The sequence below is a fragment of the Bartonella sp. MM73XJBT genome, assembly GCF_028618465.1.
Classification (GTDB): Bacteria; Pseudomonadota; Alphaproteobacteria; order Rhizobiales; family Rhizobiaceae; genus Bartonella.
The window spans coordinates 115,343-157,469 of sequence record NZ_JAQISY010000003.1; the positions used below are offsets into that span (position 1 = coordinate 115,343).

Consider the following 42,127-nt stretch of genomic DNA (forward strand, 5'->3'; position numbering starts at 1 on the left):
CTGCAAGGTATAAATGAGCATGAGTATGATCATGCTCTTTTCCAGTTTTTTATATTGTGATTTTTTTGCATTGAGACAGTTTATGAGTGGACATAAAGTCTAGTCTCAAATGGCTTTTATTTAGATTCATCATAAAATGATTTGTTGTGAGAGCGCTTATGCTATTTGGGCTGCCATTTAAGTTAAAAATGGTAAATTACCTTTAAAATTAAAATGTTATCATTAAATCTCAAATATATTTTGTTGCAGAGAAAAATTGGGAGAATCAAAATCATGTTTGAAGCAGTTCATGTCAAAAAGGTGTTAAAGGTTTAAACGATAGCCATTTTGGTCTGTAATAAGAATTTGTGCGTTGGAGGGGTCTTTTTCGATTTTTTGGCGCAAACGATAGATATGGGTCTCTAGGGTATGGGTGACAATATTTTCATTATAGCCCCAAATTTTTTCTAAAAGTGTTTCACGGTTTACGATTTGGTCATTAGTATGATAGAGGTATTTAAGAATAGCTGCTTCTTTTTCTGTAAGACGAATTTCATTGTTGTGTTGATCAATGAGGAGTTTTTGTCCTGGTTTAAAAATATAAGGGCCAATGCGAAAAGTTGTATCGTCACTTTGCTGATATTGGCGCAATTGGGCGCGAATTCGTGCCAATAACACGGCAAAACGGAAAGGTTTTTTTACATAATCATTAGCGCCTGTCTCAAGATCTAACAGGGTATCGCAGTCCGTATCATGATTTGTAATCATGATAATGGGAGCGCGAAATCCTTGGATGCGTAATTTTTTGACTGCTTTACGGCCATCAAGATCAGATAGCTCAAGTCCCAAAATAGCAAGATCAATATTTCTCTCTTGGGTTATTGTTATTCCTGCTTCAGCTGTTTTTGCTTGAAAGACTACAAATTCCTTATGCATTTGCAATTGTTCTACCAAAATAGGGCGCAGATCATTATCTTCTTCAACAATTAAGAGGGTATAGCGATTCATTTTTGTTCCTTATAAGATATGTTGATGCACCAATTGATGGAGAGCAGTTTCATGAAAAATGAGATTGCATGCAAGGAAAATTGAAAAAGAAAGCCTCTAAAAAAAGAACTTTTATTGTCTCTCTGGTCGTTTTCTGACAAGTAGGTCATTGTGCGTGAGGTGTATTGTGCGTTGATCAAAATCATTTTTTTGTGCTCTGGGGTGGGTTAGTATTTCTGCTTTTAAGCATGAAGGAGGTAGGGCAACACTTTAGCACATATGCCTTGTTTGAGTGGATTTTGTGGCAAGTCTTATGGTTTTTTATTACGCTCTGTTTTGCCTTTTCACTGTCTTTGCAAGATGGTTGGTGTGATGCGAGTAGTGATGATGATTATAATCGTTTGATACATTTTCCTTATGGTAATAGTGCTGAAAAAATTTATCGTGAGAGGGTTTTATGAGATTGTCTTGGTTTTGGATTGGAATATTGGAGAATGAAAAAGGGCAGGAGGAAGTGCTATATTTATGCATTGAGCATAAGAAAATTATGCATCTACAGAAGGATGTATTGCACTTGCACGGTGATTATGGAACGTCTCTTGCCCCATAGGAATCAGTGGTCAGAGATTATTGTGTTAAGATGAGAGCATTTCTTTATTTAAGGTTGCCCATAAAACAAACTTCTTTCCATTCATCTTCTGTTACGGGTTGTACTGATAAGCGACTAGCTTTGACTAGCATCATATTTTTCAGTTTAGGGTTTGCTTTAATCTGTTTTAATGAAACAGGGGTTGGCATATCACAAACGGCACGGATATCGACACATTCCCAGCGTGGATCAGAAGTCGTAGAATCAGGGTGTGCTTCTGCACATACTTCTACGATACCTACAATTTCTAGCCCTTTATTGGAATGATAAAAAAAGCCTTTATCGCCATATTTCATGGCACGCATATTGTTACGAGCTTGATAATTGCGGACACCGTCCCATTGTTCACCATCCGCGCCTTTTTGCTTCTGCATGTCCCATGACCATTTATGAGGTTCAGATTTAAAAAGCCAATAAGCCATGCGTTCTCCTTTTTATGGATTGTGAATATTTTAGACATCATACGTATTTTATATGCACTTAAGTATAGCACTGCTAAGTACGATCATTTCATTTAAAATGAAGTAAAGAATGCAGATTATCAATTTATTTCTTCATTTTGGAGAGAGAATAAAATTGTTTTATCATCATGCGTTATCTTTTTATTCTGTTTCATTAAAATGCGTGAAACTATCTTGTCTTTTACTTAATTGTTAGAAGAAAAAAATATGCATGTGGATCAAAACATAAGCCTAAAGTAAGCCATTAAGCCCAAGTGCAGTTATTTTTTAATGTCAAAAATAATCTATGATTGGGTTGCTTTGAAAAGTTGTGTAGGAAAATTGTGTCTTAGAAGTTTCAAGATAAGAAAAGTTATAATAATGAGATGAAATATTCAATAACAGTCATTCATATTGTGCTTTGTGGAGAACATAAAAATTCATTTTGTTAGGCTTTTGTTCCACGGCGTCCCATCCCGATTAAGGGAGTAGATTTTTCATCCAATGGCCAGCGTGAGCGCGGGGCAAGATCAAGGGGGCTTGTTTCTCCTCTAGCAAGCTTTTGTGCACCAGCAAAAGCAATCATTGCAGCGTTATCGGTACATAAGGAAAGAGGGGGCGCTATAAATTCAAAACCATGTTGATGTGCAAGTTTTTGCAATGTTGATCGAATGGCTTGGTTGGCGGCAACACCACCTGCGACAACTAAAGCAGGAGGACGTTGTTCTTTACCATGAGAGAGAGGATATTGTTGGATAAAGTGTTGTAGAGCCAAATGAACGCGATCATGCACTGTATCGGTAACTGCTGCTTGAAAACTTGCGGCAATGTCTGCAACATCGCTTTCTGTAAGAGGCGCCATGGCTGTTGCTGCTTGCCGAACAGCGGTTTTAAGACCTGAAAAAGAGAAATCTAATCTTTTTTCACCTTTTAAAGGTCGTGGAAGAGGGATACGATTTTTGTCTCCTAATAAAGCAGCTTTTTCAAGTGCTGGACCACCAGGATAAGGAAGGCCTAAAAGTTTTGCTGTTTTATCAAAAGCTTCTCCCAAGGCATCGTCAATGGTGGTTCCTAAACGCTGGTAGTTGCCTACTCCGTGAACAAGGATTGTTTGTGTATGACCACCTGAGACCAACAGCAATAAATAAGGAAAATGGACATTATGCGTTAACACGGCTGTCAAGGCATGACCTTCTAAATGATTGACGGCAATAAAAGGCTTTCCCGTGGCAAGAGAGAGTGCTTTTGCGCTCATAACACCTACCAATAGTCCTCCTATGAGACCTGGACCACTGGTGGCTGCAATGGCATCAATATCTTTCAATTTTGTGTTTGCTTGTGTGAGTGCTTTTAGAATTAAACTATCGAGAATTTCAACATGGGCACGGGCGGCAATTTCAGGAACAACACCGCCATAGGGTGCATGATGATCAATTTGGCTCCAAACAATATTAGAAAGAATTCTACTGTTAGCTTCATTGTTGTATTCAACAACAGCAGCAGCAGTTTCATCGCAACTCGTTTCTATTCCTAACAGGCGCATTTTAAACAAAACCTTCTGTTAAAGACTCTTTTATTTTGTGGGTATCACGGACAGGAAAAGATGCAAAGAACTTCTCATGAAATTATTTCTCTCTAAAAATGCGTTTAAATGCATTCTCTTTAAATATAATGGCTTTGTTAACTCAAAATGAAGCTTTTTTTTCAGTATAAAATAATGATATGTTCCCCAAATATTGTTCATTAAACTTTATAAGATTAACTGTTTTCCATAAAAATACAGTGTTAAAAATTTCGGTGAAGTTATACTTTTTAGTAAAAATGGTTTGAAATAAACAATGCTCTTTGAGAAATTCTTCGTTTTTTAAAGCTTTTTTCATTTTGTTATTTTATCATGAGAGAAGAGTGTGCACAAAAAGTGATTAAGATGGTAGATTCTTCAAAACCAAAAGCTAAACCACATTATACTGGTACGCGCCGTAAAACGCCAGTGATTGAACATGAAACTGTGGCTCATAATTCAGAACAAATAACACAAAATCCAGCAGAATTGGATACTATGGAGAAACAAAGTGAAAAGCATGAGCAGAAGCACTGCATGCCTTATATGACTTGGCTTTATTTGCTTATTTCAGGAATTTTGGGTGGTCTCATCGTTTTGGGTGTTTTGATCGGTCTTCAGTGGACAGGCGTGCTTCCTTCTTCTGTTATGGAAAAAAATACTGAGGGAGAAAAAATTTTACAAATTGCTGAAAGTGCAAAAAATCAAGGTGAGGAAACACGCAAGCAATTAGGGCATGTTCTCCAAGAAATTGATACATTGAAAGCAGAATTTGCTGCTTTTTCATCACAACATATAGAAACAATTCAAAGTGATGGAGCATCACAAGAAAACAAAAAAGCTTTTACTGCTTTAGAGCAAAAAGTAAATAATCTTGAAAAATCTGTGCAAGCTTTTGTGGAAGGCTCAAAAGAAACAAAAGCGGCTTTTTCCGTTGGACAAAGCAATGCAAGTGCTCTTGCTACCTTAAAACAACGGTTAGAAACTATGCAAGAAGAGATTGCTGCTACCAAGAGTGAGAAAAACGAAATCAATACGGCACTCTTTACTGCCATCAGTTCCCTAAAAAATGCTGTAGAGCGTGGTGGATCTTATAGTGATGAATTAAAACTGTTACAACAATTATCGCCTTCGATTGATGGACTGGATTTGTTGCAAAAGACAGCGGCTGTAGGTCTTCCAAGTTCAGCTCAACTTTCAAGTGATTTTGCTCGTATTGCAGATAGCATTGTTGCTACACAAAAGAGTGTTGCATCAGATGCTGGTTTTTTTGAACGGATTTTAGCATGGATAAAGGGTCTTATTGTTTCGCGTCCGGTTGGAAATATTGAAGGTATGACAGTGGGAGCAATTGCGGCGCGGATGGAAGTTGCCATTCAAAGGGGTGATTACGAAAAGGCTTTAAGCGAATGGCAAACATTACCTCAAAATGCAAAAGATGTTTCGCTGGATTTTGTGCAGAAGCTTGAAACACATATTGCTGTTCATCAGTTGCTTCAGAAATTGTTGATATCTGTGCAACAAGGATCTTTTAAGGCAACTAAGATGTAAATAGGCTCCAGATGATACGTGTTTTTGTTTATAGTTTTGTTGTATGTGCGCTCGGTCTCGTGTTCGGGTGGGTTGCTAATCACAATGGTGTTGTGGTCCTCACATTTTTGCATTTTCGCTTCTCTGCTTCATTGCTTACAGTGCTAAGCATGCTTATTTTGTTTTTTGGAATTTTAGCACTTTTATGGTGGTTTCTTTCTGTCCTTTTTTCTGTCCCCCATGCTGTTTCCAATTACTTCTATAAACGCCATAAAAAGCGCGGTTATGAAGCTCTTTCACAAGGGATTTTGGCAGTTTTTTCAGGCGATGGGGTGTTAGCGCAACAAATGGAGGCTCGTGTTGACAAATATCTTGCCAGTAAAGATGAGCCGTTGGTAAAACTTTTACAAGCACAAACCTTGTCGCTGCAAAATAATTCTGCCGACGCCATTCCTCTCTATGAGGAAATGAGAAAAGAAACATCAACAAAATTGGCAGGGCTTTATGGTTTGTTTCGCGAAGCCATAAAGAATAAAGCTTATGAAGCAGCACAACAATATGCACAAGAGGCGCTGGCTTTATCACCAGCACTTTTATGGGCACATCAAACTGTGCTTGATCAGCTTAGCACAAGTGGACAATGGGACAAAGCTCTTGCTGTTTTTGAACGCGCGCAAAAAGCTTTACCGCGTGCAATCCGTTTGACTACTGAGCGTCAACATATACAGGCTTTGTTACTTTGTGGGCAGGCTCTTCATCTGTTTGAAACATATCCAGTACAAGCACGTACGGCTATTTTGAAAGCACATAAATTGGAACCTGATTTTGTTCCCATAACGGTTATTGCTGCTGATATTCTTTATAAGCTCAATGAAACGCGTAAAGCCGATAAGATGATTATAACGGCTTGGCAGAAAGAGCCGCATCCTGATTTGAGTGCGCTTTATCTTGAAAGAGAAGAAGGAGCCGTTGGACGATTAAAAAAGGCTAAGACACTTGCTTCTTATCATAAAGACACATTTGAAGCGGCTTTTCTTATTGCTAAAGCTGCTTTGGATGCTGGTGAGACGGTATTGGCAAGGCAACAGGCACAAAAAGCGCTCCAGTATCATCAGCGGGAAAGTGTGTATTTATTGTTAGCAGATATTGAAGAAGCACAGGGGAATAATCAAGCAGCAGTGCGTCAATGGCTTTCTTTAGCACTTCGTGCTGAACGTGATCCGGTGTGGATGTGTGATGGTACCATTTTTACCTCTTGGTCAGTGGTTTCTCCCATAACTGGGCGTTTGGGCTGTTTTGAATGGAAAGCACCTCCCCGTATGTCTCCCTTCACATTAGAGGCTGCCAATATTATGCCTAAAAAACAAGATAAAGGAGATATTGTGGGAGAAGGTCTTGGTGTTGAAGAAAAGACGCTTGAAAAATTATCTGCGCGAGAGGATTCTTTGTTGCATAATGTACAGGTAGAGAAACAAGATATAAAAGAGCAAGATGTCAAAACATTTAATCAAATCCATTTAAATGTTGATGATCCAGGGGTAAAAACAGAAGAAGAGGAGACATCTTTATCAAAAAAGAAATTTCGTTTATTTTAAAAAGTAGAATTATAGTGAATATTGTTCGCTAAAATTATTCTCTTGTGTTTAAAAAGTGAAATTTTACTTGGTTTGCAAAAGTGATTGGTTAAAAAATGTTTTTAAGTCAAAGGTGTGTTGGTAAGAAGCAAGGAAAGAGCAAACCAAGGATCGCAGTCGTTATTCATCGTCGGTCTACATATACGGGTCGTTTGGGAAAATTTTTGCAACAAAGTGGTTTTGTTCTTGATGTGTATCGTCCTATTTTAGGACAGAAACTCCCCGATACATTGCAGTATTATGCTGGTGTCGTCATTTTAGGGGGACCGATGAGTGTGAATGACAGGGATGCTTATATTGGTGAGGAAATTGATTGGATTTCTTTATCATTAAAAGAGAATAAGCCTTTTTTAGGTATTTGTCTTGGCGCACAAATGTTAGCGCGAAATCTGGGAGGCTGTGTTCGTACAAGATGTGATGGGATCGTTGAAGTGGGATGGTATCCACTGGAAGCAACCTTGCAAGGAAAAGCAGTGATGAATTGGCCGGAAATGGTTTATCATTTTCATGATGAAGGTATTTATGATTTACCTAAAGAGGTAGAGCTTTTGGCAACAGGTTATACATATCCTACACAAGCTTTCCGTTATGGAGAAAATGCATGGGGTCTACAATTTCATGCTGAATTCACACGTGCAATGATGCGGCGTTTGGTTGTGCGTTCGGCACACAAATTAATGGAAAAAGGGGCTCAACCTGCTGCTGTGCATTTGCAAGGTCGTTTAATCTATGATCAGGCTTTGAGCAAATGGTTTGAAAATGCATTGCACAAAATCTTTGTATATCCATCATACATACGTGAGAGTTAAGAAGTTTTTATCATTATAAAATAAGGAAAATTTTTATTTTGTCTATGTTTTCTCCATTGAAATCAATACGGAAAAGTTGTTCTTTAAGATATTTTTTTTGGGGGCTATGCTGTTTTGTGTTGATATTCACTTATAGCTTACTCTGGTTTTTTTTTCACGTAAAATAGAGGACTATGTAGCCTATCTCTTCGAAAGGGCTTCTGCCCATGATATGACGGTTGTGTGCGAGCATCTCAGCAAGAGTGGTTATCCGTTACGTATTGGTGTTACTTGTGATCAATTTCAGTTTGCTTGGCCTTTGCACGGGCTTTCCTTATCAACGGGGGATTTGACGGTTGGTGCACCAGTTTATGCACCCCATTGGGTTGAATTTAATGTTCATTCTCCTGCATTCATTGTTTTTGCTGGAAAGACTCCATTTGTGTCAAAGTGGCGCAATTTGGTCATTGAAACAGAACCTTATTGGAAAACGGGTAAGACATTTAAACTGATGGCTGAAGGGCTTGAAATTTCTACTATTTCTTCATCTCTTGAGGATCAGAAAGTTCAAGAAAAATTGGAATCACAGCCGGAAAACAAGAAAGTAATGCAGGAAAATGTTGGTGATCAAGCATCTTTAAAAGATTCGCCAGATGTGATTGTGCCTGTCTTAGATCAAGAAAATGTGTCTCCAAAAATAACGACAGAATTTTTACGACTTGATCTGAAAGACGAGAAAAATCATTTATCGGGGCATCTTACTTTTGATGATTTTGATCCTTCCGTGTTTTTTGCCTCTTACTTGGTGGATGTTCCCAAAATTGATGGCAATTTAAAATGGATATTCAATGATGTACCTCATGTGTTTGAAAATAGAGGAGACAATTGGAAACAGCGCTTGTATGGGAAAAGTGGACTTTTAAAGCGGGGCGAATTGGTTTTTCATACAGGTGGTATATTACGTGTCAGTGGGCCTTTTTCTTTTGATGATGAAGGATATTTAACAGCAAAATTTGATCTTGTCTTGGTGAAGCATATGGAACTCCTTACTACTATGCAGCGCTTATTTCCTGAGCAAGCTAACAATCTACAAGCTTTATTTTTTGTTTTGGGCGCTATGCCTAAAAGTGCAGATGGCTATCCGATTATTTCTTTGCGTGTTAGTCATGGATGGGTAAAATTAGGTTTTTTAAAACTTGGGCGTCTTACACCGCTTTGAGTCTGAAAGCTGTTTTTTAAATCGTACTTTCAACTCTGCTTCAGAGATAAAAGAGTGCTTCTTTGTTTGGGGAGCTATGTCTGAAAATGCGGATAGCACTCCTCTTATTCTCTTGCGGGTTTGTCATGGATGGCAAAATGAGGTTTTTCAAACTTTGCCATCTTACGCTACTTTAAGTCTGAAAGCCCGTGTTTTGAAGTTGTGCAATCAATCCTGCTGCAAAAGTAAAACGAGAAATGTTGAGATCATTTTCAATAAGTGCACTAATACGGTTTGTTACATTGTGAATGTGATCTTCTGCTCTTTTATTCCAAGTGGCAAAAGGGTCGTCTTTTACTCCATAATTGTTCAGAATTTTCATAACAATTTTCCGTAAGCTTTCGGCAATATTTTCTTTGGCTTGGCTTAAGGCCATACTATCATAATAATCAAGTACAGGAATTGTTTGACTTGCCTCATTAATGCGGTTGATACGAATGATTTGTGCAAGTGAAAAATAGATCTCTGCAGTTTTAATAAGATCACTGTTGCTTTGTTTGGCAATTAAAGAAATGTCACAAATGATAGGAGCAGCTTCCAAGAGAGCCAATTGTTTTGATAAAGCTTTTGGTGCTCCTTCTTCACTATAATGGAGCGTTTTTTCTTTCATTTTTTTGTTGATATCTTTATCATTCGAATGCGTAAGTTGTTTTTCAATAACAGCACGCGCTTGCTTTATTGTTTGTACAAGTTCTTCTAATGGAGTCGAGAGATCCATATTGTACAATCCCCAGTTTGTTGTCTCAAAGAGCATTGAAGTAATCGCTGCGTAGAATTTATTTTGAACAACACCGGGTATTTTATTATCAAGCTTGTCAATTTGATTAGACAGTTGTGGTATTTCAAAACCATCGCACAGTGTGATGAAAACGCGAATAATATTTTCAACCTTTTGTTCTGTTGCATCTTGTAGTCTACTTACAAAAGTAGGTCCTCCACGATTCACAATATCATTGGCAAGCAGCGTTGCAATGATATTACGACGCAACTGATGATTAATGATTTCTTTTGCAAAGTTTTCCTGAATTTGAGTTGGGAAATAGTGCAACAAGATTGTATCAAAATAACGATCATCAATAATGGGGCTATGGGCGATCTCTTCTTTTAGGGTTAATTTAGCGTATGCCAAAAGAACAGCAAGTTCTGGACGGATAAGTCCTTGACCTTGTGTTATTCTTTGCCGCAAAATTTGTTCATCAGGGAGGATTTCCACTCTACGATCTAGAAGCTTTTTTTCTTCTAAATCATGCATAAAGCGGATTTGATGAGGTAAATCTACAATACTTTGGTTTTCAGCTAAAGAAAGAGCAAGAGGTTGCAAATAATTGTTGCGCAAGACTAATTGCTCGATTTGTGGAGTCATTTTTTTCAAGAGCTCATTGCGGGCTTCGCGGGTAAGGGTTTTTGCACGAAGGGCTGATGCCAGAACAATCTTGATATTGACCTCGACATCTGAACAATTAACACCTGCGGAGTTATCAATGGCATCCGTATTGCATCGCCCGCCATTTAAGACATATTCAATTCGACCACGTTGTGTAACGCCAAGATTAGCTCCCTCACCAATCACTTTTGCACGAACTTGTTCACCGGTAATGCGTAGTCCATCATTAGCACGATCTCCTACTTGTGCATCGGTTTCTGTCGTTGCGCGGATATAAGTGCCAATGCCACCAAACCATAAAAGATCAACGGGTGCTTTAAGAAGCGCAGAAATGATTTCAAAAGGCGTTCCTGTTTGTTTTTCAAAACCAATAGCTTGTGCTGCTTCAGGTGAAAGCGTAATGGTTTTCATGGTACGTGAGAAAATGCCACCGCCCTTTGATAATTTTGTTTGGTTGTAATCTTGCCAACTGGAACGAGGAAGTTGAAAGAGCCGCATACGTTCTGCATAGCTTTCAGCTATGTTTGGATCTGGGTCGATAAAGATATCGCGGTGATCAAAGGCGGCAATAAGCCTTGTTTGTTTAGAAAGCAGCATGCCATTGCCAAAAACATCGCCAGACATGTCACCAACCCCAATACAGGTGAAAGGTGTTGTTTGAATATCGTGGTTAAAGGATTCTCGAAAATGTCTTTTTACTGCCTCCCATGCCCCTTTGGCGGTAATTCCAATTTCTTTGTGGTCGTAGCCTGCTGAACCTCCTGAGGCAAAAGCATCATCAAGCCAGAAGTGGTTTTCTTGGCTGAGTGCGTTTGCTGTATCAGAAAAGGTTGCTGTACCTTTGTCTGCTGCGACAACAAAATAAGGGTCATGTCCATCATGGCAAATGATGTCGTGAGGAGGAGCTATTTTATCGTTTACCAGATTGTCGGTGATGGAAAGCAAAGCCGTGATAAAGTCAATATAAGCTTGTCGTGCAGCTTCGATGATGAGAGCACGATCATTTGTTTGGGGAAGGCGGTGAGGATAAAAGCCACCTTTGGCACCAACGGGAACAATAACGGCATTTTTTACCTGTTGAGCTTTGACTAAGCTAAGGATTTCAGTGCGGTAATCGAGTGCACGGTCTGACCAACGAATTCCACCTCGAGCAATAGGACCAAAGCGTAAATGAACCCCTTCAACTTCTGGTCCATAAACAAAAATTTCGCGATAAGGGCGCGGTTCAGGCAATCCTTCAATTTGGCGTGGATCTAACTTGGTGGCTAAAATACGTCGTGGATTTCCATTTTTAAGAGGCGTAAAGGCATTGGTTCGTAAACTCGCATCGATAAGATTACGATAACGGCGTAAGATAAGATCATCATCTAGACCCGATACGTTCTGTAATTTTTCTTCAATACGCTTTTGAATAGCCTGTTGGTTCTCTTTGCGTTCTTTTTCTGTATGGCTTTGATGAAATTTCAAATGAAAGAGTGCATAAAGATCTTGGGTAATGTCAGGATAGGCGTTTAAAGTTTGAGCAACACGGTCTTGTGAATAAGGAATGCCAGCTTGTTGGAGATAGCGTCCATAATGGCGTAAAATAACAATTTCGCGCCAAGAAAGATCAGCTGTTTGGGTTAGGGTATTAAAGGCATCATTATCAGCATCTTGAGCCCAAATGGCTTCAAATGTTTCGGCGTGCTTTTGACCGTTTTTGTCGAAATCAATACACAGTTGAAAGGCGCTTTCTAGTTGCATATCATGAAGATATACAGAGTGTCCATTGCCATCTGGTAATTCAAGTGTTTGTTCAGCAATAACCCGAAACCCCATATTTTCAAGAAGGGGTACGCGCTTGGAAAGGGCTAACGCTTTATGGCAGTGAAAGAGCCGGAGAGAAATGTTTCGTTTTCCCTTATTGCCTGCATGATAAAAAGTAACAAAAAGTGGTTTTTTTTCATGAAGACTTAGAATATGTCCGGCATCTTCAATAGCATCTTCAGCTGAAAAGAGGTCACGATAGCTATTGGGAAATTGGCAGGCTAAACGTGTTTGTTGCTCTGTCGTTTTGCGGGTAAGGGCTATCGTTTGAACAGATTCTTCCCAACTGTGTGCGATAGAACGTACATGTTGTTCAAGGGCTGTGCGTTCGATAAGAGGAGCATTTTCACGGACCTGGCGGTGGATGACATAATAGACACGTGTCAGTGTGCTTTCCAAAAATAGAGGATAGGATTCAAAAAAATCACCTTTGTAAAGTTCAACAAAATGTTCGCCAATTTTTTCACGAACATTGCTGCTATATTGGTCACGCGGTACATAGACAAGTATAGAGACAAAGCGTCCAAAGGGATCGCTATGGGCAAGCACCCGCAAACGTGGGCGTTCGTCTAGTTGCATGATAAGTTTGGCATTTTCCGTTAGTGTATCAATATCGGAGCGAAACATTTCATCTCTTGGATAGGTTTCTAAAACACTGATAAGTGCTTTTCCTGAATAGTCGGCACGGTTATGTCCAAGACGTTGAATAATCGTTTTGGCTTTTTCTTTTAAGAAAGGGATTTGCAAAATAGAGCGTGTATAAGCGGAGGAGGTAAACAATCCCACAATGCGCAATTCTCCACACAGTTTATTGTTTTCATCAAAGATTTTAAGACCAATATAATCAAGCCAAACAAAACGGTGAATTTTTGAGCGACTATTGGCTTTTGTGACAATAAATAGGTTATCACTTTCCATAAAGGAGAGGATTTCTTGAGGAGGCTCTTCCACACGTGCATCGCCAATAATACGAATAGAAGCATCGGTGAGAATGCCCAATTCAATGCCTCTGGCTGTAAAGGATTTTGTGGGTTCTTGGTCTTTGATAAAGTTATAAGTGCGCATGCCAAGAAAGATGAAATTATCGTCCATTAACCAATTGAGAAATTCAATGGCTTTTTCACCTTCTTGTGTGTAGTATGATGGGAGACTTGTTTGATAGGCATGGATATGCTTCCTTACTTCTTCAAGCATAGGTTGCCAGTCTTGCACGGCTGCATTGACCTGTTCAAGAACTAAGGCCAGTTCATCTTTAAGCTTTTGTACTTGTTGATCATTTAAAGACTCAATATGGATTTGCATCAAGCTGATGCGTTGCCCAGAGGCACAATCAAGAACGGGGTGTGCAATCAAATAAATGTGATTTTTATGTTGATTAAAGACATTTAAAATAGAATCAAGAAGGAAGGGCTTATTATCGTTGACGAGGGTGATAACCGTTATAGGTTTGCTGTTACGAGTCAAATTTCGTTCAAAGCAGATAATTGTTTTTCCTGTCTTGTGAAGATTAAAAGCCGCAATAGCTGTAGCTGTGGCTTTTTGGAGTTCTTCGTTTTGGTAACAAATAATATCTTCTTTATCGGTATGAGCAAAAAGGATTTGTTCTATTTTATTTTGATTACTTTTTGTCTCTGATGTTTGTTGTTTTAACACAATGAATTTCCCTTTTTTTGCTCTTGATGTTCTTTATCTTCTTTTTAAGAACAGATCTGTATAATATTCTTTTTAGTGTAGCATCTTCTTGTTTTAGGGAATAGTTATTTATTGGAGAGGATAAACTTGTTTTGTCACTTTAATTAATAATCTGTTATTTAAAAAATATCTTGCGTTGATAAAATGGCTTTTTTAGTATTTTTGTATGTTATTGCATCTTAATAGTTTGCTCTTAAAAAATATACAAAGTGAATGAAAGTAAAGAGAGAATGACGTGTTTGCCTGAGAGACTTTTAAGTGGTTATCAATCCTTTATAAACAATCATTTTTCACATAAAACAGCGCGTTATCAGCAATTGGCAACTGAAGGACAGAAACCTGAAGTTTTGGTCATTGCTTGTTGTGATTCGCGGGCAATACCAGAAACGATTTTTGATGCTAAACCAGGTGAAATTTTCACATTGCGCAATGTTGCAAATTTGGTTCCTCCCTTTTCTCCTGATAATCAGTATCATGCAACATCAGCAGCGATTGAATATGCCGTGCAATTGCTTGAGGTCAAGCATATCGTCGTTTTTGGTCATGCCCATTGTGGGGGAGTGTGCACTGCTCTTAAAGGAAAGTGCAAATCTTTATCGTCAAATGATTTTATTGGGCAATGGATAAGCCTTTTAGCACCAGCAGCACAAGCAGTTCTTGATAATAAATCACTGACCGCATCAGAACAGCAGATCGCATTAGAACAATTGTCTATACATTATTCATTGAAAAATTTAGAAACCTTTCCTTGGATAAAGGTACGCAAAGATCAAGGACTTTTAACACTACATGGGGTTTGGTTTGATATTTCAAGTGGTGAATTGTGGAGTGTAGAACAGGAAACAGGTCGTTTTGTGCGTGTTGAGGTTTAGAAAGATTAAGTATAACCTTTGCTGTCTTTTAAAAGTATTGTATGATAAATCTTGACAAAGCTAAGGTTTTATTGTTTGAAAGAATAAGCTTTCAGTGACAGGATTAACTTGGAGCCACCGACTGAGACCCCATTGTGAGGGTATAAAGAGATCTCAGAGGTCAACATCCGACGGCGCGATGCGTTCTCGGATGCCGCTTTGGTTGGTTTGTTATGCAGCAATGAGGTAGAGAATGTTTGAATCCTTACAAGAACGGCTTGGCTCCATACTGTCTCATTTGACAGGGCGGGGGGCTTTGTCGGATCAGGATGTTGCAGCGGCGTTGCGCGAAATTCGGCGTGCTTTATTGGAAGCCGATGTGGCGCTTGATGTTGCGCGTTCTTTTACCGATAGGGTTCGTGAAAAAGCTGTTGGGGCTGCAATTGTTAAATCAATTAAACCTGGACAGATGGTTGTTAAAATTGTCCATGACGAATTGGTGAATGTGCTTGGAAGTGAAGGCGTTCTCAGTGATCTCAATGCACCGGCACCTGTTGTGATGATGATGATTGGTTTGCAAGGTTCTGGAAAAACAACCACAACAGCAAAGCTTGCTAAGCGTTTAACGGACAAAAATAATAAAAAAGTTCTTATGGCGTCATTAGATACACGCCGTCCTGCAGCACAGGAACAACTTCGCCAATTAGGAGAACAAGCAAACTTGGCAAGTTTGCCTATTATTGCGGGGCAGTCTCCCGTCGATATTGCAATACGTGCGCTACAAGCAGCCAAATTGGGTGGTTATGATGTGTTGATTCTTGATACAGCAGGTCGTAATCATATTGATGAAGCTTTGATGCTTGAATTGGCTGAAATTAAAGCTTGTTCTCTTCCTCATGAAATTATGTTGGTGGCGGATAGTTTGACCGGTCAAGATGCTGTTCATCTGGCGCGCTCTTTTGATGAGCGGGTGGGAATTACAGGAATTATCTTAACGCGTATGGATAGTGATGGGCGCGGTGGTGCGGCTCTTTCTATGCGTGCTGTGACAGGAAAGCCGATTAAAGCAATTGGAATCGGTGAAAAAATAGATGCTTTGGAAGAGTTTCATCCGCGTCGTATTGCCGATCGTATTTTGGGAATGGGCGATATTGTTTCTTTGGTTGAAAAAGCTGCTGAAACAATGGATCATGAGAAGGCCGCCGCTTTTGCAAAAAAAATGCAAGCTGGAAAATTTGATCTCAATGATTTGGCAGAACAATTGCAGAAAATGAAAAAACTTGGGGGAATGGGCGGCATTATGGGAATGTTGCCAGGTTTGGGTAAGGTCAAAGATCAGATCGCTGCTGCAGGACTTGATGATCGTTTGTTTAATCGTCAATTGGCTATTATTTCGTCAATGACTCCCTTAGAGCGCGCCAATCCGGAACTGTTAAAACATAGCCGTAAACAACGCATTGCTAAGGGTTCTGGTACAAGTGCTGCTGATATTAATAAGCTTTTAAAAATGCATCGTCAAATGGCCGATATGGTCAAAGCCATAGGGGGTAAAGGCAAAGGTGGTTTGATGGGAAAGATGTTGAGTGGGCTTGGTTCTAAGATGGGGCTTGGTGGTATGGGAGCTGTGAGTGGTGATTCTGCAACTCTCCCTGATTTATCAGGATTTGATGCAAAGCAACTCTCAACACTTCAAAAACAGATTGAAAGTGGTAATGGAGGGAAGGTCTTGCCTGGTCTTCCAGGGCATGGGCTTACATTTCCTGGTCTTTCTAGTGGCGTTGCCGAGAGGGGAAAATTTCCTCAGCATCCCAAGAAAAAGTAAGATGCAAAGAGGAAAGGGAATATGATGCAGGAAAAAATATTGGATGAATTAGCGCATTTACGAGCATCCATTGATAATTTTGATGCAGCTTTGATTCATATTTTGGCAGAGCGGTTTCGTTGTACGAATGCTGTGGGGCATTTAAAAGCCCGTTATGATTTGCCTGCAGTCGACCCTCTGCGTGAACAATGTCAAGCAGAACGATTGCGGCAATTGGCTATAGAGAGTCATCTTGATCCCGATTTTGCTGAAAGATTTTTAAAGTTTGTCATTAAAGAAGTTGTGCATCACCATGAGGTGATCGCCAAAGAGCAAAAACAATGCAAATAAATTTAAACGAAAGCCAGAGCTGACAATAGGAGATAAAATATGGCATTAAAAATTCGTTTGTCCCGTGGAGGTTCAAAAAAACGTCCTTACTATCATATCGTTATTGCGGATGTACGTAGTCCGCGAGATGGACGTTTTATTGAACGTGTTGGTGCATGGGACCCAATGTTGCCGAAAGATGGACTGCGTGTGAAACTGGATGAAGAACGTATCCAATATTGGCTTGGTCAAGGTGCGCAGCCAACGGATCGCGTGTTACGGTTTTTGGATGCAGCTGGCTTGAAAAAACGTCCAACCCGCAATAATCCACAAAAAGGCGAACCGGGTAAAAAAGCACAAGAACGCATAGCTGCTGCAAAGCAAGCTGCTGAAGAAAATGCGTCGGCTGAAGCTGAATCCGCTTCAGAAGCATAAGAAGTGTGGCTGTTTAAAAACAAGCAATTTTGCTTTTAAAAGATTTTATAGAGAAGTGAGTATTATCCGTTTTTGAATGACAAAAACGGATTTTCTTTAAAGAGATATTTATGTTTTAGTGACTATACTTTAAAAAAGTTATGGTGCGGTTTTAACTTTATAGCTTCCATAATGTGATGTTTTTTTACTTCTGCGCCTATTTTTTAAGGATTTATTTTTATTTATTATATATTCACTTGTTTGTTTTAAAGAGATGTCTCTTAAGGCACAAAAATCCGTTTTACGACGATGTTCCCTGAATGGTATAACGAAAGCTATTTTCCCAGCTTCCAATGTTGCAATAGCCTTTGCATTTGAGAGCGTTCAGTAGAAATATTTTCCTCCTTGCTTTAAGAATTTCTATTCACATGCTAATTTCGCTTTTAACGTGTAAGGGAATAGTTTTGATTGATTCAACATAGGAGAAATTTGAAATGAGAGAATTTTATGGTATTAGGATCTCTCATTCCAAATGAACAATGAATTATTATTATAAATAAATATATTACCTGTATTATAGGGAGACAGCAATTGTTATCGTTTTTTTGCCAAAAGCCGCTCTCCTTTTAAGTAATGAAGATAGATTTTTTAAAAATCAATGGCACGGCCTTTAATTTCCCAATCTCCATAGCGTGAAGGGTCTTTGCCACCACGTCCACCATTTTCTAAAGGTTTTTCTTCATTTTTTTCCTGTTTGCGTCTTTCGTGCGCTTCGTTTAGGGCGCGTTGTGCTGCGGGAGAGAGGGATTGTTGTTTGTTGATGGTCGTATTTTGTGTCTTTATTTTGTCATCTTTTTTATCCATTTTACACCTATTCCATTGAAGAAGCAGAAAGAAAACACCATCATATAATATTGATTGTATTTTATCATGGAGTTTTTTGAGTCATGAATATAATGCGTACAGCAATGCTTTTGGCTTTTATGACCGCTCTTTTTATGGGAGTTGGTTATCTTGTTGGAGGGGGCAGTGGCATGATCATTGCACTTTTGATAGCAAGTGGCTTAAACTTTTTTTCTTATTGGAATTCGGATAAAATCGTTTTACGCATGTATGGGGCGCGTGAAGTTGATCAGCATTCGTCTCCCGTTTATTATAAGATTGTAAGCGATTTAGCTAGGCGTGCTTCTCTTCCTCAACCAAAAGTTTATATTATTGATAATGCGCAGCCAAATGCTTTTGCTACGGGACGTAATCCTCAAAATGCGGCTGTCGCAGCAAGTACTGGATTGTTAAACACGTTGAGTGCAGAAGAGATTGCCGGTGTGATGGCTCATGAGCTTGCACATATTCAACATCGTGATACCTTAACGATGACCTTGACGGCAACAATTGCGGGAGCAATTTCAATGCTTGGGAATTTCGCTTTTTTTATGGGGGGACAGCGTAATTCTTCGGAGGGTTCTCATGGTGCTGGGGCAATCGGGGGGCTTATTGCTATGTTTGTGGCACCTTTTGCTGCAATGCTGGTGCAAATGGCTATTAGTCGCACGCGTGAATATGCTGCTGATAGGCGAGGAGCTGAAATATGTGGTAATCCTTTATGGTTGGCTTCGGCATTGCGTAAAATTGCAGGCGGTGGGCAGACAGTGTACAATGAAGAAGCAGAACATAATCCAGCAACAGCACATATGTTTATTATCAACCCTTTGAGGGGGAAAGGGGCTGATAGCCTTTTTTCTACTCATCCAGCCACAGAAAATCGTATTGCTGCTCTTTATCGGCAGGCAGAAGAGATGAAGGGAGAAAAAGTACAAGATATGCGATGGCATGAAGAAGGTGATTGGCATGCAGAAGGGAGAGGCTTTCAAGATTTTGATTCTGATACACGGACCAATAACTTTAGTAATCAGGAAAAGAGAAATTTTCGGCGTATTATAAAACGCCCTTCTTGGCTTCATTATGAAGATTCAAAAAAGTCTTGATCATAGAGCTCTTGAAGGAATAAAGGTGTTGTTTTGAAGCACGAAAATGCGGGGTGTGTGTCCGAAAAAAATGTTCCAGGACTAGCTGTCCGGCGGGTGTGTGTTCGTCTTTTAGGCGCGGTGCTTGATAAAAAGACCTCTCTTTCGGGTTTGATAGATAATGAACATGGACATCCACAATATTTAGGACTTTCACAGCGAGATCGTTCATTGTGCCGCGCTATTTTGGCAGCAGCGTTGCGTCATCGCGGGCAGATTGTGGCTGCTTTATCGCGCTTTTTAGCACGTCCTTTGCCCTCACAAGCACTTGCACTGCAGCATCTTTTGCATATCAGTGTGGCACAAATTCTCTATCTTGATATTCCCGATCATGCTGTTATTGATTTAGCGGTGCGTGTGGCTAAACTTGATCCTCGTATGCGGCGGTTTTCAGGGATGGTCAATGCTCTTTTACGCAATGTTGCACGTGATGCGGTATTTTTACGCCAACAACCTCCTCGTATTGAGGGGAGTCCAGCATGGTTTTCCCAGCTTTTAGTCTCGACTTATGGAAAAGAAAAAGCTGAAAAGATTTTGGCAATTCAAAGTACTCCGCCTCCTCTCGATTTGACAGTGAAGTCTGATAGTGAGGGATGGGCTAAGAGGCTTGGGGGTGTTGTTTTGCCTAATGGTTCTGTTCGGTTGAGCAGTTTGGATGGTTCTGTTGTTGATTTAGCAGGTTACAGGGAAGGGGCTTGGTGGGTCCAGGATTTTGCTGCGGCGTTGCCTGCTTGCTTGCTTGGCAATATTCAGGGAAAGAAAGTTGCTGATCTTTGTGCAAGTCCTGGGGGAAAAACAGCACAATTGGTTTTGCAAGGCGCCGATGTGACAGCTATTGAACTTTCTGCTAATCGGATAAAGCGTTTAAAGGAAAATATGGAGCGCCTTCATTTTTCCGTTTCTACTTGGCAGGGGGATGTGAGAGATTTTCACTCCGAACAGCTTTTTGATGCTGTGCTTCTTGATGCGCCTTGTTCTTCTACGGGAACAATACGTCGTCATCCGGATATTTTATGGACAAAATCAATGGGCGATGTCGCCAAATTGACAGAGCTCCAATATGATTTGCTTGTCGCAGCAATTGCTTTGATAAAAAAGGGAGGGTGCGTTGTTTTCTCCAATTGTTCTTTGGCAAAACAAGAAGGTGAGGATCTCATCGAAAAAATTGTATCGACACGTAGTGACGTTGTTTTAGAGCCTATCCTTGCAGAGGAAATGGGTGTTATGGCGCATTTGCTCTCGTGTAAGGGCATTTTGCGGACAACACCGGCAGATTTTTGTCATAAAAACTTTGGGTCTGATCACAACATCTTTTTAGGAATGGATGGTTTTTTTGCCGCACGCTTACGAAAAGTGGCTTAATTAACGCTTCATTTACTAAAATGGCTGAAATTGTACGCGATTCAGTGCAAATGGAGATGAGATTGTGGCAATTGCGTTAAAAGGTCCTCAGGTAAAGGCGTCGGACTTTGTCTATGAAGCACACCAGTTTATACGGCGTTTATGGGTTGGACCACTATTTCGTTGGCGCTTTTCGGGATTTCGTCCTCATCAAATTTTAGCCTATCCCATTGATTTGCATTTAGCTGATCCGGTGATGGCACACGAATTTTACCATGGTCGTTTTGCTTTTGCGGGTCATGTGGTTCATTCTGGTGCGGTTTCTCCTTTTTCGTTAGTTCCCCCGACACCAGAATGGGAGGAGGCTCTTCATGATTTTCATTGGTTGCGACATATGGCAGCAGCTGGGAGCGATTTGGCAGCAGCACATGCGCGCGCACTTTTAGAAGATTGGCTCGATCAGTGGAGTAAAAAAGTAAAGGGGCTTGCTTGGAGTGCACCGGTTGTGGCACGGCGTTTAATTTCGTGGATTTGTCACGCGAAAATGCTCTTACAAGGGGCAAGTGAGCGGTTTGAAAAGCGGTTTTTGCGTACTCTTGGTTTCCAATTTCGCTATTTGCGCGTCATCATTTCCAGTATGGAAAAAAATGATAAACGTTTACAAGCCGCAGTTGCTTTGACATTTGCTTCTCTGGCTTTACCAGTTTCTGCGGCCATGAAAAAAAAGGCGCAAACCTTCCTTATTGAGGAGCTTTCATGCCAAATTTTGATTGATGGTGGACATATTTCGCGTAGCCCTGTCATTTTGCTTCATTTGTTATCAGATTTATTGTCGTTACGTCAGCTTTTTATGCATAGTAATGAAACCGCACCACGTATTTTGATTGATTCTGTTGAGCGTATGTTGCCGGCTTTGCGGTTTTTTATCCATGAAGATCAAACATTGGCGCATTTTAATGGGGTGGGCCCTCTGGTATCGCAACGATTATCAGCACTTTTAGAACTGGATGAGACAGCAGGGCATCCTTTTAGTTATGCGCGCTATTCAGGATTTCAGCGTTTACAAGCCAATCAAACGACAGTGCTTGCTGATACAGGAAAGTTTCCACCTCGTTCTGCTGCTCAGCACGCTGGTTCGGGGTGTTTGTCTTTTGAAATGTCTTCACAGGGAAGCCGCTTTATTATTAATACTGGCGTTAATCCTTATGGGCGTGAAGAATATCGACATTTAGGCCGTGTTACCGCTGCACACTCAACAGCAACAGTTAATGATTGTTGCGTGGGTGTTTTTCATAAAAAAAGAACGGGAGCTTCATTTTTGCTTGAGGGACCAACGGATGTGAAAGTGCGCCGTATAGAGGATTCCGAAAAGACTGGTTTTGTTGCTAGCCATGATGGTTATGTGCGACCTTTTCATCTTGTTCATGAGCGTGGTCTGATTTTAGCGACAAATGGCGATATGATCGAAGGTTTTGATCGCTTTTTTACACCAAATGAGAACCTTGCAAAGAAAGATAAGAAAGTTCAAAGTGAACAAAACAATGTTGCTGTTCGGTTTCATCTTCACCCAAAAGTGGAAGTCAACTATGATGGTAAGCGTGTGCGTTTAGCCTTGGAGGGTGGGCAAGAATGGTATTTTATATCGCCTGATGTAGATATTTGCCTTGAAGATTCAATTGATTTTGCTGAAGTAACAGGTCCGCAACGGACACAACAGATTGTTTTGTATTTTCGCCCCGCAGTTCAAGAAAAAGTTCGATGGCGTTTTCTTCGCTGTTCATCAGAACAATGATACCTTTTTATAATTACGGATAAAATGGAGCGTTATTCTTTCTGTGTTAAAATAGAGAGATTCTATCCTTTTGGTGTATTTTAATAAAGGCCTGTGCTATTAAAGTATAAGCTTATTTTGCTTGAATTTTAACTATTTCATTTTTAGGATTCCTGTTATGGGTGTTGTTCCAAAAAATTTTCCCATATCTGATCTTCATCAGGTACGTCGTGTTCTGCTTTCTGTGTCTGATAAAACCGGCGTAGTTGCCTTTGCACAAGCGCTTCACGCTTATGGTGTTGAATTGATTTCAACAGGAGGAACAGCCAAAGCCTTAATGGCTGCTGGTTTACCGGTTAAAGACGTTGCTGAGGTCACAGGATTTCCAGAAATCATGGATGGGCGCGTCAAAACACTTCATCCTTTGATTCATGGTGCTCTCTTAGGAGTCAGAGATGATCCTAGTCATAAAAGTGCTATGGAGCAGCATGGCATTCATGGAATTGATCTTTTGGTGGTGAATCTTTATCCTTTTGAAGAGACTGTTCAATCAGGTGCTGATAGACAAACCATTCTTGAAAATATTGATATTGGTGGACCAGCAATGATCCGTGCTGCAGCAAAAAATCATGCTTATACGGCTGTTATCACAGCGGTGCGTGATTATGATGTAGTCCTTGCTGAATTGAAAAAGCATAATGGGTGTTTAAGTTTAGCTCTGCGACAGCAGCTAGCGATGCGTGCTTATGCGCACACGGCTGCTTATGATGCAGCCGTAGCAGCGTGGTTTGCAAAGGATTTAAAAATTGAAACACCATCTTGGCAGAGTTTTTCTGGATATCTTGAAACGGTTATGCGTTATGGGGAAAATCCGCATCAACAGGCAGCATTTTACCGCAATGGTGATAAACGTTTTGGTGTTGCAACCGCCAAACTTTTGCAAGGCAAAGCACTCTCTTATAACAATATGAATGATACAGATGCAGCATTTGAACTTGTGGCAGAATTTGATCCCCAAAAGACTGCTGCTGTTGCGCTTATTAAACATGCCAACCCTTGTGGTGTTGCTGAAGGGCAGAGTTTGAAAGAGGCTTATTTGAAAGCTTTGAGGTGTGATAATGTTTCGGCATTTGGTGGAATTGTGGCGTTAAACCAAACTCTCGATGAAGGATGTGCAGAAGAGATTATCAAAGTTTTTACGGAAGTGATTATTGCTCCTGATGCAACAATGGCAGCGCGTGAAATTATTGCAAGCAAGAAAAATCTTCGTTTGTTGATAACAGGTGGTGTTCCTGATCCACGTTGTGGAGGGCTTATTGCTAAAACGCTTGCGGGTGGAATTTTAGTGCAGTCACGTGATAATGTGGTGGTGGATGATCTTAAATTGCAAGTGGTGACAAAACGTGCACCAAGTCGAGATGAAATGCGTGATCTTCAATTTGCTTTTCGGGTCGCTAAACACGTCAAATCAAATGCTATTGTTTATGCAAAAAATACTGCAACAGTTGGGATTGGCGCGGGTCAAATGAGTCGTATTGATTCGGCAAGAATTGCTGCGCGTAAAGCGGAAGAAAGTGCAACGATCGCAGGCTTAACACAATCTCTTGCCAAAGGGGCCGTGGTTGCATCAGATGCCTTTTTTCCTTTTGCAGATGGTTTATTGGCAGCTGCTAGCGCAGGGGTTACAGCAGTTATTCAACCAGGTGGCTCCATGCGTGATGAAGAAGTGATTGCCGCTGCTGATGCGCATGATTTAGCGATGGTTTTTACGGGTGTACGGCATTTCCGCCATTAAGAGTTTTGGTAATTATTTCTTTCGAATAAGACCAGTGTTGCAAAGAGCTTGTTGTGTCGGTGTATTTGGTTGTTAGCAGCTGCTAACGCAGGGGTTACAGCAAGTTATTCAACCAGGTCGCTCCATGCGTGATGAAGAAGTGATTGTGGCTTCTGATGCGCATGATTTAGCGATGGTTTTTACAGGTGTACGGCATTTGTATCATTAATGGTTTTGATGACTGCTTTTTTTAAACAAGAGACGTTTTAGATAATCTTAGCATGTTTTAGATGCATATCTGTTATGAAGTTATAACACGACTCTTTTTTGTCATTTGCTTTATATTTATGCCCTAAAGAGGGTAACGTTAGGTTGGAGTAAAGGACATGAATATTTTGCGTTCTTATAGTAATTGGCGCCGTTATCGGCGGACAGTGAATGCGTTAAGTCATCTTTCAACACACGAGCTTAATGATCTTGGCATTTGTCGTGGTGATATTGATTCAGTTGCGCGGCGCCATTCTTATAAATCTCTCTAAAATTTGTTTATAATAGAATTTGAGTAAAGTCTTTAGTTATGAGGAAAGCGGTTATGCGATGTTTTCCTCTCTTTCTGATGTTACCAAGAGAGAATGGATGAGAGAAGCATTTATGTGTTCGCCATAGTTATTTTCTTCGTGCTGTTCCGAAAAGTAACTCTTATTAAAATTCTCAACATAACAGAGAGAGGGTATGCTCTGTTGTGGAATCGGTGCTTCTTTATAGCAAGGTTGTTGAGCATTAACAGCACTGTTTTGTGGTGTGCGTATTTTGTAGTGTATTTTTTAGTCTTTTTGCCGTAGCAGAAAAAGAGAGCCACCTAGAACACCAGCAGCTAAGATAAACCATGTAATAGCGTATGCAAGGTGATTGTTTCGAAATTGCACAACCGTGAGACCAGCAACGGGGAGAGCTCCTTGCCTGGCTGTTTTTTTTCCAGCATCAATGAAATAAGGTGCAACAGTGGACAAACCAAGTTTCTCTGCCATAGCAGGAAGTTCACGCGTGTACCATAAATTCTTGTCCGGATTATTTTTGCGTGGGAAAAAACCATTTTTTTCACTCATGCGCAATAAACCTACAATTGTGGTTTGTTTTTTCTCTGAGAGAGAATCCTGATGAGGTGCGGCATTTGTTTGTGATGGTTCTGAATTTTGGAAGTCATGGAGTGCATCCATAGGAATAAAACCACGATTGACAAAGGTCACGCTATTATCAGCTGCTTGTAAAGGGGTCAAAACCCAATAGCCCGTGGTATTTTGAGCAACAGCAATAACCAGAATATTTTTATTTGTCAAAAATTTTCCTGTGATAATGACAGGGCGATATTCGTCTTTCTCAAAAGTAGTCTTGACCCATTGATTTTGAGGCGGGGCTTTTATGGGAGGCAAATGAACACGTTGATTGGCACTCATGATAAGATTTGTTTTCCAGTTTAATCGTTGTATTTGCCATACACCTAATGCACTAAAGAGAAGAAAAAAACACATACATAATATGCCTAGCAAAAGTGAAGAGAAACGGATAGGTTTTTGTTGAGGCTTTGTCATGGAGGAGGCTGTTTTGTTCATGATAATGCTTCCCTTTAGAGGAGATGGTAACTGTTCTTTTAGCATGCTCCATGTTAAAAAAAAATATTTTCTGTATCTTTTATAGGCAAAGAGAGCAGAATGAGATGATAAGGAACGCAAAAGACTTTACAAAAGACTTGACCTTTTGGTATCGACACCCTATTAAAAGCACACCTTCTCAATAATTCCGTTTAAGGGGGTGTTGTGCGCTCTTTGCGTCCATTCTGTTGTATGGGTATTGGGATTTTAAGAGTTTTTCAGAGTTTAAAGGTGAAGTTTATGTCTCGTGCTTGCGAATTGACAGGAAAAGCAGTTCTTTATGGCAATAATGTTAGCCACGCGAACAATAAAACCCGTCGTCGTTTTTTACCAAATCTTTGCAATGTGACATTGATTTCGGAAGTGTTACAGCAAAATTACCGTTTGCGTGTTTCGGCAAGTGCTTTGCGTTCTGTGGAGCATCGCGGTGGCTTGGATGGTTTTTTGCTTAAAGCTGATGATAAAGAGTTGTCACAACGGGCGCGTTTATTAAAGCGTCAGATCATTAAGAAAAAAGCTGAACAAAAGGCTGAACAGGCGGCGTAATGAGCTTTGTTTATGACACTGTTTGGTCTTTTTTTGTTTTATAGAGGTATTGTTTTTTCCATTTTATAGTTTTTGATCGTTGTATTTCATTGGTTCCATATCCCAGGTTAAAAAAATGTTTTCAGCACGCGATCTTTTATTGGCACGGCAAGAGAGCAGGTATATTGCTTGTTCGATTCTTGCCATGTGTCTTGCTGTGACTGCCTCTAATATTTTGGTGCAGTATCCTGTTTATTGGTTTGGTTTAAATGAACTGCTGACCTATGGCGCTTTTACCTATCCCTTTGCTTTTTTGATTAATGATTTGACCAATCGTTTTTATGGTCCAGCTGCTGCGCGTCGTGTGGTTTATGCTGGTTTTTTTGCTGGTGTTTTTGTTTCTTGGATTTTGGCGACTCCACGGCTTGCAATTGCCTCGAGTTTAGCATTTTTATTCGGGCAACTTCTTGATATTGCTGTTTTTACTCCTTTGCGTCGTAAAGTATGGTGGAAGGCTCCTTTGGCAGCAGCATTGGTGGGGTCGGCTTTGGATACAGTTGTGTTTTTTGCTCTTGCTTTTTCTAGCTCTTTTGCTTTTATCGATCAGATGACAGATTATGCCGATAGTTCAATTATAGAGAGCACTCTTTGGGGAGGAGTTGGGATTCCTGTTTGGTTTTCGCTTGCTATTGGCGATTTTTCTATTAAAATTATTATGAGTTTATTTATGTTAATCCCTTATAGAACAATCCTTAGCGCTATGAAAATGCCTCTTTATCATAGTAGTCATATCAAGAGATGATTTATCTGTTGTTGAAAGCAAATAATAGTCTTTGTTCTCTGATTGTTTTGAAAGTTAGAAAACAGCGCTCTTTGTTTTCTTAAGAGTAGCATTGTAGAATCATTTTCAATATAGACATGTTTCGATATGACCTCAAAAGGTTGTTTTGGTTTTAAAAAGCAGGAGGCTTCTCAAGATTCAGAGCTCTATGCATCCTGGACAATTTAATTTTCTTAAATGTGATTTCTTTTTTGATAATACATTGATTTTAAACAATAAATAAATGTATTCAACTTGTATTGTTAATCCGAATACAATCAGTTTTTCTCATCTCAAAGCCTCTTATATTGAAGCCATTAAAATTGCTCCCTTGCGCGTCAAGAGCAGGGTGGAGCGTGGGTGAAAATACTGCAAAAAGGAGGTAATATATTTCTTTTGAAAACTCTCAAATGCAAGAACTCTCACCATATTTGGAGATGGCAAATAATATGATGATGCTCGTTTGCTGTTTCATCAGTGTAAAAATGGTGGTGCATAATGGTTTTACTGCTATAATTTTTATGGGTGGTACTCGTGAAATGGGACTGAGAGCTCTTTGAGAGATCTTTCTTCAAAAAGCCTGTGTGATTGGCAATATAATAGCATGTTTTAGCATCCTGTTGTGCATGAGGAATGCGATTCTATTAAAGAACCAGAGAAATAACAGCATGAGGCAATGCGGAATCTCCATGAGAGGATGGAAATTATAAGGAATGCTTCACAAATGACTATTGTCCAATGAAAGATAGTTTACAACTTTCTAAGAAAAAGCCGTATTCTGAAATTGAAGAAGAAAAGATGATCATTTTTATTTATGACCAATGATCAAGTAAAAGACAATATATTGAATTATAATAATTTATTGTTTTAAGAATCTCAATATCATAAGATTTTTTTATTTGAAATTTTTTCATGGTCAATCAATAAAAATCACTCTTTTGTATGCCATCAATAGGATTAACGTGTAGATCCATTTTATAAAGGGGAAAGATATCTCTTCTGAATATTCTTAAATGCAAGAGTCTTTGTGTATTGAAAGCTGAAAAAGAAAAAATAGTGATATTGGTTTTACCCTTATAAGAAGACAAGCTTTATGGAGAGAGGCATAGTATTGTGATTTTGATCGTGTGCAATGGTTTGTCTGCTTAAAGGTATGGCTTATCGCATTATGCTGTAAAACACCGTTGTTTGAGGTACAATGATATAAGCATATAAGATTTTATACGTTCAATGTTTTTAGAAGGTGTTGTATGCATATTCAGGATAGGATTTGCTCGTAGAGCCAAGTAAACCTACGAATGGTCAACAGGTGAAATCCATTGAGAGTAGCTGGATTGTTTACAGTCTGGCACGAGTAGGAATCTTCCTCATTTGAGGTGTGGAGAGGGGATCAATAAACCAATTTTTTAAGAAATTCTTCTGGTTTTAATTGCTTTAATTTTATGGTTTTAGAGCTCATTGCAGCATTCTCTATTCTCCTTTTAAGCCCAAGGTTTTGTGTGGTTTCAGCATAGCTTTTTTGGTCATTTGTCATCTTGGTTTGGTTAACAATAAATTCTTTGGCGAGAGCTCCTTATCCTGCGTTGGAGGTACTACGAGGGTACTTAAATGTGAACGAATTTCATTTTTATGGATCGTGGCTGCGATGATGTGGTCTTATCTGCATTTTCTTTACGCTTCATTGTTTTGATCGCTTGAAGAATTCTTTTTGCTGCTCTGAAAGAGCAGTTATTCACCCATTCTGAACGTGTTGTTTGACGTATTCAACCACCAAACACGGCATCTTTATGCTGCTTCTTTGATAATAAATATCGTATTTTACCATAGTTTCACTGGATGATTGGGGTGCTGCTGTTTATTGTTTGGTGTCTGTTTCCTATCAGCATTTGGTGTTTCATGTTTACGGTAATGGGGTGTTGCAGAGCAGTAGCCATAAAGTTCATTGTTGCTTATTTTTCGCATCATATGAGCGCATATATCACATAGCTGCCCTCTCTTTTTTTTATCGCAGTGGTATGGAAAAAAGGAAACAGGGCTATTTAGCGCATATTTTCATTTTTTGGTAAACGCGTTCTTGAAAGAGGGAGAGCAAAATAAAAAGCACAAAGTTTTTTAATGCTTCTTAAGAGAATGAGGGTTTTTATTGCTAAAGAGGGCTTCTAATTGCTTTGTTATAGCGTTGGCGAGTTCTTCGGCATTCATAATTGTTACAGCATGCCGGTAATAGCGCGTGACATCGTGACCAATGCCAATGGCAATGAGTTCTATAGGAGAGTGTGTTTGGATTTCTTGAATCACCGCGCGTAAATGTTTTTCTAAATAATTACTGGAATTAACCGATAGTGTTGAATCATCAACAGGGGCTCCATCGGAAATGACCATGAGAATGCGACGTTGTTCACGTCGCGCTAAAAGGCGTTGATGGGCCCAAATCAATGCTTCACCGTCGATATTTTCTTTCAATAATCCCTCCTGCATCATGAGACCTAAATTGCGTCGTGCACGACGCCATGGGGTATCAGCATTTTTATAGATTATGTGGCATAAATCATTAAGGCGACCAGGATGATTGGGTTTGTTTTGGCTAAGCCACTGTTCGCGCGATTGTCCTCCTTTCCAAGTTTTGGTGGTAAAGCCTAAAATTTCAACTTTTACACCGCAACGTTCAAGAGTTTGTGCCAAAATATCCGCACAACTTGCTGCAACTGTAATGGGGCGTCCTCGCATGGAGCCTGAATTGTCAATGAGGAGTGAAACAACGGTATCGCGAAATTGGGTATTGCTTTCCATTTTGAAAGAAAGGGGTTGCATGGGATCAATGATCAGGCGTGAAAGCCGTGCGGTATCGAGATATCCTTCTTCAAGGTCAAAGGTCCAATTGCGATTTTGTTGTGCCATAAGGCGGCGTTGTAGACGATTTGCTAAGCGCCCAACAATATTTTGCAGATGATTGATTTGTCTATCAAGATAACGACGCAAGTGATCCAATTCGCTTTCAGAACAAAAATCCGTCGCCTCCAAAACTTCATCAAACTGACGGGTGAAAACTTTATAGTCAGCAAGTCTTTCTATTTGCTCTGAAACAGTAAAAAGACGTTTGGAGTGATTCGATTCTTTTTGCCTAGAACCTCTTTCTTGCTCTTTTGCATCTTTATGATTGTCATTTGACTTTGTTGCTTTGGTTTTTCCTTTGTCTTGCACGTCACTTTCTTGTTCAGTGGCGGCTTGTTCTTCGTTCTTAGTGTGTTTTGGTTTTTTGCTTTCGTTGTCTGTTTTGTTTGGCGGTTCACACGCGTTTGTTGATTTTTGATTGTTTATGTTGCTCGATGTTTCTTCAAATTGCGCCGCCATTTTTAATGCAACAAGCATTTGGCGAACAATCTGCGCAAATGCATGTTGATCGTGAATATGATGGGTCAGTTCATTGAGTTGTTTAGCAGCCTTTTGCTCAATTTCTTGACGCCATAACTCTAATACGGATCCTGCTTCTTCAGGGGGAGGGCGTTTTGTTATTTTTTCGCGCAATAAAAGCGCAATTGCTTCTTGAATGGGGGCTTCACTTTGGCTAGTAATTTTTTGATAATGAGCTCTTTGATATTTATCAGCAAGCATGCCATCAAGATTTTGTGCAATGCCTTCCATACTTAAAGTGCCGATTGCTTCAACACGTGTTTGCTCAAGAGCATCAAAGATAGCACGTGCTGCCGATTCTCGTGGGGAAAATTGTTGGTGAATGTGCGTGTCATGCCATGCTGTGCGTAGCGCCATGGAATCACCTAATCCGCGGCGGATTGTTATATCTTTATCTGTTGCCTGTTGTGGGAGTTCCGGTAAACAGGCGTGTTTTTCACTTAAAGATGGTCGGTTATGGCTAAAGGAAACTTCAAGGTTGGGCGTACCAGCAATGGCACGGATACAAGTGGAAAGCGCTTTTTTAAAAGCTTCAGCATCAAGGCCGCTGTGGGAGGAGTCATTTGTTAGGTTTTTTTGGTCACCAGTATTGGTAGCCATGATCGATATATTCCTTAAGGCGAAACACCGTGAATGAGAGATTCGAGAAGCTCTTCTCCAAAGGCACGTTGATAAAATTCTGCGACCATAGCACGTTCAAGTTCATCACATTTATTGAGAAAAGTAAGCCGAAAGGCAAAACCAGTATTTTGAAAAATTGTCGTATTTTCTGCCCACGTAATGACAGTGCGCGGGCTCATGACTGTGGAAAGATCTCCATTGATAAAAGATTGACGTACCATATCCGCAACATGAACCATTTGTGAAATCGTCTTTTTGCCCTCTGTTGTTTGAAAAGATTTGACCTTGGAACAAACAATGTCAACTTCTTTATCATGGGGTAAATAATTGAGGATCGTTACAATGGACCAACGATCCATTTGTGCTTGATTGATTTGTTGTGTACCATGATAGAGCCCTGTTGTATCACCAAGACCAACGGTATTTGCAGTAGCAAAAAGACGAAAGGCTGGATGAGGCGTGATGACACGGCTTTGATCAAGTAGGCTTAGGCGTCCAGATGCTTCAAGGACGCGCTGGATGACAAACATAACATCAGGACGTCCTGCATCATATTCATCGAAAACGAGGGCAATATTGTTTTGATAAGCCCATGGCAAAATACCTTCTTTAAATTCAGTGATTTGTAAGCCATCTTTTAAAACAATGGCATCTTTTCCTACCAAATCAATACGGCTTACATGACTGTCGAGATTAATGCGGATACAAGGCCAATTAAGACGTGCCGCAACTTGTTCAATATGTGTTGATTTACCTGTACCGTGATAGCCGGAAACCATGACACGGCGGTTAAATGCAAAACCTGCTAAAATCGCTAAAGTCGTTTGCTGATCAAAAAGATAATCGGGATCTACATCGGGAACATGGGAGCTTTTCGTACTAAAGGCTGGAACTTTCATATCCGTATCAATGTGAAACAGATCACGAGCGCAGAGTATGGTATCGGGCACATTTTCAACTGTAAGCTTTGTCATTGTTTTTCTGGAAGGGAGAGAACGCTATTTTCGGTTGTTAAAAAATGATACAGGACTTAAAGCACTTATGCAATGCCCTATGGTAAAAGTCTTAAATGTGAAAGAAACTCTTCGTGTTTTATAATATTTTGCGAAAGCAGAGATCATTCGAATGAAGAGTGAAGTTGTTAGGTGCGATTTTCCTTAGCATAAAGCAAATTTAGGGGCAAATGATAGGTGTGTAAAACATCACGAAAGCGCTCTTCTTAAAGAATGATTGTCACTATTAGAGACAGGATGGTGTTTTCTGACTTGCTCTTTTACATTTTTTATAATTCGAACAGAATAGAGCTCTTTGAATGTACGCTTTTTAGCACAAACCAGATTTTTTGAGTAAATTATAGGCATGTAAAACATCGCGAAAGCGCTCCTCTGAAGAACGGTTACCGCCATTGGAATCTGGATGATGCTTTTTTACCAGCTCTTTATATTTTGCTTTAATATCTTCAGATGTCGCGTTTGCTGGTAACCCTAAGGTATCAAAAGCTTTGGCTTCTAAAGGTTTTAGCCTTCGCGATGCATTATTGCTTGCATGACGCCCAGTAAATAGTGCGAAGGGATCACGCATACGATTTTGATAGGCAGCTGTACCAGAGCGAATTTGTGCGTAATTGGCAGCTGTTTTTTTTGATGTTCCATTGCTCAAATCCGTCGGCCACGTTGGGCGATGCCCTGTGAGAGCATCTTTTTGGAACTTGGCAATATCTTTATCACTAAGACCAGAGAAATAATTAAAATTTTTGTTATAGGCACGCACATGCTCAATGCAAAAATGGAGATACTGTCCTTCGTGATTTCGGCCCGCTGGTGCTTTATGGGATGCCGATTTTTCACACCCTTCCCATTGGCACTGTTGTGTTTCTGATTCAGCTTTTTGTTTTTTATTGGAGCTGATTCGAATTGAGTCGAATAATTTAGATGTTATTGTCATATCTTTGATTTATGCAAAATCGATTGATTTTACAAGAATTGACTTTTGAAAAAATTATTTTCACATTCGTTTGCTAGTGAAAAAAATGCTTTTGTACCATGCATTTTAGGAAGGAATAAAAAATGTCTACAACAGTTCAAACAACAATTAACAGGAAGCTTCAGGATGCTTTTCATCCACAAAAACTTGAGGTGATTAATGAGAGCCATCTGCATGAGGGACATCCACATGATGAACATGCTTTTGATGGTAAAGGAGAAACGCATTTTCGGGTGAAAATTTTCTCTTCTGCTTTTGCAGGCAAGACACGTGTAGAAATCCATCGAGCGATTTATCACGTTTTACAAAAAGAGCTTGCAACCTGTGTGCATGCTTTAGCGCTTGAGGTTGAATCGATTTAATATTTTACTTTTGTTCAAAAATTTTTAAGAGCGAAATAGAGTTTTTTCAGATATAAAAAGCGCAGAAATCTATCGGGTGATTGTATCTCAGTTTTATAGAATGGATTCGTAAATCTGTATTCGTGCTTTGGCGCTTAAGATTACATCGGTTTTATTTTCTCTTTTTGGATAAATATTTCAAGAACGTGGGTGCGCCTTTTGATAAATTTCCAATAAGTGGTCCGTATCAACGTGGGTATAGGCTTGGGTGGTGGAAAGACTCGCATGGCCGAGAAGTTCTTGAATCGTGCGTAAATCTCCTCCCCTTGATAAAAGATGTGTGGCAAAGGAATGGCGCAATGTATGGGGCGTTGCTGTTTCTGGTAAACCAAGCTGTGCTCGTAAGTTTCGCATAGCACGTTGAATGATGGCTGCTTGTAGGGGGCCACCCCTTGCACCTCGGAACATTGGTTGGTTGTCTCCTAAAGGGTATGGGCAGCATTTAAGATAATTTTGTACGGCTTCGTGAACAACGTTGATGAGAGGAACAAGGCGCGTTTTTCCTCCTTTGCCTGTTACGAATAAGCTTCTTTTCTGGGGGTCAGAAAATTGTTCGGGGGTGAGGCTTAAAGCTTCAGATATCCGTATTCCACAGCCATAGAGGAGGACGAAAACAGCAGTATTACGAGCGATAATCCATGGTTCATTTTCTTGTTGATTTTCTTGTTTTACTAAATGCAGTGCTGATTTTATCGCTAAAGGTTTTGGTAGGGATTTGGGGTGTTTTGGGGTGCGAACAAGCTTCGCAGCAGGAATGTTGACAATTCTTTCACGAGATAAGTAGCTGAAAAAAGAACGCAACCCCGCCATTCCTCGGCTCAAGGAACGCGTACTTATCTTGCTCGCACGCCGATAAGCCAAATAAGATCGCAAATCAACAACACGCAAATTGGCAAGATCATTGAAGGTTGGTTTATGTCCTAAATGTTGACAGAGAAAAGACAAAAATTGTCGCGTATCACGTTCATAGGCTTCTACTGTTTTTACAGCCATGCGACGTGTTTCGAGCAGACAATCCAGCCAATTTTTTCTTGCGCTCAAAACAGCATGATCTGCTGGAATAAGAGGAATATTTTCATCTTTTCTCGTATCATCTTTTAGGGACATTTTTTAATTGAGGGTCTCTTTCTTAGTCGGTTCTTCACTTTTCTCATTTTGTGATTGCACTTCGCTATTGGCAAGCTGTTTTTCACCTTTGAGAGAGAGTATCTTTAAAAGATTATTTGTTGACATAAGATGCGCAAAGATCAATCCTAAAAAGCCATTTTTATGGAGCTTTGCAAGTTGACTTGCGGAGAGTTTATTCAGTTTTTCTTCATCAACAATCCAAAAGTGCTCTAATTGCGCTGAAAGACCTTTGTCGTTCTTCACATTGATGGATTTTTGACTGAGAAGATCCATCTCTACAAGGGCGTCAATAAACTCAGCTGTTTTTTCCATAGCGATTTTGAAGCTTTCAAGAAAACGAATGCGCTCTTCCATAAAGGGAGAAATAGAACCATCGGAATTAAAAAGTTCTGTGCCGGTTACTTCATTAAACATGCCTGATTTTTGATCAAAGCAAACAGAAAGCTCTTTTTCATTGCTCAGTTGAGCAAGAACAAAAGGATAGCGGCGGACAAAAGCTGGAACATAAGTATTTGTTTTCCAACTCTTATCAGAGTCTATATAATCATTTTCATCGTTAGAAAGACCAACAAGAGCAGCAGATGTATAATGTCGTTTCTTTTGTTCGTCTTCTGCGGACATAAATAAAATGGGATAATCTAGTGCTGCTTGAAAATATTCACTACTTGCTAAAGGAACCCAGTGGGTGTCTTTGGCGAAAGACATATCACTTGGAGGGGCAAATTTAAGGTTTTTATGAGAAACTTTGTTGATTGGGGTGATATCTTTGTAAAATAGCATAACATTTGCCATAAGACTTCTCCTTGTATTAATTTGCTTTGTTACCAAGAAAAACTTTGAGAAAGATATGTCTCATATGGCAACAAGATTGAAAGAAAATTATTAGATTATAAGGATTCGTTTGTGAGAGATAATGTTTTTGCATGAAGTATAATCAAAAAAAGCTTAAAAATAAAGTCTATCTTGCCATTATTGGTCATGCCCATGGCATAAAAGGCGATGTTTTGGTTAAGATCTTAAGTGATAAACCGCAGTATTTAAAAACTTACGGTACTCTTTATGATGATATGGGGCGCTGTTATGAAATTGTAACGCTTCGCATGCAAAAAAACAATGCGATTGTGCATTTTAAAGGAATTGAAAATCGCAATGCTGCCGAGGCTTTAAAAGGGATTCGCCTCTATGTTAGTCGAGATCAATTGGTAGAGGATTTAACGGAGGATGAATTTTATCAAGCCGATTTAATAGGGCTTAGTATTCAAGATGGTGTTGGTCAAATCTTGGGCGAGGTGAGTGGTTTTTTTAATTTTGGCGCTGGTGATTTGCTTGAAATGCGGTTGAATACGGGTAAAACTGTGCTTATTCCCTTTAGTAAGGCAGCTGTGCCAGAAATTTGCCTTGCTGCTGGCTTTTTGGTTGTTGATCCAGTGGCAGCTGGTTTAAGTGATATATGAGAAAAGAATAAATCACCTGGAACTCCAAAAAATAACAATGAAAGTACAAAATAAAAAGGAAAAATGAAGGCATGTAAAGATGTCTTTCTTAAGCAGGATAAATTTTACAGTAGGGGATGTGGGGCTGGGACGCAGAGTCTATGGGTGCTTTTGCTTTGAATAAATATCATGGCATTGAGTATGAGCTGGTTGGTGTTGGTTTTGTACGGCTTAGGATTACAAGCTAGAGATGAAAGAATGAAAAAATGAAGTTTCAAGCGCGCATTTTAACACTTTATCCTGAAATGTTTCCTGGTTTTTTGGGTTATTCTTTAGCTGGACAAGCTTTAGCCCGAGGCATATGGTCATTGGAGACAGTGCAGATTAGAGATTTTGCTTTGGATAAACACCATAGTGTTGATGATACACCAGCTGGTGGGGGAGCTGGTATGGTGATGCGGGCGGATGTGTTAGCGGCTGCATTGGATAGTTGTCCAAATGATTCGCTACGGTTGTTGATGAGTCCTCGTGGGCGACCTTTTGATCAAAATTATGCACGTTCTCTCGCGTGTGAGACGGGTGTGACATTGGTTTGTGGACGTTTTGAAGGTGTCGATGAACGGGTCATAGAAGCGCGGAAATTGGAAGAGGTATCCATTGGAGATTATATTCTTTCAGGGGGTGAAACGGCGGCATTGGTTCTTTTGGATGCTATTATACGTCTTCTCCCTGGTGTGATGGGTAATGAGGCTTCTGCAAAATGGGAAAGTTTTGAGAATGGTTTGCTGGAACATCCTCAGTATACGCGTCCTGCTCTTTTTGAAGGACGCGCTATCCCACCGGTGTTAACATCAGGACATCACAAAGCTATTGCTGATTGGCGCCAACAACAAGCTGAATTGTTAACACTTCAACGTCGTCCTGATCTTTATGTGCGTTATGAGAAAAATCGTCATAAAACTTGATTCATATTGTAAGGTGGTGTATTGCATGGCTCTCTTTTTAGAGAATTTTTATATAAGGTTTTTCTGTAGTTCCAAAATTAAAATCAAGGAATGGTGTATTCGCTCCTGTGTAATGCATAGCCTAAAGAACTTCTTTTCTTTGTATGAGAGAGCTTTTTTCGGCAAGAGTTGAGCGCTCTGACTGTTCGATAAAGAACATGAAGGATAAAGGAAATGAATATTATCGCACAGCTCGAAGCTGAACAATGTGCAAAAATTGAAGCAAAACGCCAACTGCCTGCTTTTAAACCAGGAGATACCGTTCGTGTTATGGTGCGCGTGACCGAAGGAACACGTACCCGTGTTCAAGCTTATGAAGGAATTTGTATTGCACGTTCAGGTGGTGGGTTGAATGAAACGTTCACTGTGCGCAAGATTTCTTATGGTGAAGGCGTTGAACGGGTCTTTCCGGTTTATTCTCCTCTTATTGAGGGGGTTGAGCTGGTGCGCCGCGGTAAAGTACGCCGTGCAAAGCTCTATTATCTTCGTGGTTTGAGAGGTAAAGCTGCACGTATCGCTGAAAAGAGAGATTACCGCAAAAAAAGTGAAAAGGTTGCTGAAATCGCAAAAGCCGCAGCTGTCAGTGAAGAGGCATCAACGCAAGCCGCTGAATAAAGACTGCTTGTCGCTGAAATTTGTGCAAGAGTGACTTTATATTACATATTTTTATCCTGCATGATTCGTATATCCAGTTAAAGGAGTGGCTTTGAGGATGCCTAAAAATGTTAGGCCTCTCAAAGTCTCTGTATTTTGTTTCTCTTAAATTATAGTGTGAAACTCAAGTTCTTTTGGCGATATTGTTGGTATTTAAAAATAGGCATCAATATGCTTGGAAAAATGTATGTTTTATTTTGTGAAATGATGTTAGACCTTTGACGTGAGAGTAAAATTGTATTAGATTAAAGCCTGTTTTACGGATACATGTTGGTAAAACAATCGGTTTTTTTATGCGTGACCTTTAATCCGTTATTTGAGACAACCGACCTGTAATATTGGCATTTTGAAATGCCAAATAAATGGAAATGATCATGAATCCAGTCATTTTGTGCGAACCTTATCGCTCATCATGGGGGTGCATCGTCATGATGAGGTTGTAGTAAAAGCCAGGTCAGGATATTTTATGGCAGAAACAATTAGGATAAAAGAGCGCCCTCGTTCTCCTCATATAAGTATTTATCGTTGGACCATTACGATGGCTATGTCAATTGCACATCGTATCACCGGTATGGCTCTTTATTTTGGAATGGTCTTTCTCGCTCTTTGGTTAATGGCGGTGGCTTGTGGAGCTGAGGCATTTAAAACAATTCAGGAGATTTATAGTTCTTTGCCTGGGCTTTGTATCTTGTTTCTTTATACCCTTGCTGGGGTTCATCACATGGTGGGCGGACTTCGTCATATTGTTTGGGATCTGAAACCTTGCCTTTTAGATAAAAAAAAGGCAACTGTAACTGCCTGGGCAACAGTGTTTATTTCTCTTATTGTTACTCTTACGATTTGGATTGTTGGATATAACATTGTTTAGCTGGGGGTGGAGAGGGCTATGAAAAAAGATTTTCGAACGGAACTTGCCAAAGTACGTGGACGTGGAAGTGCACATGAGGGAACAGAGCATTTTTGGTTGCAGCGGTTGACAGGTTTTATAAATCTACCACTTTTAGTCTTTTTTATTGTTCTTATTCTCTCACTGGTTGGAGCAGATTATAGCACTGTGCGTGCACGGCTTGCTCATCCTGTCGTGGCTATTTTAATGGGGTTGTTCGCTGTTTCAGTCCTTTATCATATGAAGCTTGGAATGCAGGTGGTTATTGAAGATTATATTCCACGTGAAGGTTTCCGGATATTCTTTTTGGCATTAAACATTTTGTTTTGTTTTGTTTTGGGGGGAGTTATCATTTTTGCTCTTTTGAAAATTGCGTTAGGGGGTTAAGCAGTATGGCGAGTACAGGATCATCTCTTGGTGCTAGAGCAGGTAATGCCCCTTATTGCACTGTAGATCATAAATTCGATGTCGTTGTTGTTGGCGCAGGTGGTGCTGGTTTGCGGGCAACACTTGGGATGGCAGAGCAGGGATTAAAAACAGCCTGTATCACAAAAGTTTTTCCTACACGGTCGCATACGGTTGCTGCACAAGGTGGTATTGCCGCCTCGCTTTCCAATATGGGGCCTGATAATTGGCAGTGGCATTTATATGATACCGTGAAAGGATCTGATTGGTTGGGCGATACCGATGCAATGGAATATTTGGTACGGAACGCCCCTGCTGCTGTCTATGAATTAGAACATTATGGGGTGCCTTTTTCACGGACGCAAGAAGGTAAAATTTATCAACGTCCCTTTGGTGGGCATACAACACAATTTGGTGAAGGTCCACCTGTGCAGAGGACTTGTGCGGCGGCTGATCGCACGGGACATGCCATTTTGCATACCCTTTATGGACAGAGTTTAAAACATAATGCACAATTCTTTATTGAATATTTTGCGCTTGATCTCATTATGACTGATGGTGTGTGTACAGGGGTTGTAGCGTGGAACCTTGATGATGGTACAATACACCGTTTTTCTGCCAAGATGGTTGTTCTGGCAACCGGTGGCTATGGACGTGCTTATTTTTCAGCAACATCAGCTCATACCTGTACGGGTGATGGTGGGGGAATGATCGCCCGTGCTGGATTACCACTTCAAGATATGGAATTTGTGCAATTTCATCCTACAGGGATTTATGGTTCGGGTTGCTTAATTACAGAAGGCGCGCGTGGTGAGGGAGGCTATTTGATCAATTCTGAAGGTGAGCGCTTTATGGAACGCTATGCACCTTCCTTTAAAGATTTGGCTTCGCGGGATTTGGTTTCACGCTGTATAACCCTTGAAATTCGTGAAGGGCGCGGCGTTGGTCCAAGAAAGGACCATATCCATTTGGTCCTCAGTCATATTGATCCTGCTATCTTGCATGAACGTTTACCAGGGATTTCTGAATCAGCACGGATTTTCGCAGGAGTTGATGTGACAAAAGAACCGATCCCCATCCTTCCAACAGTGCATTATAATATGGGCGGTATTCCTACCAATTATTACGGAGAAGTTCTCAATCCAACCGCTGATTCGCCTGATCGTGTTCAACCAGGTTTGATGGCGGTGGGCGAGGCTGGATGTGCCTCTGTTCACGGCGCTAATCGTTTGGGATCAAATTCATTAATTGATTTGGTCGTGTTTGGTCGTGCCGCTGCAATTCGTGCTGGTGAAGTAATTGATCGAGATGCGGAAATTCCTCCTCTTAATGAGGTTGCTGTTGACGAAATTATCGCGCGTTTTGATCGATTGCGGTTTGCTCGAGGAACAATGCCAACAGCTGTATTGCGTGAAAAAATGCAGCGCACTATGCAAGAAGATGCTGCTGTCTTCCGTACCGAAGATTCGTTGCAACAAGGATGTCGAAGAATAAGTCAAATTTGGGGTGAATTAGCTGATCTTAAAGTCACGGATCGCTCATTGATATGGAATTCTGATTTGGTCGAAACATTAGAGCTTGAGAATCTGATGGCCAATGCAATTACCACTGTTTATTCTGCAGAAGCGCGTTTAGAAAGTCGGGGTGCTCATGCACGTGAAGATTATCCAGAGCGGGACGATAAAAATTGGCGTAAACATACGCTTTCTCATTTGTCCAAAGATGGGAAGGTGACTTTATCCTATCGACCTGTCCATATTGATCCATTAACATCTGAAGCAGATGGTGGTATCGACTTAAAGCGCATTGCACCTAAAAAACGTGTTTACTGAGGGGAGAATGGATTATGGTACAAATTAAGCTTCCCAAAAATTCTCAGGTAAAACCAGGAAAGGTGTGGCCTAAACCTGAAGGTGCTACACAACTAACAGAATTTCATGTTTATCGTTGGTCACCGGATGATGAGGAGAATCCGCATCTGGATACCTATTATGTAGATCGCTCCGCTTGTGGTCCTATGATTCTGGATGGGCTTTTGTTTATTAAGAATCATATTGATCCAACTTTAACACTTCGTCGATCATGCCGTGAAGGTATTTGTGGTTCGTGTGCTATGAATATTGATGGAGCCAATACGCTGGCTTGTACCAAAGGTATGGATGATGTAAAGCATCCCATTAAGGTCTATCCTTTGCCTTCTATGCCGGTAGTTAAAGATTTGGTTCCTGATTTAAAGCGCTTTTATGCACAACATCGTGTGATTGAACCTTGGCTGCAAACCGTTTCACCTGAACCTGCTAAAGAATGGTTACAAAGTCATTCTGACCGGCAAAAAATTGATGGTCTTTATGAATGTATTTTGTGCGCCTGTTGTCAGACTTCATGTCCCAGTTATTGGTGGAATGGCGATCGATATTTGGGGCCAGCTATTTTGCTCCAAGCTTATCGCTGGATTGCTGATTCTCGTGATGAAATGTGTGGTGAGCGTCTCGATAATTTAGAGGATCCCTTCCGCCTTTATCGGTGCCATACGATTATGAATTGTGCGCAAACTTGTCCAAAGGGGCTCAATCCTGCAAAGGCAATTGCTGAGATTAAAAAACTCATGGTTGAACGCCGTCTTTAAAAGTTCATCTGTTCATGAGGGTAAAGTAGGGGGGGCTCCCTATTTTTGTATTTTTTGTCCCAAAGAGAGTCTTTATGAATGTATTCTGTGCGTCTGTTGTCAGACTTCATGTCCCAGTTATTGGTGGAATGGTGATCGCCCTTTGGAGCCAGCTATTTTGCTCCAAGCTTATCGCTTAGATTGGCTTACTCTCGTGATGAAATGTGTGGTGAGCGTCTCGATAATTTAGAGGATCCCTTCCGCCTTTATCGGTGCCATACGATTATGAATTGTGCGCAAACTTGTCCAAAGGGGCTCAATCCTGCAAAGGCAATTGCTGAGATTAAAAAACTCATGGTTGAACGCCGTCTTTAAAAGTTCATCTGTTCATGAGGGTAAAGTAGGGGGGGCTCCCTATTTTTGTATTTTTTGTCCCAAAGAGAGTCTTTATGAATGTATTCTGTGCGTCTGTTGTCAGACTTCATGTCCCAGTTATTGGTGGAATGGTGATCGCCCTTTGGAGCCAGCTATTTTGCTCCAAGCTTATCGCTTAGATTGGCTTACTCTCGTGATGAAATGTGTGGTGAG

38 protein-coding genes and 2 pseudogenes (1 of these 40 only partly in view) are annotated in these 42,127 nt (G+C 40.2%); 28 read left to right on the forward strand and 12 right to left on the reverse strand.

Going from position 1 to position 42,127, the window contains the following annotated elements; all coding sequences use genetic code 11:
- Positions 1 to 17: the final stretch of a class I SAM-dependent methyltransferase gene (locus PVV69_RS01910; protein WP_273756246.1), read on the forward strand. It extends 808 nt beyond the left edge of the window; only the last 17 of its 825 coding nucleotides appear in the window; its start codon lies beyond the left edge, outside the window; its stop codon occupies positions 15 to 17.
- A gap of 286 nt (positions 18 to 303) precedes the next feature.
- On the opposite strand, the gene PVV69_RS01915 is transcribed toward PVV69_RS01910, so the two are convergent.
- Positions 304 to 987: a response regulator transcription factor gene (locus tag PVV69_RS01915; protein ID WP_273719717.1), complete on the reverse strand. Its 684-nt coding sequence runs from the start codon at positions 985 to 987 to the stop codon at positions 304 to 306.
- A gap of 263 nt (positions 988 to 1,250) precedes the next feature.
- Between PVV69_RS01915 and PVV69_RS01920 the strand changes: the two genes are divergently transcribed.
- On the forward strand, positions 1,251 to 1,427 hold the full coding sequence (locus tag PVV69_RS01920) for a hypothetical protein (protein ID WP_273756247.1): 177 nt from the start codon (positions 1,251 to 1,253) through the stop codon (positions 1,425 to 1,427).
- 193 nt (positions 1,428 to 1,620) lie between these two features.
- On the opposite strand, the gene PVV69_RS01925 is transcribed toward PVV69_RS01920, so the two are convergent.
- Positions 1,621 to 2,037 carry an EVE domain-containing protein gene (locus PVV69_RS01925; RefSeq protein ID WP_273756248.1) on the reverse strand — a complete coding sequence of 139 codons (417 nt, stop codon included), beginning with the start codon at positions 2,035 to 2,037 and terminating at the stop codon, positions 1,621 to 1,623.
- Between the two features lie 466 nt (positions 2,038 to 2,503).
- Positions 2,504 to 3,598 carry a tRNA (adenosine(37)-N6)-threonylcarbamoyltransferase complex transferase subunit TsaD gene (gene tsaD / locus PVV69_RS01930; RefSeq protein ID WP_273756249.1) on the reverse strand — a complete coding sequence of 365 codons (1,095 nt, stop codon included), beginning with the start codon at positions 3,596 to 3,598 and terminating at the stop codon, positions 2,504 to 2,506.
- Positions 3,599 to 3,982: 384 nt separating this feature from the next.
- Here tsaD and PVV69_RS01935 point away from each other — a divergent pair, with 384 nt between their 5' ends.
- The 4 genes from PVV69_RS01935 to PVV69_RS01950 all read left to right on the forward strand — a co-directional run bounded on the left by PVV69_RS01935 (position 3,983) and on the right by PVV69_RS01950 (position 8,787).
- Positions 3,983 to 5,167 (forward strand): COG4223 family protein, encoded by a 1,185-nt coding sequence (locus PVV69_RS01935; RefSeq protein ID WP_273756250.1) that lies wholly within the window; start codon positions 3,983 to 3,985, stop codon positions 5,165 to 5,167.
- Positions 5,168 to 5,178: 11 nt separating this feature from the next.
- Positions 5,179 to 6,741 carry a heme biosynthesis protein HemY gene (locus tag PVV69_RS01940; RefSeq protein ID WP_273756251.1) on the forward strand — a complete coding sequence of 521 codons (1,563 nt, stop codon included), beginning with the start codon at positions 5,179 to 5,181 and terminating at the stop codon, positions 6,739 to 6,741.
- A 95-nt stretch (positions 6,742 to 6,836) separates the two neighbouring features.
- Positions 6,837 to 7,589 (forward strand): glutamine amidotransferase, encoded by a 753-nt coding sequence (locus tag PVV69_RS01945; protein WP_273756252.1) that lies wholly within the window; start codon positions 6,837 to 6,839, stop codon positions 7,587 to 7,589.
- A 142-nt stretch (positions 7,590 to 7,731) separates the two neighbouring features.
- Positions 7,732 to 8,787, forward strand: a complete 1,056-nt coding sequence (locus PVV69_RS01950; protein ID WP_273756272.1) for a DUF2125 domain-containing protein — start codon at positions 7,732 to 7,734, stop codon at positions 8,785 to 8,787.
- 172 nt (positions 8,788 to 8,959) lie between these two features.
- On the opposite strand, the gene PVV69_RS01955 is transcribed toward PVV69_RS01950, so the two are convergent.
- Positions 8,960 to 13,669: an NAD-glutamate dehydrogenase gene (locus tag PVV69_RS01955; RefSeq protein ID WP_273756253.1), complete on the reverse strand. Its 4,710-nt coding sequence runs from the start codon at positions 13,667 to 13,669 to the stop codon at positions 8,960 to 8,962.
- A 269-nt stretch (positions 13,670 to 13,938) separates the two neighbouring features.
- On the opposite strand from PVV69_RS01955, the gene PVV69_RS01960 reads away from it, so the two are divergent.
- From PVV69_RS01960 to rpsP, 4 genes and pseudogenes are all read left to right on the forward strand, one after another.
- Entirely contained in the window at positions 13,939 to 14,580 is a 642-nt protein-coding gene (locus tag PVV69_RS01960) for a carbonic anhydrase (RefSeq protein WP_273719725.1), read from the forward strand.
- A gap of 232 nt (positions 14,581 to 14,812) precedes the next feature.
- Entirely contained in the window at positions 14,813 to 16,381 is a 1,569-nt protein-coding gene (gene ffh / locus PVV69_RS01965) for a signal recognition particle protein (RefSeq protein ID WP_273719726.1), read from the forward strand.
- 24 nt (positions 16,382 to 16,405) lie between these two features.
- A pseudogene (locus PVV69_RS01970) lies at positions 16,406 to 16,734 on the forward strand (chorismate mutase).
- Positions 16,735 to 16,750: 16 nt separating this feature from the next.
- Positions 16,751 to 17,125, forward strand: a complete 375-nt coding sequence (gene rpsP / locus PVV69_RS01975; protein ID WP_273719728.1) for a 30S ribosomal protein S16 — start codon at positions 16,751 to 16,753, stop codon at positions 17,123 to 17,125.
- Positions 17,126 to 17,752: 627 nt separating this feature from the next.
- Here the strand turns inward: rpsP and PVV69_RS01980 are convergent.
- Entirely contained in the window at positions 17,753 to 17,968 is a 216-nt protein-coding gene (locus PVV69_RS01980; protein ID WP_273756254.1) for a DUF1674 domain-containing protein, read from the reverse strand.
- An 83-nt stretch (positions 17,969 to 18,051) separates the two neighbouring features.
- Between PVV69_RS01980 and htpX the strand changes: the two genes are divergently transcribed.
- From htpX to PVV69_RS02005, 5 genes are all read left to right on the forward strand, one after another.
- Positions 18,052 to 19,089, forward strand: a complete 1,038-nt coding sequence (gene htpX / locus PVV69_RS01985; RefSeq protein WP_273756255.1) for a zinc metalloprotease HtpX — start codon at positions 18,052 to 18,054, stop codon at positions 19,087 to 19,089.
- A 33-nt stretch (positions 19,090 to 19,122) separates the two neighbouring features.
- Positions 19,123 to 20,490, forward strand: a complete 1,368-nt coding sequence (locus PVV69_RS01990; RefSeq protein WP_273756256.1) for an RsmB/NOP family class I SAM-dependent RNA methyltransferase — start codon at positions 19,123 to 19,125, stop codon at positions 20,488 to 20,490.
- A gap of 64 nt (positions 20,491 to 20,554) precedes the next feature.
- Positions 20,555 to 22,261 (forward strand): heparinase II/III family protein, encoded by a 1,707-nt coding sequence (locus PVV69_RS01995; RefSeq protein WP_273756257.1) that lies wholly within the window; start codon positions 20,555 to 20,557, stop codon positions 22,259 to 22,261.
- A 157-nt stretch (positions 22,262 to 22,418) separates the two neighbouring features.
- On the forward strand, positions 22,419 to 24,035 hold the full coding sequence (gene purH, locus PVV69_RS02000; protein WP_273756258.1) for a bifunctional phosphoribosylaminoimidazolecarboxamide formyltransferase/IMP cyclohydrolase: 1,617 nt from the start codon (positions 22,419 to 22,421) through the stop codon (positions 24,033 to 24,035).
- Between the two features lie 365 nt (positions 24,036 to 24,400).
- Complete coding sequence (locus tag PVV69_RS02005) at positions 24,401 to 24,553, forward strand: DUF1127 domain-containing protein (RefSeq protein WP_273719734.1); 153 nt, start codon at positions 24,401 to 24,403, stop codon at positions 24,551 to 24,553.
- 285 nt (positions 24,554 to 24,838) lie between these two features.
- Here PVV69_RS02005 and PVV69_RS02010 read toward each other — a convergent pair whose 3' ends face one another.
- The gene (locus tag PVV69_RS02010) at positions 24,839 to 25,624 is read right to left on the reverse strand and encodes an SURF1 family protein (RefSeq protein WP_273756259.1); all 786 of its coding nucleotides are present in this window, start codon (positions 25,622 to 25,624) and stop codon (positions 24,839 to 24,841) included.
- 279 nt (positions 25,625 to 25,903) lie between these two features.
- On the opposite strand from PVV69_RS02010, the gene rpmB reads away from it, so the two are divergent.
- From rpmB to PVV69_RS02025, 3 genes are all read left to right on the forward strand, one after another.
- The gene (gene rpmB, locus PVV69_RS02015) at positions 25,904 to 26,209 is read left to right on the forward strand and encodes a 50S ribosomal protein L28 (protein WP_273719736.1); all 306 of its coding nucleotides are present in this window, start codon (positions 25,904 to 25,906) and stop codon (positions 26,207 to 26,209) included.
- Positions 26,210 to 26,324: 115 nt separating this feature from the next.
- Positions 26,325 to 26,990 carry a VUT family protein gene (locus tag PVV69_RS02020; RefSeq protein WP_273756260.1) on the forward strand — a complete coding sequence of 222 codons (666 nt, stop codon included), beginning with the start codon at positions 26,325 to 26,327 and terminating at the stop codon, positions 26,988 to 26,990.
- Between the two features lie 455 nt (positions 26,991 to 27,445).
- Positions 27,446 to 27,568: a hypothetical protein gene (locus PVV69_RS02025; RefSeq protein ID WP_273756261.1), complete on the forward strand. Its 123-nt coding sequence runs from the start codon at positions 27,446 to 27,448 to the stop codon at positions 27,566 to 27,568.
- A 1,258-nt stretch (positions 27,569 to 28,826) separates the two neighbouring features.
- Here the strand turns inward: PVV69_RS02025 and PVV69_RS02030 are convergent.
- The 4 genes from PVV69_RS02030 to PVV69_RS02045 all read right to left on the reverse strand — a co-directional run bounded on the left by PVV69_RS02030 (position 28,827) and on the right by PVV69_RS02045 (position 32,984).
- Complete coding sequence (locus PVV69_RS02030) at positions 28,827 to 28,973, reverse strand: hypothetical protein (protein WP_273756262.1); 147 nt, start codon at positions 28,971 to 28,973, stop codon at positions 28,827 to 28,829.
- Between the two features lie 147 nt (positions 28,974 to 29,120).
- Positions 29,121 to 31,019, reverse strand: coding sequence for a cobaltochelatase subunit CobT (cobT, locus tag PVV69_RS02035; protein ID WP_273756263.1), 1,899 nt, complete (start codon positions 31,017 to 31,019; stop codon positions 29,121 to 29,123).
- 14 nt (positions 31,020 to 31,033) lie between these two features.
- Positions 31,034 to 32,014: a cobaltochelatase subunit CobS gene (cobS, locus tag PVV69_RS02040; protein WP_273756264.1), complete on the reverse strand. Its 981-nt coding sequence runs from the start codon at positions 32,012 to 32,014 to the stop codon at positions 31,034 to 31,036.
- 349 nt (positions 32,015 to 32,363) lie between these two features.
- Entirely contained in the window at positions 32,364 to 32,984 is a 621-nt protein-coding gene (locus tag PVV69_RS02045) for a J domain-containing protein (protein ID WP_273756265.1), read from the reverse strand.
- Positions 32,985 to 33,106: 122 nt separating this feature from the next.
- Here PVV69_RS02045 and PVV69_RS02050 point away from each other — a divergent pair, with 122 nt between their 5' ends.
- Positions 33,107 to 33,385 carry a BolA family transcriptional regulator gene (locus PVV69_RS02050; RefSeq protein WP_273756266.1) on the forward strand — a complete coding sequence of 93 codons (279 nt, stop codon included), beginning with the start codon at positions 33,107 to 33,109 and terminating at the stop codon, positions 33,383 to 33,385.
- Positions 33,386 to 33,562: 177 nt separating this feature from the next.
- Here the strand turns inward: PVV69_RS02050 and PVV69_RS02055 are convergent, their stop codons facing one another.
- Together PVV69_RS02055 and PVV69_RS02060 are read right to left on the reverse strand one after the other, a co-directional pair.
- Complete coding sequence (locus tag PVV69_RS02055; RefSeq protein ID WP_273756267.1) at positions 33,563 to 34,531, reverse strand: tyrosine recombinase XerC; 969 nt, start codon at positions 34,529 to 34,531, stop codon at positions 33,563 to 33,565.
- Between the two features lie 3 nt (positions 34,532 to 34,534).
- Entirely contained in the window at positions 34,535 to 35,344 is an 810-nt protein-coding gene (locus PVV69_RS02060) for a SapC family protein (protein WP_273719743.1), read from the reverse strand.
- 131 nt (positions 35,345 to 35,475) lie between these two features.
- Here PVV69_RS02060 and rimM point away from each other — a divergent pair, with 131 nt between their 5' ends.
- The 9 genes and pseudogenes from rimM to PVV69_RS10025 form a co-directional block, all read left to right on the forward strand.
- On the forward strand, positions 35,476 to 36,006 hold the full coding sequence (rimM, locus tag PVV69_RS02065; RefSeq protein WP_273756268.1) for a ribosome maturation factor RimM: 531 nt from the start codon (positions 35,476 to 35,478) through the stop codon (positions 36,004 to 36,006).
- Positions 36,007 to 36,251: 245 nt separating this feature from the next.
- Positions 36,252 to 36,950, forward strand: a complete 699-nt coding sequence (trmD, locus tag PVV69_RS02070; protein WP_273756269.1) for a tRNA (guanosine(37)-N1)-methyltransferase TrmD — start codon at positions 36,252 to 36,254, stop codon at positions 36,948 to 36,950.
- Positions 36,951 to 37,163: 213 nt separating this feature from the next.
- Positions 37,164 to 37,604, forward strand: coding sequence for a 50S ribosomal protein L19 (gene rplS / locus PVV69_RS02075; RefSeq protein WP_273719746.1), 441 nt, complete (start codon positions 37,164 to 37,166; stop codon positions 37,602 to 37,604).
- A 505-nt stretch (positions 37,605 to 38,109) separates the two neighbouring features.
- Entirely contained in the window at positions 38,110 to 38,511 is a 402-nt protein-coding gene (gene sdhC / locus PVV69_RS02080) for a succinate dehydrogenase, cytochrome b556 subunit (protein WP_273756273.1), read from the forward strand.
- A gap of 18 nt (positions 38,512 to 38,529) precedes the next feature.
- Complete coding sequence (gene sdhD, locus PVV69_RS02085; protein WP_273719748.1) at positions 38,530 to 38,916, forward strand: succinate dehydrogenase, hydrophobic membrane anchor protein; 387 nt, start codon at positions 38,530 to 38,532, stop codon at positions 38,914 to 38,916.
- A 5-nt stretch (positions 38,917 to 38,921) separates the two neighbouring features.
- The gene (gene sdhA / locus PVV69_RS02090) at positions 38,922 to 40,766 is read left to right on the forward strand and encodes a succinate dehydrogenase flavoprotein subunit (RefSeq protein ID WP_273719749.1); all 1,845 of its coding nucleotides are present in this window, start codon (positions 38,922 to 38,924) and stop codon (positions 40,764 to 40,766) included.
- A gap of 14 nt (positions 40,767 to 40,780) precedes the next feature.
- On the forward strand, positions 40,781 to 41,560 hold the full coding sequence (locus tag PVV69_RS02095; RefSeq protein WP_273756270.1) for a succinate dehydrogenase iron-sulfur subunit: 780 nt from the start codon (positions 40,781 to 40,783) through the stop codon (positions 41,558 to 41,560).
- A 64-nt stretch (positions 41,561 to 41,624) separates the two neighbouring features.
- Positions 41,625 to 41,914, forward strand: a pseudogene (locus PVV69_RS02100) (4Fe-4S dicluster domain-containing protein); the annotation flags it as partial.
- The coding region (locus PVV69_RS10025; RefSeq protein ID WP_404978363.1) for a 4Fe-4S dicluster domain-containing protein at positions 41,898 to 42,127 on the forward strand (230 nt) is incomplete at its 3' end. The pseudogene PVV69_RS02100 and the gene PVV69_RS10025, both read left to right, overlap by 17 nt.

Bases quoted from the DNA above. Each gene is read 5' to 3' on its own strand.
- PVV69_RS01915 (WP_273719717.1), bottom strand. From the start codon at position 987: ATGAATCGCTATACCCTCTTAATTGTTGAAGAAGATAATGATCTGCGC.
- PVV69_RS01925 (WP_273756248.1), bottom strand. From the start codon at position 2,037: ATGGCTTATTGGCTTTTTAAATCTGAACCTCATAAATGGTCATGGGAC.
- tsaD (WP_273756249.1), bottom strand. From the start codon at position 3,598: ATGCGCCTGTTAGGAATAGAAACGAGTTGCGATGAAACTGCTGCTGCT.
- PVV69_RS01935 (WP_273756250.1), top strand. From the start codon at position 3,983: ATGGTAGATTCTTCAAAACCAAAAGCTAAACCACATTATACTGGTACG.
- PVV69_RS01940 (WP_273756251.1), top strand. From the start codon at position 5,179: ATGATACGTGTTTTTGTTTATAGTTTTGTTGTATGTGCGCTCGGTCTC.
- PVV69_RS01945 (WP_273756252.1), top strand. From the start codon at position 6,837: ATGTTTTTAAGTCAAAGGTGTGTTGGTAAGAAGCAAGGAAAGAGCAAA.
- PVV69_RS01960 (WP_273719725.1), top strand. From the start codon at position 13,939: ATGACGTGTTTGCCTGAGAGACTTTTAAGTGGTTATCAATCCTTTATA.
- ffh (WP_273719726.1), top strand. From the start codon at position 14,813: ATGTTTGAATCCTTACAAGAACGGCTTGGCTCCATACTGTCTCATTTG.
- rpsP (WP_273719728.1), top strand. From the start codon at position 16,751: ATGGCATTAAAAATTCGTTTGTCCCGTGGAGGTTCAAAAAAACGTCCT.
- PVV69_RS01980 (WP_273756254.1), bottom strand. From the start codon at position 17,968: ATGGATAAAAAAGATGACAAAATAAAGACACAAAATACGACCATCAAC.
- htpX (WP_273756255.1), top strand. From the start codon at position 18,052: ATGAATATAATGCGTACAGCAATGCTTTTGGCTTTTATGACCGCTCTT.
- purH (WP_273756258.1), top strand. From the start codon at position 22,419: ATGGGTGTTGTTCCAAAAAATTTTCCCATATCTGATCTTCATCAGGTA.
- PVV69_RS02005 (WP_273719734.1), top strand. From the start codon at position 24,401: ATGAATATTTTGCGTTCTTATAGTAATTGGCGCCGTTATCGGCGGACA.
- PVV69_RS02010 (WP_273756259.1), bottom strand. From the start codon at position 25,624: ATGAACAAAACAGCCTCCTCCATGACAAAGCCTCAACAAAAACCTATC.
- rpmB (WP_273719736.1), top strand. From the start codon at position 25,904: ATGTCTCGTGCTTGCGAATTGACAGGAAAAGCAGTTCTTTATGGCAAT.
- PVV69_RS02020 (WP_273756260.1), top strand. From the start codon at position 26,325: ATGTTTTCAGCACGCGATCTTTTATTGGCACGGCAAGAGAGCAGGTAT.
- PVV69_RS02025 (WP_273756261.1), top strand. From the start codon at position 27,446: ATGGCAAATAATATGATGATGCTCGTTTGCTGTTTCATCAGTGTAAAA.
- PVV69_RS02030 (WP_273756262.1), bottom strand. From the start codon at position 28,973: ATGATGCGAAAAATAAGCAACAATGAACTTTATGGCTACTGCTCTGCA.
- cobT (WP_273756263.1), bottom strand. From the start codon at position 31,019: ATGGCTACCAATACTGGTGACCAAAAAAACCTAACAAATGACTCCTCC.
- cobS (WP_273756264.1), bottom strand. From the start codon at position 32,014: ATGACAAAGCTTACAGTTGAAAATGTGCCCGATACCATACTCTGCGCT.
- PVV69_RS02045 (WP_273756265.1), bottom strand. From the start codon at position 32,984: ATGACAATAACATCTAAATTATTCGACTCAATTCGAATCAGCTCCAAT.
- PVV69_RS02050 (WP_273756266.1), top strand. From the start codon at position 33,107: ATGTCTACAACAGTTCAAACAACAATTAACAGGAAGCTTCAGGATGCT.
- PVV69_RS02055 (WP_273756267.1), bottom strand. From the start codon at position 34,531: ATGTCCCTAAAAGATGATACGAGAAAAGATGAAAATATTCCTCTTATT.
- PVV69_RS02060 (WP_273719743.1), bottom strand. From the start codon at position 35,344: ATGGCAAATGTTATGCTATTTTACAAAGATATCACCCCAATCAACAAA.
- rimM (WP_273756268.1), top strand. From the start codon at position 35,476: ATGAAGTATAATCAAAAAAAGCTTAAAAATAAAGTCTATCTTGCCATT.
- trmD (WP_273756269.1), top strand. From the start codon at position 36,252: ATGAAGTTTCAAGCGCGCATTTTAACACTTTATCCTGAAATGTTTCCT.
- rplS (WP_273719746.1), top strand. From the start codon at position 37,164: ATGAATATTATCGCACAGCTCGAAGCTGAACAATGTGCAAAAATTGAA.
- sdhC (WP_273756273.1), top strand. From the start codon at position 38,110: ATGGCAGAAACAATTAGGATAAAAGAGCGCCCTCGTTCTCCTCATATA.
- sdhD (WP_273719748.1), top strand. From the start codon at position 38,530: ATGAAAAAAGATTTTCGAACGGAACTTGCCAAAGTACGTGGACGTGGA.
- sdhA (WP_273719749.1), top strand. From the start codon at position 38,922: ATGGCGAGTACAGGATCATCTCTTGGTGCTAGAGCAGGTAATGCCCCT.
- PVV69_RS02095 (WP_273756270.1), top strand. From the start codon at position 40,781: ATGGTACAAATTAAGCTTCCCAAAAATTCTCAGGTAAAACCAGGAAAG.